55 protein-coding genes and 3 tRNA genes (1 of these 58 running past the window's edge) are annotated in these 55,304 nt (G+C 67.3%); 41 read left to right on the plus strand and 17 right to left on the minus strand.

Going from position 1 to position 55,304, the window contains the following annotated elements:
* Positions 1–245 precede the first annotated feature (245 nt).
* The 3 genes from AC6LJ9_RS12695 to AC6LJ9_RS12705 all read right to left on the minus strand — a co-directional run bounded on the left by AC6LJ9_RS12695 (position 246) and on the right by AC6LJ9_RS12705 (position 1,310).
* Positions 246–330: transfer RNA gene (locus AC6LJ9_RS12695), tRNA-Leu, on the minus strand.
* Between the two features lie 205 nt (positions 331–535).
* Positions 536–844, minus strand: coding sequence for a hypothetical protein (locus tag AC6LJ9_RS12700; RefSeq protein ID WP_498147829.1), 309 nt, complete (start codon positions 842–844; stop codon positions 536–538).
* 13 nt (positions 845–857) lie between these two features.
* A complete protein-coding gene (locus tag AC6LJ9_RS12705) occupies positions 858–1,310 on the minus strand; it encodes a hypothetical protein (RefSeq protein ID WP_498147830.1) in 453 nt (150 codons plus the stop codon).
* A 126-nt stretch (positions 1,311–1,436) separates the two neighbouring features.
* On the opposite strand from AC6LJ9_RS12705, the gene AC6LJ9_RS12710 reads away from it, so the two are divergent.
* Positions 1,437–2,189, plus strand: a complete 753-nt coding sequence (locus AC6LJ9_RS12710; RefSeq protein ID WP_498147831.1) for a hypothetical protein — start codon at positions 1,437–1,439, stop codon at positions 2,187–2,189.
* Positions 2,190–2,232: 43 nt separating this feature from the next.
* Entirely contained in the window at positions 2,233–2,844 is a 612-nt protein-coding gene (locus AC6LJ9_RS12715; RefSeq protein WP_498147832.1) for a tRNA-uridine aminocarboxypropyltransferase, read from the plus strand.
* 260 nt (positions 2,845–3,104) lie between these two features.
* Here AC6LJ9_RS12715 and AC6LJ9_RS12720 read toward each other — a convergent pair.
* Positions 3,105–3,189, minus strand: a tRNA-Leu gene (locus tag AC6LJ9_RS12720).
* Between the two features lie 245 nt (positions 3,190–3,434).
* Here AC6LJ9_RS12720 and rnr point away from each other — a divergent pair.
* From rnr to AC6LJ9_RS12785, 13 genes are all read left to right on the plus strand, one after another.
* Positions 3,435–5,882 carry a ribonuclease R gene (rnr, locus tag AC6LJ9_RS12725; protein ID WP_498147833.1) on the plus strand — a complete coding sequence of 816 codons (2,448 nt, stop codon included), beginning with the start codon at positions 3,435–3,437 and terminating at the stop codon, positions 5,880–5,882.
* A 344-nt stretch (positions 5,883–6,226) separates the two neighbouring features.
* Positions 6,227–6,964 carry a 23S rRNA (guanosine(2251)-2'-O)-methyltransferase RlmB gene (gene rlmB / locus AC6LJ9_RS12730; protein WP_212315841.1) on the plus strand — a complete coding sequence of 246 codons (738 nt, stop codon included), beginning with the start codon at positions 6,227–6,229 and terminating at the stop codon, positions 6,962–6,964.
* Between the two features lie 125 nt (positions 6,965–7,089).
* On the plus strand, positions 7,090–8,334 hold the full coding sequence (locus tag AC6LJ9_RS12735) for a cystathionine gamma-synthase family protein (RefSeq protein WP_212315850.1): 1,245 nt from the start codon (positions 7,090–7,092) through the stop codon (positions 8,332–8,334).
* A gap of 71 nt (positions 8,335–8,405) precedes the next feature.
* Entirely contained in the window at positions 8,406–9,086 is a 681-nt protein-coding gene (locus AC6LJ9_RS12740; protein ID WP_498147834.1) for a Fe2+-dependent dioxygenase, read from the plus strand.
* Positions 9,087–9,446: 360 nt separating this feature from the next.
* Positions 9,447–9,719 (plus strand): HU family DNA-binding protein, encoded by a 273-nt coding sequence (locus AC6LJ9_RS12745; RefSeq protein WP_003812968.1) that lies wholly within the window; start codon positions 9,447–9,449, stop codon positions 9,717–9,719.
* 157 nt (positions 9,720–9,876) lie between these two features.
* Positions 9,877–9,952 (plus strand) — tRNA-Val (locus AC6LJ9_RS12750).
* A 464-nt stretch (positions 9,953–10,416) separates the two neighbouring features.
* Complete coding sequence (locus tag AC6LJ9_RS12755; RefSeq protein ID WP_498147835.1) at positions 10,417–11,208, plus strand: energy transducer TonB; 792 nt, start codon at positions 10,417–10,419, stop codon at positions 11,206–11,208.
* A gap of 1 nt (position 11,209) precedes the next feature.
* The gene (locus AC6LJ9_RS12760) at positions 11,210–12,169 is read left to right on the plus strand and encodes a MotA/TolQ/ExbB proton channel family protein (protein ID WP_212315857.1); all 960 of its coding nucleotides are present in this window, start codon (positions 11,210–11,212) and stop codon (positions 12,167–12,169) included.
* Positions 12,170–12,646, plus strand: coding sequence for an ExbD/TolR family protein (locus tag AC6LJ9_RS12765; RefSeq protein ID WP_212315859.1), 477 nt, complete (start codon positions 12,170–12,172; stop codon positions 12,644–12,646).
* A 77-nt stretch (positions 12,647–12,723) separates the two neighbouring features.
* Complete coding sequence (locus tag AC6LJ9_RS12770; protein WP_212315860.1) at positions 12,724–13,395, plus strand: response regulator transcription factor; 672 nt, start codon at positions 12,724–12,726, stop codon at positions 13,393–13,395.
* A gap of 66 nt (positions 13,396–13,461) precedes the next feature.
* Positions 13,462–14,580 carry a sensor histidine kinase gene (locus tag AC6LJ9_RS12775; protein ID WP_498147836.1) on the plus strand — a complete coding sequence of 373 codons (1,119 nt, stop codon included), beginning with the start codon at positions 13,462–13,464 and terminating at the stop codon, positions 14,578–14,580.
* Positions 14,577–16,505 carry a potassium transporter Kup gene (locus AC6LJ9_RS12780; protein ID WP_498147837.1) on the plus strand — a complete coding sequence of 643 codons (1,929 nt, stop codon included), beginning with the start codon at positions 14,577–14,579 and terminating at the stop codon, positions 16,503–16,505. Before AC6LJ9_RS12775 ends, AC6LJ9_RS12780 begins: the two co-directional genes overlap by 4 nt.
* A gap of 87 nt (positions 16,506–16,592) precedes the next feature.
* Positions 16,593–17,940 (plus strand): IS3 family transposase gene (locus AC6LJ9_RS12785; RefSeq protein ID WP_498147838.1). Its coding sequence is split into 2 segments (ribosomal slippage): positions 16,593–17,044 and positions 17,043–17,940, totalling 1,350 coding nucleotides; the frame shifts between segments, so codons are not numbered across the junction.
* Between the two features lie 210 nt (positions 17,941–18,150).
* Here the strand turns inward: AC6LJ9_RS12785 and argG are convergent.
* Together argG and AC6LJ9_RS12795 are read right to left on the minus strand one after the other, a co-directional pair.
* Positions 18,151–19,476, minus strand: coding sequence for an argininosuccinate synthase (argG, locus tag AC6LJ9_RS12790; protein ID WP_498147839.1), 1,326 nt, complete (start codon positions 19,474–19,476; stop codon positions 18,151–18,153).
* 57 nt (positions 19,477–19,533) lie between these two features.
* Positions 19,534–20,460: a LysR substrate-binding domain-containing protein gene (locus AC6LJ9_RS12795; RefSeq protein ID WP_498147840.1), complete on the minus strand. Its 927-nt coding sequence runs from the start codon at positions 20,458–20,460 to the stop codon at positions 19,534–19,536.
* A 135-nt stretch (positions 20,461–20,595) separates the two neighbouring features.
* On the opposite strand from AC6LJ9_RS12795, the gene AC6LJ9_RS12800 reads away from it, so the two are divergent.
* From AC6LJ9_RS12800 to AC6LJ9_RS12815, 4 genes are all read left to right on the plus strand, one after another.
* On the plus strand, positions 20,596–21,462 hold the full coding sequence (locus tag AC6LJ9_RS12800) for an amidohydrolase family protein (RefSeq protein ID WP_498147876.1): 867 nt from the start codon (positions 20,596–20,598) through the stop codon (positions 21,460–21,462).
* Between the two features lie 66 nt (positions 21,463–21,528).
* Positions 21,529–22,482 (plus strand): Bug family tripartite tricarboxylate transporter substrate binding protein, encoded by a 954-nt coding sequence (locus AC6LJ9_RS12805; RefSeq protein WP_212320257.1) that lies wholly within the window; start codon positions 21,529–21,531, stop codon positions 22,480–22,482.
* A 5-nt stretch (positions 22,483–22,487) separates the two neighbouring features.
* Complete coding sequence (locus tag AC6LJ9_RS12810) at positions 22,488–23,036, plus strand: carboxymuconolactone decarboxylase family protein (RefSeq protein ID WP_498147841.1); 549 nt, start codon at positions 22,488–22,490, stop codon at positions 23,034–23,036.
* Between the two features lie 11 nt (positions 23,037–23,047).
* Positions 23,048–23,611, plus strand: coding sequence for a hypothetical protein (locus AC6LJ9_RS12815; protein WP_498147842.1), 564 nt, complete (start codon positions 23,048–23,050; stop codon positions 23,609–23,611).
* A gap of 213 nt (positions 23,612–23,824) precedes the next feature.
* On the opposite strand, the gene argF is transcribed toward AC6LJ9_RS12815, so the two are convergent.
* Together argF and AC6LJ9_RS12825 are read right to left on the minus strand one after the other, a co-directional pair.
* Positions 23,825–24,766: an ornithine carbamoyltransferase gene (argF, locus tag AC6LJ9_RS12820; RefSeq protein ID WP_498147843.1), complete on the minus strand. Its 942-nt coding sequence runs from the start codon at positions 24,764–24,766 to the stop codon at positions 23,825–23,827.
* A 14-nt stretch (positions 24,767–24,780) separates the two neighbouring features.
* Positions 24,781–26,004 carry an aspartate aminotransferase family protein gene (locus tag AC6LJ9_RS12825; RefSeq protein ID WP_498147844.1) on the minus strand — a complete coding sequence of 408 codons (1,224 nt, stop codon included), beginning with the start codon at positions 26,002–26,004 and terminating at the stop codon, positions 24,781–24,783.
* A gap of 267 nt (positions 26,005–26,271) precedes the next feature.
* Here AC6LJ9_RS12825 and AC6LJ9_RS12830 point away from each other — a divergent pair, with 267 nt between their 5' ends.
* The gene (locus tag AC6LJ9_RS12830) at positions 26,272–26,562 is read left to right on the plus strand and encodes a DUF3579 domain-containing protein (protein WP_212320267.1); all 291 of its coding nucleotides are present in this window, start codon (positions 26,272–26,274) and stop codon (positions 26,560–26,562) included.
* Positions 26,563–26,693: 131 nt separating this feature from the next.
* On the opposite strand, the gene AC6LJ9_RS12835 is transcribed toward AC6LJ9_RS12830, so the two are convergent.
* From AC6LJ9_RS12835 to AC6LJ9_RS12845, 3 genes are all read right to left on the minus strand, one after another.
* A complete protein-coding gene (locus AC6LJ9_RS12835; RefSeq protein ID WP_498147845.1) occupies positions 26,694–27,971 on the minus strand; it encodes a TRAP transporter large permease in 1,278 nt (425 codons plus the stop codon).
* A 32-nt stretch (positions 27,972–28,003) separates the two neighbouring features.
* The gene (locus AC6LJ9_RS12840) at positions 28,004–28,504 is read right to left on the minus strand and encodes a TRAP transporter small permease (protein WP_498147846.1); all 501 of its coding nucleotides are present in this window, start codon (positions 28,502–28,504) and stop codon (positions 28,004–28,006) included.
* A gap of 120 nt (positions 28,505–28,624) precedes the next feature.
* On the minus strand, positions 28,625–29,599 hold the full coding sequence (locus AC6LJ9_RS12845; RefSeq protein ID WP_212322656.1) for a TRAP transporter substrate-binding protein: 975 nt from the start codon (positions 29,597–29,599) through the stop codon (positions 28,625–28,627).
* A gap of 103 nt (positions 29,600–29,702) precedes the next feature.
* On the opposite strand from AC6LJ9_RS12845, the gene AC6LJ9_RS12850 reads away from it, so the two are divergent.
* The 10 genes from AC6LJ9_RS12850 (at position 29,703) to AC6LJ9_RS12895 (ending at position 40,676) form a co-directional block, all read left to right on the plus strand.
* Positions 29,703–32,234, plus strand: coding sequence for an ABC transporter permease (locus AC6LJ9_RS12850; protein WP_498147847.1), 2,532 nt, complete (start codon positions 29,703–29,705; stop codon positions 32,232–32,234).
* On the plus strand, positions 32,234–32,650 hold the full coding sequence (locus AC6LJ9_RS12855) for a group II truncated hemoglobin (RefSeq protein WP_498147848.1): 417 nt from the start codon (positions 32,234–32,236) through the stop codon (positions 32,648–32,650). The genes AC6LJ9_RS12850 and AC6LJ9_RS12855 overlap by 1 nt, the downstream gene beginning before the upstream one ends.
* 229 nt (positions 32,651–32,879) lie before the next feature.
* Positions 32,880–34,589: a dihydroxyacetone kinase family protein gene (locus AC6LJ9_RS12860; RefSeq protein ID WP_498147849.1), complete on the plus strand. Its 1,710-nt coding sequence runs from the start codon at positions 32,880–32,882 to the stop codon at positions 34,587–34,589.
* 107 nt (positions 34,590–34,696) lie between these two features.
* Positions 34,697–35,428, plus strand: coding sequence for a 3-deoxy-D-manno-octulosonic acid kinase (locus AC6LJ9_RS12865; protein ID WP_392411740.1), 732 nt, complete (start codon positions 34,697–34,699; stop codon positions 35,426–35,428).
* 167 nt (positions 35,429–35,595) lie between these two features.
* Positions 35,596–36,699, plus strand: coding sequence for a polyamine ABC transporter substrate-binding protein (locus AC6LJ9_RS12870; RefSeq protein WP_212320743.1), 1,104 nt, complete (start codon positions 35,596–35,598; stop codon positions 36,697–36,699).
* 6 nt (positions 36,700–36,705) lie between these two features.
* Positions 36,706–37,833, plus strand: a complete 1,128-nt coding sequence (locus AC6LJ9_RS12875; protein WP_498147850.1) for an ABC transporter ATP-binding protein — start codon at positions 36,706–36,708, stop codon at positions 37,831–37,833.
* A gap of 22 nt (positions 37,834–37,855) precedes the next feature.
* On the plus strand, positions 37,856–38,776 hold the full coding sequence (locus AC6LJ9_RS12880) for an ABC transporter permease subunit (protein ID WP_212320741.1): 921 nt from the start codon (positions 37,856–37,858) through the stop codon (positions 38,774–38,776).
* On the plus strand, positions 38,773–39,582 hold the full coding sequence (locus AC6LJ9_RS12885) for an ABC transporter permease subunit (protein WP_212320740.1): 810 nt from the start codon (positions 38,773–38,775) through the stop codon (positions 39,580–39,582). Before AC6LJ9_RS12880 ends, AC6LJ9_RS12885 begins: the two co-directional genes overlap by 4 nt.
* On the plus strand, positions 39,579–39,935 hold the full coding sequence (locus tag AC6LJ9_RS12890) for an arsenate reductase (RefSeq protein WP_212320739.1): 357 nt from the start codon (positions 39,579–39,581) through the stop codon (positions 39,933–39,935). The genes AC6LJ9_RS12885 and AC6LJ9_RS12890 overlap by 4 nt, the downstream gene beginning before the upstream one ends.
* A gap of 12 nt (positions 39,936–39,947) precedes the next feature.
* A complete protein-coding gene (locus AC6LJ9_RS12895; RefSeq protein WP_498147851.1) occupies positions 39,948–40,676 on the plus strand; it encodes a DNA-3-methyladenine glycosylase in 729 nt (242 codons plus the stop codon).
* Positions 40,677–40,736: 60 nt separating this feature from the next.
* Here the strand turns inward: AC6LJ9_RS12895 and AC6LJ9_RS12900 are convergent, their stop codons facing one another.
* Positions 40,737–41,447: a YrbL family protein gene (locus tag AC6LJ9_RS12900; RefSeq protein ID WP_498147852.1), complete on the minus strand. Its 711-nt coding sequence runs from the start codon at positions 41,445–41,447 to the stop codon at positions 40,737–40,739.
* A gap of 161 nt (positions 41,448–41,608) precedes the next feature.
* Here AC6LJ9_RS12900 and AC6LJ9_RS12905 point away from each other — a divergent pair, with 161 nt between their 5' ends.
* Positions 41,609–42,991 carry a DNA recombination protein RmuC gene (locus tag AC6LJ9_RS12905; RefSeq protein WP_498147877.1) on the plus strand — a complete coding sequence of 461 codons (1,383 nt, stop codon included), beginning with the start codon at positions 41,609–41,611 and terminating at the stop codon, positions 42,989–42,991.
* A 92-nt stretch (positions 42,992–43,083) separates the two neighbouring features.
* Here the strand turns inward: AC6LJ9_RS12905 and AC6LJ9_RS12910 are convergent, their stop codons facing one another.
* Complete coding sequence (locus AC6LJ9_RS12910; RefSeq protein WP_498147853.1) at positions 43,084–43,401, minus strand: type II toxin-antitoxin system RelE/ParE family toxin; 318 nt, start codon at positions 43,399–43,401, stop codon at positions 43,084–43,086.
* Positions 43,398–43,679, minus strand: a complete 282-nt coding sequence (locus AC6LJ9_RS12915) for a ribbon-helix-helix domain-containing protein (RefSeq protein WP_498147854.1) — start codon at positions 43,677–43,679, stop codon at positions 43,398–43,400. Before AC6LJ9_RS12915 ends, AC6LJ9_RS12910 begins: the two co-directional genes overlap by 4 nt.
* A gap of 245 nt (positions 43,680–43,924) precedes the next feature.
* Between AC6LJ9_RS12915 and AC6LJ9_RS12920 the strand changes: the two genes are divergently transcribed.
* From AC6LJ9_RS12920 to rpiA, 3 genes are read left to right on the plus strand one after another with little or no spacing between them, the layout of a single operon-like run.
* Positions 43,925–45,454, plus strand: coding sequence for an amidase (locus tag AC6LJ9_RS12920; RefSeq protein ID WP_498147855.1), 1,530 nt, complete (start codon positions 43,925–43,927; stop codon positions 45,452–45,454).
* Positions 45,455–45,510: 56 nt separating this feature from the next.
* Positions 45,511–47,175, plus strand: coding sequence for an isovaleryl-CoA dehydrogenase (locus AC6LJ9_RS12925; protein WP_498147856.1), 1,665 nt, complete (start codon positions 45,511–45,513; stop codon positions 47,173–47,175).
* 42 nt (positions 47,176–47,217) lie between these two features.
* Positions 47,218–47,895, plus strand: a complete 678-nt coding sequence (gene rpiA / locus AC6LJ9_RS12930) for a ribose-5-phosphate isomerase RpiA (protein ID WP_103273600.1) — start codon at positions 47,218–47,220, stop codon at positions 47,893–47,895.
* A 57-nt stretch (positions 47,896–47,952) separates the two neighbouring features.
* Here rpiA and AC6LJ9_RS12935 read toward each other — a convergent pair whose 3' ends face one another.
* A complete protein-coding gene (locus AC6LJ9_RS12935) occupies positions 47,953–48,282 on the minus strand; it encodes an addiction module antidote protein (protein ID WP_103273601.1) in 330 nt (109 codons plus the stop codon).
* On the minus strand, positions 48,279–48,602 hold the full coding sequence (locus AC6LJ9_RS12940) for a type II toxin-antitoxin system RelE/ParE family toxin (RefSeq protein WP_498147857.1): 324 nt from the start codon (positions 48,600–48,602) through the stop codon (positions 48,279–48,281). The genes AC6LJ9_RS12935 and AC6LJ9_RS12940 overlap by 4 nt, the downstream gene beginning before the upstream one ends.
* A gap of 258 nt (positions 48,603–48,860) precedes the next feature.
* On the opposite strand from AC6LJ9_RS12940, the gene phoU reads away from it, so the two are divergent.
* The 4 genes from phoU to AC6LJ9_RS12960 all read left to right on the plus strand — a co-directional run bounded on the left by phoU (position 48,861) and on the right by AC6LJ9_RS12960 (position 53,625).
* Positions 48,861–49,586, plus strand: a complete 726-nt coding sequence (phoU, locus tag AC6LJ9_RS12945; RefSeq protein WP_498147858.1) for a phosphate signaling complex protein PhoU — start codon at positions 48,861–48,863, stop codon at positions 49,584–49,586.
* Between the two features lie 486 nt (positions 49,587–50,072).
* Entirely contained in the window at positions 50,073–50,537 is a 465-nt protein-coding gene (locus AC6LJ9_RS12950; protein ID WP_498147859.1) for a CS1 type fimbrial major subunit, read from the plus strand.
* Between the two features lie 187 nt (positions 50,538–50,724).
* A complete protein-coding gene (locus AC6LJ9_RS12955; RefSeq protein WP_498147860.1) occupies positions 50,725–52,917 on the plus strand; it encodes a TcfC E-set like domain-containing protein in 2,193 nt (730 codons plus the stop codon).
* Between the two features lie 21 nt (positions 52,918–52,938).
* Positions 52,939–53,625 (plus strand): pilus assembly protein, encoded by a 687-nt coding sequence (locus AC6LJ9_RS12960; protein ID WP_498147861.1) that lies wholly within the window; start codon positions 52,939–52,941, stop codon positions 53,623–53,625.
* A 75-nt stretch (positions 53,626–53,700) separates the two neighbouring features.
* Here AC6LJ9_RS12960 and AC6LJ9_RS12965 read toward each other — a convergent pair whose 3' ends face one another.
* Positions 53,701–54,030, minus strand: coding sequence for a hypothetical protein (locus tag AC6LJ9_RS12965; RefSeq protein WP_498147862.1), 330 nt, complete (start codon positions 54,028–54,030; stop codon positions 53,701–53,703).
* Positions 54,031–54,348: 318 nt separating this feature from the next.
* On the opposite strand from AC6LJ9_RS12965, the gene AC6LJ9_RS12970 reads away from it, so the two are divergent.
* The 3 genes in view from AC6LJ9_RS12970 to AC6LJ9_RS12980 are tightly spaced (at most 22 nt apart) and all read left to right on the plus strand, a layout consistent with a single transcriptional unit that may run on beyond the window.
* The gene (locus tag AC6LJ9_RS12970; RefSeq protein ID WP_498147863.1) at positions 54,349–54,795 is read left to right on the plus strand and encodes a hypothetical protein; all 447 of its coding nucleotides are present in this window, start codon (positions 54,349–54,351) and stop codon (positions 54,793–54,795) included.
* Positions 54,796–54,817: 22 nt separating this feature from the next.
* Entirely contained in the window at positions 54,818–55,129 is a 312-nt protein-coding gene (locus tag AC6LJ9_RS12975) for a hypothetical protein (RefSeq protein ID WP_498147864.1), read from the plus strand.
* Between the two features lie 19 nt (positions 55,130–55,148).
* A protein-coding gene (locus AC6LJ9_RS12980; protein WP_498147865.1) for a hypothetical protein crosses the window boundary here: on the plus strand, positions 55,149–55,304 show its 5' portion. 852 nt of this gene lie beyond the right edge of the window; 156 of the gene's 1,008 nt are visible here — the first part of the coding sequence; its start codon is at positions 55,149–55,151; its stop codon lies off the right edge, out of view.

Genomic DNA, 55,304 nt, shown 5'->3' on the forward strand with positions numbered 1-55,304 from the left:
GCAAGATGCCAGGGGCAAGATGCCAGGGGCAAGATGCCAGGGGCAAGATGCCAGGGGCAAGATGCCAGGGGCAAGATGCCAGGGGCAAGATGCCAGGGGCAAGATGCCAGGGGCAAGATGCCAGGGGCAAGATGCCAGGGGGGCTGAAGCGGATGCGGTTTCGGTCGCGGCAAAGAAAAAACCCCACATGTTTTCACATGCGGGGTTTTTTGGCGCATCACGCAGGTAATTCGTGATGTAGTAATTGGTGCCCAGGAGAGGACTCGAACCTCCACACCTTGCGGCACATGGACCTGAACCATGCGCGTCTACCAATTCCGCCACCTGGGCGCTGTCGCTTCACTTGCTACGTTTCCGCTTTCGCGTTGCGTTTCTTGTTCAGCAGCAGAGGAATGAGATTATGCATACTTTTTTTGAAGTGTGCAAGTCATCTGGCGCTTTTTTTAAAAATTCTTGGCCGAGGACCCATTCAAGGGAGGGTGGGGCGGCCGTCAACCGCCAGGGACGGTCAGTCTCGATGAGGCGCCAGCCGCTTTCATGGTTCGAAAACCTCGACGCAATAGCCATTGACCTGCAAGTGCGCGGCGAGGCGCTCGGCGATGTCCAGATGGGCGCGCAGATGCGCGAGCACATACACCCGCCCCGGATCTTCCAGGACAAACTCGCAGCAATGTGGCCAGCCGGGCGCATCGCTTTCCCCGGCGCCGATCGAGCAGTATTGCTTGCCATCCGGATTGGCAAGGCCCGACGCCGTGATGCTCTCCGGCCCGCGCAGCAGCGGGGCCAGGTGATCGGCCAGGCTGGACAAGCCCGGGCTGACTCTCAGTTCCAGTTCGTAGCCCATCGTTGCGCCGCCTTCACGTGTCGTAGTCCCCGCTATCCCAGGGCTCGCTGAATGCCATGTAGTCGCCCGGCATCAGGCTGATGGTCAGCCTGTAGTCGTCTTCGTCCTCGTCTTCTTCGCGCTCATTCGGTATCAGCCCGAATTGCGTGCCGAATCTTTCCACCTGGAACGGCGCGATCTCGATCCGCTCCAGGGAAAACTCCCCAAGCTGGTCCACCCTCTGCTGGATCATGGCATCCCTGGCGTCATGGTCCATCGTGGCGCGGGGGCCGAACTCGTCGATGAACGCCTCCAGGAATTGGCCCGCCGGGTCGAACAGGAACAGCGCGACGAATTCGTTTCCTGGCTGCCGGGCCTCGAATGGCGTCGTGATGAAGAACTGCCGGCCGTCCGATGTCTTGCCGACCAGGTCGGCATGGTAGCCGTCGTAATCAATCGCGATGAGCTTGGGCAATGCAATGGTCATGTCTGCCTCGTCGGGAGTGGGGGGCGTCATGCAGGGAGGGGCATGTGGTACCTTGGCGGCCGGTGGGCAAGCCCATCCGCGCCGCGGGGCCATCTGGCCTGGTTCCTGGTTGGCCGGCGTCAACCCGTGGAACTCTACATCAACGCCATGACAAGCTCTCCTGGGAATCTTCTCCTGCAATTCATCGAGGACGAATCCTCGGCGCTTCGGCGTGGCGAGCGAGGCGCGTTCTACCCCGACAACCATCACCTGATCACGCCGCTCATCGTCCGCGCGCCCAGGCTGTTGTCCGAGGAAGATCGGATCGAGCTGTATTTCCACCTGCTCAGGGGGGACGTATGCCCGTCGATCAAGACGGAAGGCGAGTTCGAACTGCTCCGCGCGGCCCATGCGCGCGTGTTGCCGCTGCTGTCCGAGGGCTATCCGGCGTGTACGCTGCCGCGCGCCCGGGGCTTGTTTCTTTTTGGCCAGGATGATCGGGGCGCGTTGCCGGACGAACCGCCGGCCACCCTGGCGTCCTATATCGGGCATCTGGCGTTCTGGCGTTACGCGGACTCGTTCTGGCATGTGCCGGGAATGCTGAAGAAGCGTGCAAAGTTCGTGGCGCTTGCACAGGATGGGGCGCGGCTTGCCCGTGTCCGGAAAGTCCTGCTCGGCATGCGGCTGCGCGAGGACCTGCCGATGGCGACGTGCCTGTGGTTCTGGTCATTCGTTTTCCTGGCGCTGCAGGACGAGGCGGCGGGGGCGGCCGTGGTCGACAAGATCCTGGCCGAGAGTGCTGCCGTCGATGATGCGGAATTGATCCGTTCCTGCCTGCTGCGATATCTGGCCGTGTCCGAGCGCCCTGGGCTGGCGACGCTGGTCGAGGCGCGTCCGTGACGGGCGGGCGGCTATCCGGGCGGCTATCTATATAGTGTCGGCCATGTTCCGCTCCGTCTGCCTGCGCTGCAAGCGCCCCGAATCCCATTGCCTGTGCGCGTCGATCCCGGCGCTCGCGCCGCGCACCCGCGTCGTGGTGCTGCAACACCCGAGCGAGGCGCGCCATCCGCTGAACACGGCCCGGCTGGCCGTGCTGGGGCTGGCCGGCGCGCGCCTGCTGGTGGGGGAGCGCTACACGCCGCAGGACTGGATGGCGCCTGGCTACGCGCCGCACCTGCTGTTTCCCGGTCCGGGGGCGCGAGTGCTGGGGCAGGGGATGGACGGCGGCGAGCTGGCGCAGCCCATCCAGCTGATCGTGCCCGATGGCACCTGGACGCATGCGCGCAAGCTGGTGCGCCTGAATCCCGAGCTGGCCGCGCTGCCTCGCGTCATGCTGCAAGAGGGCCTGGCGTCGCGCTACCGGGTGCGTCATGCCGATATCGATGGCGCCCTGTCATCCATCGAGGCCATCGTGCATGCGCTCAACGCGATCGAGGCGCCGGCGAGTTTCGACGCGCTGCTCGATCCCTTTGAACGCATGATCGACCTGCAGATCGAGGGCATGGGAGAGCATCTGTATGCGCGGCATCACTTGATGCGCAAGCCGCGACGCTAGCGTCTTGGCGGCAACGGCGCACTTTGTGCCTGTGGGCCGTGGGGAAGGGCGCACAACGTGGGAAGGGCGTATATCGCGGGGAGGATGTGTATCGCGGGGAGGATGTGTATCGCGGGGAGGATGTGTATCGCGGGGAGGGCGCCCGTCCGGCATCGTCCGAACATCGGGGTGCAAAGCAAAAGCCCCGGAATCTTGCGATTTCCGGGGCTTTGAGCCTTTTATTTTCAGAACGAAATGAATTCGTGCTGAGTAGAATTCCGTGGTGCCCAGGAGAGGACTCGAACCTCCACACCTTGCGGCACATGGACCTGAACCATGCGCGTCTACCAATTCCGCCACCTGGGCACTGAATAAGAGATGTCAGGACTTTGTGATACGCTGCCGTTCAATTCAGCCAAGACTACAGTCTTGTTGGTTCAAATGCTGATTCAAACTTTGGTAGTGCCGCGATCACACTATTTTTTCGGTTGGTCTTACAATCTGGTTTTTGAAACACAGCTTGCAAACTTCACCGGCCCTTCTCTTTCGCTTTCAGTGTTCAGCCTTGGGCGAACCACAGAAGCTGCGCATTATATACGGAAATTTTAGCTTTGGCAAAACGATCGAATAACGACTCGAATAACAACAGATCAACCCCCTTGCCCGAAGCGCCTCCCGACTTCGATCCTGATGTTCCGTCTCGCGAAGCCATATTGAAGGCGTTGCGCGGCGCGGGAGCGCCCTTGTCGCCGGCCGAGCTGGCCGAGCGCATGGGCGTCGAGCGCGAGGCGACCATGGTCGGCTTCGAGCGCCGCCTTGCCGCCATGGAACGCGATGGCCAACTGATGCCTAACCGCAAGGGCGTGCTGTTGCTGGCCACCAAGCTGGACTTCGTGGCCGGCAAGGTGCTGGGCCACCGCGACGGTTTCGGCTTCCTGCTGCGCGACGACGGCGGCCCGGACCTGTTCCTGTCGCCGCGCGAGATGCTCAAGGTGCTGCATGGCGACCGCGTGCTGGTCAAGCCGGGCGGCGAGTATCGCGGCAAGCCCGAAGGCACCATCGTCGAGGTCATCGAGCGCCGCACCAACAAGCTGGTCGGTCGCTTCCTGCATGAGCACGGCCTGTCCATCGTGGTGCCTGAAGACCAGCGCATCAAGCACGACATCCTGATCCCGCCCAGCGACACCAACGGCGCCCAGCACGGGCAGGTGGTGTCGGTCGAGATCATGGCGCAGCCCACCCGCCACACGCAGCCGCTGGGCCGTGTGTCCGAGGTGCTGGGCGAGATCGACGATCCCGGCATGGAGATCGAGATCGCGGTGCGCAAGTTCGACGTGCCGGTGGAATTCTCCGAAGCCGCCCGCAAGCAGGCCGCGCGCCTGCCCGACGTGGTCCGCAAGGGCGACCTGAAGGACCGCGTCGACCTGCGCGACGTGCCGCTGATCACCATCGACGGCGAGGACGCCCGCGACTTCGACGACGCCGTCTACTGTGAGCCGGTGGAACTGGGCACGGGCCAGCGCAAGCGTCCGGGCTGGCGCCTGCTGGTGGCGATCGCCGACGTCAGCCACTACGTGCGGCCCGGCGACGCGCTGGACGACGACGCCGTCGAGCGCGGCACCAGCGTCTATTTCCCGCGCCGGGTCATCCCGATGCTGCCGGAGTCGCTGTCCAACGGCCTGTGCTCGCTGAACCCCGAGGTGGACCGCCTGGTGCTGGTCTGCGACATGGTCATCCCGGCCAGCGGCGCCAAGGCTGGCACGGTCACGGCCTACCAGTTCTACAACGCGGTCATGTACTCGCATGCCCGCACCACCTACACCAACATCTGGGCCGCGCTACAGCAGCCCGGCGGACCGGCCGCGCATGCCATGCGCTCGGTCATGCCCCAGGTGCAGCACCTGTACGAGCTGTACCAGCTGCTGGCGCAGGGCCGCAAGAAACGCGGCGCCATCGATTTCGACACGGTCGAGACCAAGATCGTCTGCAACGAGCTGGGCCGCATCGAGCAGATCGCGCCGTCGGTGCGCAACGACGCGCACAAGCTGATCGAAGAGTGCATGCTGGCCGCCAACACCTGCGCGGCCGACTTCATGACGCGCAGCAAGCATCCCGGCCTGTATCGCATCCACGAAGGCCCGACGCCGGAACGCCTGCAATCGCTGCGCGAGTTCCTGCGCACCATGGGCCTGTCGACGCTGGGCGGGGGCGAGACGCCCACGGCCAAGGACTACGGCGACTTCCTGGACAGCGTGCGCGGCCGCCCCGATTACCAGCTGCTGCAGACCATGTGCCTGCGCTCCATGCAGCAGGCCATCTACAGCCCGGACAATCTCGGCCACTTCGGCCTGGCCTATCCCGGCTACAGCCACTTCACGTCGCCGATCCGCCGTTATCCCGACCTGCTGACGCATCGCGTCATCAAGGCGCTGCTGGCCGGCCAGCGTTATGTGCCCAGCCTGGACGAGCACGCGGTGGTCATCGGCCGCACCCAGCGCGAGCACGAGCACGCCATCTGGGAAAAACTGGGCCTGATGCTGTCGGCCTGCGAGCGGCGCGCCGACGAAGCCTCGCGCGACGTCGAGGCCTGGCTCAAGTGCTGGTTCGTCAAGGAGCGCGTGGGCGAGGACTTCAGCGGCACGGTCACGGGCGTGGCCAGCTTCGGCATCTTCGTCACGCTGGATACGCTGCATGTCGAAGGGCTGGTGCATGTGTCGGAACTGGGCGGCGAGTACTTCCAGTTCAACGACGCGCTGCATGAGCTGCGCGGCGAACGCACCGGCATGCGCTACCGCCTGACCGACAAGGTGCAGGTGCAGGTGTCGCGCGTGGATCTGGAAGCGCGCCGCATCGAGTTCCGCCTGGTTCAGGGCACCAGCTTCGACGCCTTGCGCAAGGCGTCGGCGCGCGGTCCGGACGACGGCTCGCGCCGCGTCAAGAAGGCGGCGGCGCCCAAGCCGGCGGCCCTGAAGGGCCAGACCGCCAAGGTACGCCGCGCCGAGGCCAAGAAGGCCGGCCGGCCCGCCAAGCACGCGGCGGCGAAAAAGCCAAAAAGGTAGGAGGCCCACCCCGAGGCGCTGCGCGCCTCCCCCTAGGCGGGCCCCCCTCAAGGGGCGCCGCGACGGACCGGCAAAGCCGGCTCCGTGCGGCCCCGATTGGGGCGGCGCGCAGGGGGGGGCGTGGCACTTGTCTTCTTGCCTTGGCGCTGGGTGGTTTCTGGCGGAAACGAGGCGTTTCGTGTGGCGAGGGCATTCACGGCGATCTTGGGCGCGTGTCCCATTATTGCGAGACAGTCGTTGGCCGCCGCCCCTTAAGGGGTAACATTGCGGCTATGGCCGGCGCTGTCCGGCGGCCCGTCCCGATGTGGGGCGGGTATTCGTTTTTCTAAAGGTATTGCATAGTTATGGCGTCGACCCAAGTCCTGGCCGGGTTTCACGCGGTGGTCGCGCGGCTGCGCCACGCGCCCGATTCGATCAAGGAAATCTACGTAGAAGCGTCGCGCCGCGACAAGCGCATGCAGACGTTCATCGAGCAGGCCGAGCGCGCCGGCTGCCGCCTGCATCCGGTCGGCATGGAGCGCCTGGACGGTCTGGCGCGCGGCACCCGCCACCAGGGCGTGGTGGCGCTGGCCGAAGAGCGCCAGCTGGCGGTGGACGTCGATGAAGTGCTCGACGTAATCGAAGGGCCGCCGCTGCTGCTGATCCTGGACGGCGTGACCGATCCGCACAACCTGGGTGCCTGCCTGCGCACGGCCGACGCGGCCGGCGTGCACGCGGTGATCGCGCCGCGTGATCGCGCGGTGGGCCTGAACAGCACCGTGCAGCGTGTGGCCTGCGGCGCAGCCGACACCGTGCCCTACCTGATGGTCACCAACCTGGCGCGCACCATGCGCAGCCTGAAGGACCGCGGCGTGTGGCTGGTCGGCACCGACGACCAGGCCAGCGACAGCATGCACCAGATCGACGCGCGTCAGCCCATGGCCTGGGTCATGGGGGCGGAAGGCGAGGGCATGCGCCGCCTGACCCGCGAGACCTGCGACCAGCTCGTCAACATTCCCATGCTGGGTTCGGTGGAAAGCCTGAACGTCAGCGTGGCCAGCGCCGTCTGCCTGTACGAGACCGTGCGCCAGCGGCAAGCCTGATTTTTCGCAGTCTTCACGCAGTTTCCTTGCTGTATTCATGCCGCCGGGGCTCGCGGGCCCCGGCGGGATTTCGCCGCGATGCGCGGCGGCCCCGGGTTTCCGTCCACCAGAACTGATCGTCCATCATGCGCCAGAACGGCTTCACCACCACCATCCTGCACTCCGACCGCCATCAATCCGTCGAGCACGGAGCGGTGCACAAGCCCATGCATCCGTCGTCCGAGTTCGCCTACGAAGACGCGCGCGAACTGGCCGCCGTGTTCCAGGGCAAGGCCGGCTTCACCTACGCGCGCCAGGGCACGCCCACGACCACGGCGCTGGAAGCCAAGATCACGCAAATGGAGGGCGGCAAGAGTTCGGTCAGCTTCTCGACGGGCATGGCGGCGCTGTCCGCGATCTTCACCACGCTGCTGCGCCGGGGCGACCATCTGGTGTCCAGCCAGTACGTGTTCGGCAACACCAACAGCCTGCTGGGCACGCTGCTGGAACTGGGGGTTGAAATCACCTTCGTGGACGCGACCGATTCGGCCCAGGTGCGCGAGGCGATCCGGCCGAATACCCGCATGGTGTTCACCGAGACCATCGCCAACCCCGGCACGCAGGTGGCCGACCTGGCGGTGATCGGCGAGATCTGCCGCGAGCGCGGCCTGGTCTATGTGGTGGACAATACGCTGACCTCGCCGTGGATGTTCCGGCCGTCGTCGGTGGGCGCCTCGCTGGTCATGAACTCGCTGTCCAAGTACATCGGCGGCCACGGCAACGCGCTGGGCGGCGCGGTCACCGACACCGGGCTGTACGACTGGAGCGGCTACGACAACATCTACGAGGCCTACCGCAAGGGGGCGGCCACCGGCTGGGGGCTGACGCAGATCAAGAAGAAGGGCCTGCGCGACATGGGCGGCACGCTGGCGGCCGAGCCGGCGCACCGCATCGCGGTTGGCGCCGAGACGCTGGCGCTGCGCATGGCCAAGCATTGTTCGAACGCGCTGGCGCTGGCGCGTTTCCTGGAATCGCACCGCGGCGTGGCCAAGGTGCATTATCCCGGCCTGGAAAGCCATCCGCAGCACGCGCGCGCCGCGGCGCTGTTCGGCTCGCGCTTCGGCGGCCTGCTGGGCGTGGAGCTGGCCGATGGCGTGGACTGCTTCGATTTCCTGAACCGCCTGCGCATCGTGCTGATGGCCACGCACCTGGGCGACACGCGCAGCCTGGCGCTGCCCGCCGCCCACACCATCTATTACGAAATGGGCGCCGAGCGGCGCCAGCAGATGGGCATCGCGGACAGCCTGATCCGCGTGTCGGTGGGCATCGAGGACGAGGGCGACCTGCTGTTTGACTTCGATCAGGCGCTCAACGGCTGCCTGCAAGGATAATTCGGGCATCCACGGCGCCGGTCCGTCCGGCGCGCGCCCGCGCACGTGTAGAAAGAACCAAGGCCAGACCCATGCTGATACAGATCGCCGATGTCTTCACGCCCGAGGAGGCCCTTGAGATCCGCCGCCGCCTGGACGCGGCCGAGTGGGTGGACGGCAAGGTGACCGCGGGCTACCAGTCCGCCGAGGTCAAGCGCAACCGCCAGCTGCCCGAGCAGCATCCGCTGGCCCAGGAGCTGGGCAACCTGATCCTGCAGCGGCTGAGCGCCAACAACCTGTTCATGTCGGCCGCGCTGCCGCGCAAGATCTTTCCGCCGCTGTTCAACCGCTACGAGGGCGGCGAGGCCTTCGGCTATCACGTCGACAACGCGGTGCGCGCGCTGTCCGGCGGATCCGAGCGCGTGCGCACCGACCTGTCGGCCACGCTGTTCTTCTCCGAGCCCGATTCCTACGACGGCGGCGAGCTGGTGATCGATGACACCTATGGCCCGCGCGCGGTCAAGCTGCCGGCCGGACACATGGTGCTATATCCCGGCACCAGTCTTCACAAAGTGAACCCCGTCACGCGCGGCGCGCGCGTCAGCTCGTTCTTCTGGATGCAGAGCCTGGTGCGCGAAGACAGTCAGCGCGCGCTGCTGCTGGACATGGACGTGGCCATACAGCGCCTGAACCAGGACGCCGCGGGCCATCCGTCCATCGTGCAGCTGACGGGCATCTATCACAATTTGCTGCGTCGCTGGGTCGACGTCTGAGCGCGGCGCGCGAGGCGCGAGAGCGCTGTCGCGCAAACCCCGAAATGCGTGTTTTTGTTTATTGCGAAAGCGGCTAAAAGCTAGTATTGGCGCGGGTTGTGGTGAGGTTTTCGCTTGACAGTCGCCCAGGGCCAAGGCCTAATACACGTCTGCGTCGCTGGGGGTTCGACGGCTTTTTTGCCGTCCAACTTCAAGCGGCGCAGCAGTTTAAAAGTTGTGCTTTGCAGCGCAAGAAAAAGTTTATCCACTAGTCTGTTCGTCGTTTGCCGGTACGTTCGCGTCAAGACGCGTGCCGTTCCAATGTGGCCGTCATGCAGTCGGGTTCCGGCAAACTCCATACCTTGTGAGGGGTACATCTGAATGAACAAAACCGAACTCATCGATCACATCGCCAGCAAGGCCGATATCTCGAAGGCTGCCGCCGGCCGTTCGCTCGACGCCCTGATCGGTGCCGTCAAGACCACCCTGAAGAAGGGCGGCACGGTCACCCTGGTTGGCTTCGGCACGTTCGCCGTGTCGGCTCGCGCTGCGCGCACCGGCCGTAACCCGCGCACCGGCGAGACCATCAAGATCAAGAAGGCCAAGGTGCCGAAGTTCCGTCCCGGCAAGGCCCTGAAGGACGCCGTCAACTAATTGACGAGGCGGATCGGGCTGGCCACGGCGCCAGCTGATTTGCCGACAAATACGCGGTCCGGTATACTCCGGCCCGCGTATTGCTTTTGAGTACCCCGTCGGCCTTTTCATGTGTAGTCCAGCAATGGCTGCGCGTTGGAAATTCCGGCAACCTGACGGGTGCTTAGCTCAGTTGGTAGAGCGGCGCCCTTACAAGGCGTAGGTCACAGGTTCGACCCCTGTAGCACCCACCAGAAGCACGCAAGACTGAAAACCCGCACATATCGATGGTGCGGGTTTTTTGTTTTGGGCGGCATGTCGTCGTTGCCGTTTTCGCGGATCGTTCCGGCGGGAGGTTTCATGTGCATGGATGTTCCATGTGATCGATCCCTTTGCCGTTCCATCGCGCCCGCGTCCGCCCTATCCGCGTTCCATGCGTCGCATCGTCCGCTGGCGTCGTTCCATGCATTCCTGATTTCATGCCGCGTGTTCCGGCATCACGATGCGGGCAGGTGGGGCTGCATTCGCGCGCACAGGCCGCGAAGCGCCGCCATGCGCGGCATCAAGCATGTGATTAAGTATCAGACGAAATAGGACGTGCGAATCATTCGCATTTAAGCTATGATGCTTGGCTTGTACCGGTCAGCCGGCGTCGCCTTGCGGTGCGCGTCATTCGGGTCTGGCTGGCCAGATAAGTCCATGTGCCCCCGGCTGATTCATGCCTAGTTTTCAACACGGTTCGAACGCTTCATCGCCGTCCTCTTCCATCGGTTTACGCGCAGGCGCCGGCCTGGTGGTCCTTGCCTTGCATGCGGCCGTCGTCGGCGCCATTTTCATGGCGCCTCCCGAGGCTCCCAAGCTGGAACAGCCCGAGACCATCATGGTGAGCGTGATCGAGGCGCCGGTGGCGCAGGTCGCCAAGGCCGAGGAACCCGCGCCGGAAGTGCCGCAGCCCGTCGTCGAGCCGCCGCCGCCCGAGCCTCAGGTCGAGCCCGAGCCGGAAACCAAGCCGGACCCGGAACCCGAGCCCGAACCCGAGCCGGTGGTCGAAAAGCCGCCGATGCCCGCGCCCAAGCCGAAGCCTAAACCCAAGCCCAAGCCGCAGCCCAAGCAGGAAGCGCCCAAGCAGGAGCCCAAGCCTGACACGCCGCCCACGCAGCCCACCGGCACGCCCGAAGGCAGCCAGGCCACGCAAAGCCCGCAGCAGGGGCCGCCGCCCGACCAGCCCGAGCTGGTGTCCAGCGTCGAATACCTGGGCGCCAAGCCGACCGCCAACTATCCTATGGCGTCGCGCCGCATGCGCGAGGAAGGCCGGGTGGTGGTGCTGGTGGAAATCAACAACCAGGGCCTGGTCGTGAGCGCGCGCGTCGATTCCTCTTCCGGCTCGCCGCGCCTGGACGAGGCGGCGCTGACCGCCATCCGCAAGGCCCGCTTCAAGCCCTATACCCGTAATGGCGTGGCCTATGCCGCCAAAGCCAAAATTCCTTTCGATTTCGTAATGAGGAACTGAGATGTCCAACGCAATGCATAGCGCCACGCTGGTGGCGCAGGCGACCACCAGCCCGGCCGCGCCGGCTGCCGCCGGTGCGGCGGCGCCCGCCGCCCAGCAAGCCGCCACGGCAGCCGGCGGCGTGGCGCAGCAGGCTGCCGGCGCCGTCCAGCAGACCGCCGACGCGCTGCACGGCGCCGCTGCCGCGCTGCCCGCCGCTTCGGCCCCGCCGGTCGCCACGCCGGACATGGGCTTCCTGCATTTCGTCGCGCAGAGCGACTTCGTCGGCAAGAGCCTGTTCATCATCCTGATCCTGATGTCGCTGGTCACCTGGTACCTGATCCTGGTCAAGGTCGCCAGCAACGTCAGCATGCGCAAGCGCTCGCGCGACTTCCTGAACAAGTTCTGGAACGCCAGCTCGCTGGAGCAGGTCGAGAACGAAATCGTCACCCACGGCGCGCGCGATCCCTTCTCGCACCTGGCCAGCCACGCCATGCACGCTCAGGCGCACCACAACAAGTTCGGCGCCACCAAGCTGGAAGAGTCCGGCTCCAGTTCCGAGTTCGTCACCCGCACCATGCGCAAGGTGATCGACGAGGAAACCGCCAAGCTGGAAAACGGCCTGACGGTGCTGGCCTCGGTCGGTTCGACCGCGCCCTTCGTGGGCCTGTTCGGCACGGTCTGGGGCGTGTACCACGCGCTGGTGGGCATCGGCCTGTCCGACGGCGTGACCATCAACCGCATCGCCGGTCCGGTGGGCGAGGCCCTGATCATGACCGGCCTGGGCCTGGCGGTGGCGATTCCGGCGGTTCTGGCGTACAACACCTTCGTGCGCAACAACCGCGTGTTCCTGTCTCGCCTGGACGCCTTCGCGCACGACCTGTTCGCGTTCCTGACCACTGGCCAGCAAGTCGCGCTGTCCGACGGCAAGGTGCGCGCCCTGCGCCGCCAGAACGGCGGCGCCCAACGCGGGAGCGAATAAATGGCCTTTGGCAGCTTCGAGGGCAAGGGAGGCGGCTCCAATACCGTCTCCGAGATCAACATGGTGCCCCTGATCGACGTCATGCTGGTGCTGCTGGTGATCTTCATCATCACGGCGCCGCTGCTGGCGCACTCGATCAAGATCAACATGCCCCAGGTGGCGGCCGAGCAGATCGAGGAAGAGCCCAAGACCGTGGACCTGGCCATCGACGCCAGCGGCGCGCTGTTCTGGGACGAGAAGCCGGTCAACATCGACGACCTGCCGAATCGCTTCAAGGCGCTGGCCGGCGACAAGCCGCAGCCCGAGATCCGCATCCGCGCCGACCAGAACACCCGCTACGAGACGCTGGCCAAGGTCATGGCCTCGGCTCGCCGTTCCGGCATGACACGCATTGGTTTTGTCACCACGCCGCCGACCGGCGGCAATGGCCAGGGCGCCGCGGCGGAGCAGGGGGGCGCGCCAGCCCCCGCCCGCTGAGCCGGATATTGAACGAATCCCGATCACGGGGCGCCGCTGGCGCCCCGTTTTCGTCGGGATCGCGCTAGAATCCCGGCATGCGAGTTCTGGTAATCGAAGACGACACCACCCTGGGCCACGCGCTCCAGGAATTCCTGGCCGACCAGGGGTATGCGGTCGACTGGCTGACCGAAGGCGACCGCGTGCTCGGCGCGCTGGCCGGCCAGCCATACGACCTGCTGCTGCTCGACCTCAACCTGCCCGGCATGAGCGGCCTGGATGTCCTGCGCCAGCTGCGCCAGGACGGCAACCAGGTTCCCGTGCTGATCCTGACCGCCCGCGACGGCATCGAAGATCGCGTGGCCGGGCTGGATGCCGGCGCCGACGACTACGTCACCAAGCCCTTTGAACTGCCCGAGCTGGCCGCCCGCGTGCGCGCCTTCGGTCGCCGCCGCGCCGGACAGGCCCAGCCGCTGATCGAGGTCGGGCCGCTCAGTTTCGACACCGTCGGCCGGGAAGTGCGGGCCAATGGCCAGCGCCTGGCGCTGTCGGTGCGCGAACTTTCCGTGCTGGAGATGCTGATGGCCCGCGTGGGCCGTGTCGTGACCAAGCGGCAGATCGTCAATTCGCTGTCCGCCTGGGATGCCGATTTCAGCGAGAATGCCGTCGAGGTCTATGTGTACCGCCTGCGCAAGCGCCTGGAAGGCACCGGCGCCAGCATCCAGACGGTGCGCGGTTTCGGCTATATGCTGGATGTCGAAGCGGCCTGACGGCCGATTGCGGCCGCCTCGCGCCGGCCGCGACCATCCTCCCGCCTACCCTGAGGGCCCCGGGCCATGACGCAGGAACGCATTCTTCCCGCCGCCGCTCCGGCCTCGCGCCCGCTGCTCCCTTCCCGTTCCCTGGCCCGGCATCTGGTCATCCGGCTGATGCCGCCCATCCTGCTGCTGGTCCTGCTGGACCTGATCGCCACCTGGGTCATCACGCACAAGATCGAGATGTCGATGTGGATGCTGGAGGATTTCCTCTGGCTGATGGTGCTGGGGCAGATCGTGCTGATCGTGATGTTCACCTGGGTGGTGGTGCAGGGCGTGCGCTCGGGCCTGCGCTCGGTGAACCATCTGTCCGAAGAGATCCGCCAGCGTTCCATCGACGACATGCAGCCGCTGGAAGTGGCCGGCGTGCCGGTCGAGATCGAGCCGCTGGTCACGCACACCAACGACCTGCTGCTGCGCCTGGACGCCTCGCTGGCGGCGCAGCGGCGCTTCATCGGCCATGCGGCCCATCAGTTGCGCACGCCTTTGTCCGGGCTGCGGCTGGAATCCGAGCTGATGCTGGCGCGGCCCCTGCCGGACGACGTGCGCGCGCGCGCCGAGCGCATCAAGGCGGTCAGCGACCGCATGATCCGCCTGGGCCAGCAGCTGCTGGTGCTGGCGCGCGCCGATCCCAATGCCCGGCCTCAAGACAGCTTCGTGCGCATCGACCTGTGCGAATGGGTGCGGTCGAACGGGGCCGAGTGGTTTCCCCGGGCGCGCGAGGCGCGCCATGAGCTGGACCTGGTGGCGCCGGACACGCCGATCTGGATCGACGCCGATCCGCTGCTGCTGGCCGAGCTGCTGGGCAACCTGATCGACAACGCGCTGCGCTACGGCAACGAGACCGGCCGCATCGTGCTCATCGTGGGCGCCAATCCGCCGTCGCTGACGGTCGAGGATGACGGCCCCGGCATTCCGCCCGAAGAGCGCGACCGCGTGTTCGAGGCCTTCTATCGCTCACCAACGGCCACGGCTGGCGGCTCGGGCCTGGGCCTGGCCATCGTGCGCGAGATCGCGCATGCGCACGGCGCCTGGTGGCGGCTCACCAGCCGCCCCGATTTTCCCGGAACGCGGCTGTCAGTCGTGTTCCCCGGCCCCCGCAAGGGAGCCCAACTCACTCGGCAAGAACCCACATCATGAGCCAGGACACGGTCCGCGTTCCTAACTCGTCTTCCAGCCCGGCTGGCGTGGTGCATGCGCCATCGTCCAAGGCAGCGCTCGTCCTGGGTGCGCTGGGCGTGGTGTATGGCGACATCGGCACCAGCCCGCTTTACACCCTGCGGGCCTGCTTGACCGGGTTGAGCGTGCATACCGACCTGGAGCCGGCGCACCTGCTGGGCGTGCTGTCCATCCTGTTCTGGATGCTGATGGTGGTGGTGTCGTTCAAGTACGTGATGCTGGTGCTGCGCGCCGACAATCGGGGCGAAGGCGGCACGCTGGCGCTGCTGGAGCTGGCCGTGCGCGGTCGGGCAGGGCGGATGCGCTGGGTGCTGATCGTGCTGGGCATATTCGGCGCCGCGCTGTTCTATGGCGACAGCATGATCACGCCGGCGATTTCAGTGCTGTCGGCGCTGGAGGGCATCGGCATCGTTTCGCACCAGCTCGACGAGTGGGTCGTGCCGCTGGCGCTGCTGGTGCTGGTGGGCCTGTTCGTGATCCAGTCTCACGGCACCGGCCTGATGGGCAAGCTGTTCGGCCCGGTGATGGCGCTGTGGTTCGGCACGCTGGCGCTGCTGGGCGGCTGGCAGGTCTGGCAGACGCCGGAAGTGCTCAGCGCGCTCAATCCCATGTGGGGTCTGCGCTTCATCGTTGAATTCCCCTGGATCAGCTTCGTGCTGCTGGGCGCCGTGGTGCTGGCGCTGACGGGCGCCGAGGCGCTGTACGCCGACATGGGCCACTTCGGTCGCCCCGCCATCCGCCGCGCCTGGTTCAGCATGGTGATGCCGGCGCTGACGCTGTGCTACTTCGGCCAGGGCGCGCTGCTGCTGCGCGATCCCGAGGCGATTCGCAATCCCTTCTTCCTGATGGCGCCCGACTGGGGCCTGGCGCCGCTGGTGGCGCTGGCCACCGTGGCCACCGTGGTGGCGTCGCAGGCGGTGATCTCGGGCGCGTACTCGGTCACGCGCCAGGCCGTGCAGCTGGGCTTCTGGCCGCGCATGCAGATCCTGCACACCTCGGCGGTCGAGAAGGGCCAGATCTACCTGCCCCAGGTCAACGCGCTGCTGCTGTGCGCCGTGCTGGTGCTGGTGCTGGTGTTCCGCAATTCCGACAATCTGGCCGCCGCCTACGGTTTCGCCGTGACCGGCACCATGCTGACCACCTCGGTGCTGGCCTTCGCCGTGTTGCCGCGCGGCAGCACCGGCGCCAAGCGCGTGCTGTGGCTGGTGGCGCTGGGCCTCTTGCTGCTGTTCGACGTGCTGCTGTTCTCGGCCAACGTCTTCAAGATCCATGAAGGCGGCTGGCTGCCGCTGGTGGTGGCGATCGTGGTGTTCACGCTGATGATGACCTGGCGCCGGGGCCGCCGCCTGCTGTCCGAAATGCAGCAGCGCGACCGCCAGCCGCTCAAGGAATTCATGGAGCAGCTGGAGGAATACCCGCCGTCGCGCGTGCCCGGCACGGCCATCTTCATGACCATGAACTCCGGCAACGTGCCGCCGGCGCTGCTGCACAACCTCAAGCACAACAAGGTACTGCACGACCACGTGCTGTTCCTGACCATCCTGGTCGCGGACGTGCCCTACGTATCCGAGGACGAGCGCTTCACGGTCAACAAGCTCAGCGCCTCCAGCTGGCAGGCCACGGTGCACTACGGCTTCAAGGAGGATCCGGACGTACCGGATACCCTGCGCCAGGTGGCCGAGGCCTATCCGGAAATCGACCTGGAACCGATGCGCACCTCGTACTTCCTGTCGCGCCAGACCGTGGTCGCGGCCAAGAAACCGGCGCTGTGGCGCTGGCGCCGCGTGGTGTTCTCCTTCATGGCGCGCAACGCCACCCGCAGCACCAAGTTCTTCAAGATCCCGGCCAACCGCGTCGTGGAAATGGGCATGCAGGTCGAGCTGTAACCGCGCCAGCCCAAACAAAAAGCCCCTCGGCGTGCCTGAACCGCACCCCAAAAGTTGGACACCGATCCAACCTTTGGGGTGTTTTTCATGACGAAGTACGACGAGTCGTTCAAGCTCAGAAGCGTGCGGCGGTATTTATCCGGCTCGGAGGGCTATCGAGGAGTAGCGTCGGCATGCGGCATAGAAGTTTCGATGCTGCGTCGTTGGGTGGCGAGCTACCAGTTGCATGGTCGCAAGGGCCTTTGCAAGCAGCATAAGCGCTATACGGCGCAGTTCAAGATTGAGGTGCTACAGCGTATCGAGCAGGATGGGTTGTCGGACCGCCAGGCGGTGGCGATCTACAACCTGCGCAGTGCGGGCATCATTGGTCAATGGCGGCGCCAGTATGATGAGGGTGGAACGGGCGCGTTGGAGCCCAGACGTCGAGGTAGACCGGCCATGCCACATAAACACCCGCCCGAGTTGGCACCCCAGGACATGACAGAGGAGCAGTTGCGCGAGGAAGTGGCGTATCTGCGGGCGGAGCTCGATTACCTAAAAAACTCGATGCCTTGATCCAGGCGGAGCGGACCGAAGCGCTGGTGAAAAAGCGCAAGTGGTCCAAGGATTAAGGCATCGTCATCCGCTGGCGCTACTGCTGCAAGCGGCGAGCTTGTCGCGCAGCACGTTCTACTATCACCTGAAGGCACAAGGCGTGACGGACAAGGCCGCCGCGCTCAAGGCCAGGATTGGTGAGGTCTATGCGCGTCACAAGGGCCGCTACGGCTATCGGCGCATCACGGCCGAGCTGCGCCAGGTCGGCCAGTGCGTCAACCACAAGAGAGTCCAACGGCTGATGCAGATGCTTGGGCTGAAGTCCGTGGTGCGCGTGAAGAAATACAGGTCTTACCGGGGCGAGGTCGGCCACGTGGCGCCGAACCTGCTGGAGCGCCGGTTCGATGCCCTGGCGCCGTGTCAGAAATGGGTTACGGACGTGACCGAGTTCAAGGTCAACGACCAGAAGCTGTACCTCTCGCCGGTGATGGATCTGTACAACGGCGAGATCGTGGCCTATGAGATGCGCAAGCGTCCGGTGTTTGCCTTGGTCAGCGCCATGCTCAAGAAAGCTTTCAAGCGCCTGGCCGCGAACGACAAACCCATGCTGCACTCGGACCAGGGCTGGCAGTACCGGCAGCCGGCCTATGTGCACATGCTGGCCGAGCGCGGCGTGATCCAAAGCATGTCGCGCAAGGCCAACTGCCTGGACAATGCCGCCATGGAGAGCTTCTTCGGGACCCTCAAAGCCGAATTCTTCCACTTGCATCGCTTCGACAGCATCGAGCAGCTACAAGCGGGGATACGGCAGTTCATCCACTATTACAATCACGAGCGCATCAAGCTCAAGCTAAAAGGCCTGAGCCCGGTGCAATACCGGACTCAGGCCTTGAGCCCTTAGCTTCTTTAACTGTCCAACTTCTTGGGGTCAGTTCAGCCGAGGGGCTTTTGCTTGAACCGCTATCGCACCCGCCATCAATCGCCTCATCCGACGCACCCACTCCAAGGTGCAACATTCGAGGCACGCCCCATCGAGGTCGCGCGGAGCCGGCTTTGCCGGTCCGCAGCGACGCCCCCCTGGGGGGGAAGCGCGTAGCGCTTCGGGGGGGGGTTACTCCTTCAGCTGAGGGATCGACGTGCCGGACGACGCCAGCAGGCCGGTCTGCACATATGTGAACAGCTTGGCGCGAGTATCGGTGATGTCGAGGTTGCGCATGGTCAGCTGGCCGATGCGGTCGGCCGGCGTGAACGGGGCGTTCTCGACCTTTTCCATCGACAGGCGCTCGGGAGCGTAGGTCAGGTTGGCCGATTCGGTGTTCAGCAGCGAGTAGTCGTTGCCGCGGCGCAGTTCCAGCGTGACTTCGCCGGTGACGGCGCGGGCCACCCAGCGCTGGGCGGTTTCGCGCAGCATGATGGCTTGCGGGTCGAACCAGCGGCCCTGGTACAGCAGGCGGCCCAGCTTGCGGCCGTTTTCGCGGTACTGCTCGATGGTGTCTTCGTTGTGGATGCCGGTGACCAGGCGCTCGTAGGCGATGAACAGCAGCGCCATGCCCGGGGCTTCGTAGATGCCGCGGCTCTTGGCCTCGATGATGCGGTTCTCGATCTGGTCGCTCATGCCCAGGCCGTGGCGGCCGCCGATGCGGTTGGCTTCGAGCATCAGCTCGACCGGGTCCGCGTATTCCACGCCGTTCAGCGCGACCGGCTGGCCTTCCTCGAAGCGCACCGTGACTTCCTCGGCCTTGACGGCCACGTCATCGCGCCAGAACGCCACGCCCATGATGGGCTTGACGATGCGGATGCCGGAGTTCAGGTGTTCCAGGTCCTTGGCCTCGTGCGTGGCGCCGAGCAGGTTGGAGTCGGTGGAGTAGGCCTTTTCGGCGGACATCTTGTAGTCGAAGCCGGCCTGGCGCATGTATTCGGACATTTCCGAACGGCCGCCCAGTTCGTCGATGAAGCGCTGGTCCAGCCAGGGCTTGTAGATCTTCAGGTCCGGGTTGGTCAGCAGGCCGTAGCGGTAGAAGCGCTCGATGTCGTTGCCCTTGAAGGTGCTGCCGTCGCCCCAGATGTTGACGTCGTCTTCCTTCATGGCGGCCACCAGCATGGTGCCGGTGACGGCGCGGCCGATGGGCGTGGTGTTGAAGTAGGTGATGCCAGCGGTCGAGATGTGGAAGGCGCCCGATTGCAGCGCGGCGATGCCTTCGGCGACCAGCTGCGGACGGCAGTCGATCAGGCGGGCGTTCTTGGCGCCGTAGGCCAGGGCCTTGCGCGGGATCTCGTCGTAGTCGGCCTCATCGGGCTGGCCCAGGTTCGCGGTGTAGGCGTAGGGGATGGCGCCGTTGTTGCGCATCCAGAGCAGCGCGGCGCTGGTGTCCAGGCCGCCGGAGAAGGCGATGCCGACCTTCTGGCCGGTGGGAAGGTTCGGGAGGATAGTGGTCATTGTTTGAGGTGAGACGCCAACGGGACTTTGACAGCAGCGAGCCGCCAAACAAGAAATCTAAGTGGGCATTTTAGCGCTTTTGCCGGGGGCGAACAGGGCGCGCAGTTCCAGCCCGCGGATCAGTTCGGCGGTGGCCGAGGCCAGCCGCGTCGAGGGACGGTGGCGGGCGGTCGCCAGCACCAGGTTGTTGACGATGCGGGGGGCGACGATATCGGCCAGCGCCAGCGCGTGCTCGGCCGCCGGTCCCCGGGCGGCTGAGCGTGGCAGGATTGCGCAGGCATCGCCCTGCGCGGCCAGCTCGACGATGGTCTGCACCGCGTCGACCTCGGCCGCCACCTGCAGGCGCACGCCCTGGGCGCGGCAGATGCTGTCGACCAGCGTGCGGATGGCGTTGGGCGGGCTGGGCAGCACCAGCGGATAGGCGCCCAGGTCCTTGACCGCGACGCGTGCGGGCAGCGCGGGCCGAGCGCCGGGGGCGGCGGCCAGCACCAGGTCTTCGCGGAACAGCGACTCGCAGGCCAGTTGGGGTGAGGGGGCCGGATCATAGAGCAGCGCCAGGTCGACGCGCCCGGCCAGCAGCCATTCGCGCACCTGCGCGCTCAGGCCCTCGGCGACGGCGATCGAGGCGTCGGGGAAGCCGCGCCGGAACGCCTGCACCAGCGGCGGCGTCAGCACCCGGGCGATACGCGGCGGCAGGCCCACCGACACCTTGCCGGCGGGCGTCTCGCGCAGGCTGCGCAGGTCTTCCCGGGCGCGCTCGGCCAGGGCCAGCAGGGCGCGGGCATGTTCCACGAAGCGCAGGCCCGCCTCGGTGGGCTCCACGCCCCGGCCGTTGCGGTACAGCAGATGCTGGCCCAGTTCCTGTTCCAGCAGGCGCACCTGCCGGCTCAGGGTGGGCTGGGCCACGTCCAGCATCTCGGCCGCGCGCGAGAAGCTGCGGCGCTCGGCGACGCGCAGGAAATATTCGATCTGCTTGAGGTCCATGAGATGGGCGGGGCGGGGGAGGCTCCGGGACGAGAGTCCGGGATATTTATATTTTCTATATCTGAAATGAAAGATATAGCATTGTTCGGCAAGCCGCAATCCATGACCATGGCGCTTTCCCCGCAGGATCATCCCGTGTCCGATTGCCGTCCGCCGCTCGCGTCTCCGTCCCGTCCCCGCTACGCCCTGCCGCCGGGCGCCTGCGATACCCATTGCCATGTGTTCGGGCCGGCCGACGTGTTCCCGTATGCCGAGGGCCGTTCCTACACGCCGCCCGACGCGCCGCAGTCCCGGCTGGCCGCGCTGCACGCGCACCTGGGCATCCGCCGCGCGGTGGTGGTGCAGGCCAATTGCCACGGCGGCGACCATGCCGCGCTGCTGGACGCGCTGGCCCGCAGCGAGGGCCGCTATCGCGGCGTGGCGCTGCTGGGCGCGGATGCCACTCCTGCTTCGGTGCGCGCGCTGCACGAGGCCGGCGTGCGCGCGGCCCGTTTCAACTTCGTGCCCCACCTGGGCGGCGCGCCGGATCCCGCCGTCTTCGACCATGTGGTCGGCCTGATCGCGCCGCTGGGCTGGCACCTGTGCCTGCACCTGGACGGCGCCCAGCTGCCCGGGCTGCTGCCGCGCCTGCGCGCGCTGCCGCTGCCCTTCGTGATCGATCACATGGGCCGGGTGCGCGCCGCCGACGGGCTGGACGCGCCGGCCTTTCGCGCGTTGCTGGGCCTGGCGGACCTGCCGGGCGCCTGGGTGAAGGTGTCGGGCCTGGACCGCATCGGCGCGGGCCGGCGGCCGTTCGCCGAGGGCATTCCCTTCGTGCGGGCGCTGGTGGAGGCCATGCCCGAGCGCACCTTGTGGGGCACCGACTGGCCACACCCGAACGTGCGCGGCGACATGCCGGACGACGGCGAGCTGTGCGATGCCTTCTTCCTGGCCTGTCCGGAAGACGATGCGCGTCGCCAGGTGCTGGTCCACAACCCGGCGCGGCTGTACGGATTTCCCTGAGCCCAGCGCCGCGGGCCCCGCCGGGCCGCGCGGCGACGACCCTATTCGATTCCAAAGGAGACAAGCATGTTGAAGAAACTATTCTGCGCCGCCCTGCTGGGGCTGGCCGCCGCCGGCGCGGCACGCGCCGAGGCGCCCGTGCGGCTGATCATCGCCTTTCCGCCGGGCGGCCCGGTGGACCTGGTGGGCCGCGTGCTGGCCGAGCAGTTGGGCAAGGAGCTCAAGCAGCAGGTGATCGTGGAGAACAAGGCCGGCGCCAATGGCAACATCGCCGCGGCCTACGTGGCCAAGGCGCCCGCCGACGGCTCGGTGCTGTTCCTGACCAGCGTCGGCGCCGTGTCCATCAGCCCGGCGCTGTACAAGGACCTGCCCTACGATCCGGCGCGCGACTTCGCGCCGGTCTCGCGCGTGGTCAACAACGCCACCGTGTTCGTGGTCAACCCAGCCAACCCGGCCACGGACGCGGCCGATTTCGTCAAACGCTCTCAGGCCGACTCGCAGCCGGTGGCGGTGGGCTCGTCCGGCATCGGCAGCATTCCGCACCTGACGCTGGAGATGTTCGCCGACGCCAGCCGCGCCAAGGTGATGCACGTGCCCTACAAGGGCGCGGCGCCGGTGATCAACGACGTGATGGGCAACCAGGTGGCGGGCTTCTTCGGCGACGTGCCGGGCCTGATCGGGCATATCCAGGGCGGCAAGCTCAAGGCGCTGGGCATCGCCGCGCCGTCGCGCCATCCGCTGCTGCCGGACGTCAAGACGCTGGCCGAGCAGGGCATCGCCGGCGTGGAGTCCAACAACTGGTACGGGCTGGTGGCGCCGGCCGCCACCCCGGCGGCCACCGTGGACAAGCTCAACCAGGCGGTGCGCGCCGCGCTGGGCAGCGAGGCCGTGCGCGCGCGGCTGGAGAAGTTCGGCGCCCAGGCCGCGCCCAGCTCGCCGCAGGAGTTGGCGGCGCTGATCGCGTCCGACCGCGACAAGTGGACCGCGCTGATCCAGCGCAAGAACATCCGGCCGGAGTGAGCGCCATGGACGCATGCAGAGTGACGCCGGTGGAGCCGGGCGCGCGGCCGGCGCTGGCCGGCCTGGAAGCGCGCATCGCTGCCGCGCGCGGCCGCGTCTCGCCGCTGTACCAGGTGCTGCTGAACAGCCCGGCCGTGACCGAGGGCTGGGAGGCGATGCTGACCGCCATCCGCCAGAAGACGGGGCTGGCGCCGCGCCTGCGCGAGCTGATCATCCTGCGGGTGGCGACGCTGAACGGCGCGCCCTATGAGTTCGAGGCCCATGTGCCGCACGCGCGCCAGGCCGGCATGCCGGACGCGCTGATCGAGCGCCTGCGCGCCGGCCCCGCGCTGGCGGAGCTGGCGGGACTGGCAGGGCCGGAGGGGCTGGCGCCGGGCGAGGCCGAGGCGCTGGCGCTGACCGACGCCATGACGCGCGGCATCGAGGTGCCGGACGCCGTGTTCGCGCCGCTGCGCGCGTTGCACGACGACCAGGCGCTGGTGGAATTGACGGCGACCGTGGCGGCCTACAACATGGTGTCGCGTTTCCTGGTCGCCTTGCGCGTCGGACACTGAGGAATGGGAAAGTGACGGATACCGTACTGCTGCTGTCCCTGGGCGAGCGCATCGACGCGCCGCGCGCCGCCGGCATCGCCGGCCGGCTGGCCGACGGCCTGCCCAACGTGCGCGTGAGCGCCTATGCGGCCGTGGACGAGGACGAGACCTATCTGTACATCGACGGCGGCGAAGGCACCTTGCCCGAAGTGGGCGCGCGCGTGGCCGAGCAGTTGCCCGGCGCCAGCGTGCGCGTGCTGCACCGGACGCTGGACCTGCCCGGCGCGGCCCGCGGGCAGGACGCGCCCTGGCACTATATCGTCGAGACCGATGTGCTGCCCGAGGCCGAGGCCGACCTGAACGCCTGGTACGACCAGGAGCACCTGCCCGGCCTGGCCGCCGTGCCCGGCACCGTGCGCGCGCTGCGCTATGTATGCCGCCACAAGGGGCCGCGCTACCTAGCCTGCTACGACCTGCACACGCGCGAGACCTTCGGCAGCTCGCCGTGGCTGGCGGTGCGGGCCACGGACTGGAGCAGCCGGGTGCGGCCGTCGTTCCGCAACACGCGGCGCACGATGTTCGCCCGGATCCTGTAGGCGGCGCCGGCTGCGGCCATCAAGCATTGGCCGCCGGACAGCAATCCCCAGACAGCAATCCCCAGACAGCAATCCCCGGACAGCAATCCCCGGGCGGCAGCCACGGGGCGGCAACTACCGGACCGCAAGCACGCAAAAGGGCCGGACACCGCGAGGCGTCCGGCCCTTTGTCGCCGGGGGCGGCGAGCGCCCCGGCGGATCTTGCGCGCAGGCTTACTTGAGCTGGCCCAGCAGCAGGAACTCCATCAGCGCCTTCTGCACGTGCATGCGGTTCTCGGCCTCGTCCCAGACCACGCTTTGCGGGCCGTCGATGACGTCGCCGGTGACTTCCTCGCCCCGGTGGGCGGGCAGGCAGTGCATGAACACGGCTTGCGGATCGGCCACGGCCATCATCTCGGCGTCGACGCGCCAGTCGGCGAAGGCGGCGCGGCGCTCTTCGTTCTCGGCCTCATAGCCCATGCTGGTCCAGACGTCGGTGGTCACCAGGTGCGCGCCCTGGCACGCTTCCATGGGATCCTTGAACTGGCGCAGCACCTTGTCGGACGGATTGCCGATGCGCGCCGGTTCCAGCTCGTAGCCGGCCGGGCCGGACACGTGCAGCGTGAAGCCCAGCAGCTCGGCGGCCTGCAGCCAGGTGTAGGCCATGTTGTTGGCGTCGCCCACCCAGGCCACCGTCTTGCCGGCGATGGGGCCGCGGTGCTCGATGTAGGTGAAAATGTCGGCCAGGATCTGGCAGGGGTGGAATTCGTTGGTCAGGCCGTTGATCACCGGCACGCGCGAGTGCGAGGCGAAGCGCTCGATGCGGGTCTGCTCGAACGTGCGGATCATGACGATGTCGACCATGCGCGAGATGACGCGCGCGGTGTCCTCGATGGGCTCGGAGCGGCCCAGCTGGGAATCGTTGGACGTCAGGTTGATGACCGAGCCGCCCATCTGGTACATGCCGGCCTCGAACGACACGCGGGTGCGCGTGCTGGCCTTTTCGAACACCATCGCCAGCGTGCGGTCGTGCAGCGGCATGTGGGGTTCGTAGCGCTTGAACTTGTCCTTGATGAGGCGCGCGCGGTCCAGCACGTACGCGATCTCGGCGGACGAGAAATCCTTGAACTGGAGAAAGTGCCGCAACGGGCCGTTTTGAGTCGTAGGTGGTGTCATGGTGAGGTCGCAGGTCAAAGTGCCCGGCCGGGCTCGTGGCCCGGCAGGGGTGTTGATGATGTCTTGTCGGCCAGGAAATCCCGGATCAGCGGGACCAGGATCTCGACGATCCGGTCGGCTTCCGCCCGGTTGAGGATCAGGGGCGGCAGCATGCGGATGACGCGGTCGCGCGTGACGTTGATCAGCAGGCCCGCATCGAGCGCGCGCAGCGCCAGCGCGCCACAGGGGCGGGCCAGCTCGATGCCCAGCATCAGGCCGCGTCCGCGGATCTCGGTCACGCCGGGCGTGCCGGCCAGCGCGGCGGCCAGCGATTCGCGCAGGTGCGCGCCCACCGCGCGGGCATTGTCGAGCAGGTTTTCGGATTCGATGGCGTCCAGCACCGCCAACCCGGCCGCGCAGGCCAGCGGGCCGCCGCCGAAGGTGGTGCCGTGGCTGCCGGGCGTCAGCACGCCGGCGGCGGGGCCGGCCGCCAGCATGGCGCCGATGGGCACGCCGCCCGCCAGGCCCTTGGCCAGCGTCATCACGTCGGGCCGGATGCCGGCCCATTGGTGCGCGAACCACTTGCCGCTGCGGCCGATGCCGGACTGCACTTCGTCGATCATCAGCAGCCAGCCGCGCTCGGTGCAGAGCTGGCGCAGCGCCTGCAGGTAGGCGGCGTCCGACGGCCGGATGCCGCCTTCGCCCTGCAGCGCCTCAAGCAGGACCGCCGCCACGCGCGGCTCGGCGTCGCCGGCGGCGCGCACCGCGTCGATCTGGTTATACGGCACCTGGATGAAGCCGGAGGGCAGGGGCTCGAAGCCCTTGCGGGCCTTGTCGCTGCCGGTGGCCGCCAGCGTCGCCAGCGTGCGCCCGTGCCAGGACGAGTCCATGGTGATGATGTGGGCGTGCTGGTTGCCGCGCTGCCAGGCGTAGTAGCGGGCCAGCTTGATGGCGGCCTCGTTGGCCTCGGAGCCGCTGTTGGCGAAGGCCGCTTCCTGCATGCCGGCCAGCGCCGTCAGGCGGGCGGCCAGCTCGGCCTGCTGCGGGATCTCGTAGATGTTGGACGTGTGTATGACGCGCGCGGCCTGTTCGGCGATCGCCGTCACCAGCTTCGGATGCGCGTGGCCCAGGCAGGACACGCCGATGCCCGCCAGCGCGTCCAGGTACTTGCGGCCCTGCGCGTCCCATAGCCATACGCCCTGGCCGTGCGTGAACGATACCGGCAGGCGGGCGTAGATATTGGCCAGAGGCGAGGGCATCGCGGATTCTCCTGGGGCGGACTCCCATGGGCGGACAGGGCCGGCTTCGCGCCGCTGCCGCGGTGTCGCCGCGACCTGCCTGTCTGGTTCGCCGGCCCGACGGGCGGAGCCGGTCCGGCCACCCGCTGGACAGCTCCGTTTTACGGGGCGTGCAGCCGTTTTAGGGAGGGCAAAGGATCAATCATATACAATTCGCGGCGCAGGACGCATGTTTGATCACGCCGAAGATCCGGCTTTCGTGAAGGGCGTCCTGTAGATGAAGAACTCATGGCAACTCGCGTCAGACAATTCGTAATCCACGGCGTCACCGAAAGCGGCAGCCGATTCCGCCCCAGCGACTGGGCCGAGCGGCTGGCCGGCGTCATGGCCCAGTTCCGGCCGCCCGGCAGCGCCGGCAATCACCTCACCTATTCGCCCTACGTGCTGCCGGTCGTGATCGACGGCGTGCGCGGCATCGTGGTTGACCAGCGCCTGCGCGACCTGGAACCGCTGGCCTACAAGTTCGTGGTCGATTTCGCCCACGACAACAATCTCAAGACCGAAGAACGCGAGGTCTGACCCCGATTCGGGGCAGGAACCCGGGAGGCGGCTTCAGGTCCGCGCGCCCGGATCGCGCACAGCCGCAGAAAAGCGCCCATCGGGCGCTTTTTCGTTGATGCGGGCGCCGCCCGCAGGAGGGCGGCCCCGCGCTACTTGCCGTAGACCACGTCGCGCAACCCCAGCGACAGCCCCGGCCAGTAGGTGATGATCATCAGGCAGACGATCACCACGCCCACGAACGGAATCAGCGGCTTGATCAGCCGTTCCAGCGGCAGCTTGGCCACCGCGCAGGCGGCGAACAGGTTCACGCCGAAGGGCGGGGTGATCATGCCCAGCGCCAGGTTGACGACCATGATGATGCCGAAATGCACCGGCTCCACGCCGAATTTCAGCGCCACCGGCAGCAGCAGCGGGGCCAGCACCACGATGGACGCGGACGTCTCGATGAACATGCCGATGAGGAACAGCGCCGCGTTCACGCCCATCAGGAACGTGAACTTGGTGTCGAACACCTGCGCCAGCCAGACGCCCAGCGCGTCGGGGATGCCGGCGCGGTTGAGCAGGAAGCTGAAGACGCCGGCGTTGGCGATCACGAACATGATCACCGCGGTCGACATGACGGATTTGTGCAGCGTTTCGGACAGCTGGCCGAAGCTGAGCTTGCGGTAGATGAACTTGCCCACCACTACGGCGTACATCACCGCCACCACGGATGCCTCGGTCGGCGTGAACACGCCGCCGTAGATGCCGCCCAGGATGATGGCCGGCATCATCAGCGCCAGCCAGGCGCGCTTGAACGCCGGCCACAGCGGCAGGCGGCCCTCGCCGTCGCGCTTGCCCAGGCCGTTGCGCCTGGCGTAGAACCACACGTAGAACATCAGCGCCAGGCCGATCAGGATGCCGGGCATCACGCCGGCGATGAACAGCTCGCCGGTAGAGGTGTCGGTGGACACGGCGAACAGGATCATCGGGATGGACGGCGGGATGATGACCCCCAGCTCGGCCGCGCTGGCCTGTAGCGAGGCGGCGAAGGGCGCCGGGTAGCCGTGCCGGATCATGGCCGGGATCAGGATGGCGCCGACCGCGAAGGTGGTGGCCACGCTGGAGCCGGCCACGGCCGCGAAGATCATGCAGGTCAGCACGCAGGTGCAGGCCAGGCCGCCCTGGATGCCGCCCACCAGGCTCTTGGCGAACTCGACCATGCGTTCGGAAATGCCGCCGGCTTCCATCAGGTTGCCGGCCAGGATGAAGAAGGGAATCGCCACCAGCGGGTACTTGTCCAGCGCGGCGTACAACTGCTGGGCCACCACCAGCCAGGGCAGGTTGGCGGCGCCGACTCCCGCCAGGCTGGCCAGTCCGATCGACACGGCGACCGGCACGGACAGCCCGAAGAAAATCAGCATCGAGACAATCATCAATTGGGACATGGCGTGATCTGCTTGGATTCGTTTCGAACGGGTCAGCCCTGCGCGTCGTTGCGCAAGGGGGCCTCGGCTTCTTCGCCGGCGCACCAGCGGGCCAGCACGGCGATGGCGGCCAGCGTGGCGCCGACCGGGATGGCCAGGTAGATCCAGGAGATCGAGATGTCCAGGCTGGGCACGGTCTGGAAACGCACGCGCCAGGTCATCTGGCCGCCGATCCAGGCCACGAAGCCCAGGAAGCCGGCGCAGATCAGGCCGATCAGCGCTTCCAGCGCCCGGCGGCGCGCGCCGCCCAGCATGTTGCGCAGCAGTTCGACGCTGATCATGGCGCCGTGGCGGAAGGCCAGGGCCACGCCCAGCAGCACGGTCCAGATGAGCAGCGCGCGGGTCAGGACCTCGCTCCAGTCGGCCGGCGAATGCAGCACGAAACGGGCGATGACCTGGTAGAAGGCGGCGGCCGCGGCGGCCACCAGCAAGAGTTGGGCGATGACCGATACCAGCTTGAAGAGCAGGCGGTCGAAGGCGCAGAGCAAACGCATGATGAATGGAGTCCCGCTAGCGATGGGGGCGACCCGGCAGGGCCGGCCGGCGGACGGCGCGGGCCGGCGGGCCTGTGCCGCCATGCCCGCTACGCGCCTGTCCGCGCCGGCGCGCCGTGCTTACTTGGTGTCGCGGATGGCGTCGATCAGCTTCTTGTCGTACTTCTTGTAGTACTCGGGGTAGGCCGGCTCGACGGCGGCGGCGAAGGCGGCGCGGTCCACTTCGGTGACCTGCATGCCTTCCTTCTTCAGCTGTTCCACGCCGGTCTTCTCGATGTTGTCGACGTAGGCGCGCATGGCCTGGGCCGATTCCTTGCCGGCCTTGTCGAAGTTGGCCTTGTCGGCGGCCGACAGGCCGTTGTAGACGTTGGCCGACATCAGCACCAGCGCCGGGCCGTAGACGTGGCCGGTCAGCGCCAGGTGCTTCTGCATTTGCGACAGCTTGGCCGAGGTGATGACCGACAGCGGGTTCTCCTGGCCGTCGATGGTGCCCTGCTGCAGGGCGGTGGCCACTTCGGGCCAGGCCATCGGGGTCGGCAGGATGCCGATCTGGCGGAAGGCCGCGATGTGGATGGGGTTTTCCGTGGTGCGGATCTTCAGGCCCTTGGCGTCGGCCGGCGTCTTGACCGGGCGCACGTTGTTGGTCAGGTGACGGAAGCCCTGTTCGCCCCAGGCCAGGGCGATGATGCCGCGGCTGGGGAACTTGGCCAGCATGTCCTGGCCGATCTTGCTGTCCAGCACCGTGCGGGCGTGCGGCAGGTCGCGCAGCAGGAAGGGGATATCGAAAACCCCGGTTTCGGGAACAAAATTGAGGGTGGCACCTGTCGAAACGATCGCCAGGTCGATGGTGCCGATCTGCAGCCCCTCGATGACCTCGCGCTCGCCGCCGAGCGCGCTGTTGGCGAACTGCTGCACCTTGTACTTGCCGCCCGTCGAGGCCTCGATGGACTTGGCCATGGCGTCCGCGCCGGCGCCGTAGTGCGACGAGGTCGACAGGGCGTAGGCCATCTTCAGGGTGTTCTGCGCCGCGGCGGGCAGGGAAGCGACCGCCCCGCAGGCGGCCAGGATCGTGGCTGCAAGCCAGGATTTGCGCATTGTCTTCTCCAGTATTCGATATGTTCTTGTCACGGCGTCGCGCCGCAGTAGCGCATGATAGCGGGATTCGGCCCCCCTTCCGGCCGTTGGGTAAGATTGCACGATGATGGATTTCCCTGATGCCTCCCGGGCGCGCCGCGCCGGTTTCTGGTCCACCTTGCGCCTGGGCGCCAGGATGATGATGCGCGACGCGCGCGCCGGCGAGTTGCGTCTGCTGGTGCTGGCGCTGGTGGTGGCGGTGGCCGCCGTGACCAGCGTCGGCTTCCTGGCCGATCGGGTCGGCCGGGCGCTGGAGCGCGACGCCGGCCAGATGCTGGGGGCGGACCTGGTGCTGGACGCCGACGAGCCGGTGCCGGACGCCTTCCTGCAGCAGGCGCGCCAGCGCGGGCTCGAGGTATCGCGCACCTGGCAGTTCCCGTCCATGGTCAGCGCGGGCGACGGCGCCCAGCTGGCCGCGCTCAAGGCCGTCGAGCCCGGTTACCCGCTGCGCGGCGCGCTGCGCGTGGCCGAGGGGCCGTTCGCCCCGGACGCGCCGGCGCGCGGCATTCCGTCCGAGGGCGCGGTCTGGGTCGACGGCCAGCTGCTGTCGCTGCTGAACCTGAAGATCGGCGACCTGCTCAACGTGGGCGACACGCGCCTGCGCATCGAGCGGGTGGTGAGCTACGAGCCCGACCGGGGCATGCAGTTCGTCAACGTCGCGCCGCGCGTGCTGCTGCGCGCCAGCGACCTGCCGGCCACCGGCCTGATCGCGCCGGGCAGCCGCATCGGCTACGCGCTGCTGGTCGCCGGCCCGCCCGAGGCCGTGTCCGGCTACGCCGGCTGGCTGGGCCAGAACCTCAAGCGCGGCCAGAAGCTGGCGACGCTGGAATCGGGCCGCCCCGAGGTGCGCCGCACGCTGGACCGCGCCCAGCGCTTCCTGTCGCTGGTGGCGCTGCTGGCCGTGCTGATCTCGGCCGTGGCAGTGGCGCTGGCGGCCGGGCGCTACATGGCGCGGCACCGCGACGGCATCGCCGTCATGCGCTGCCTGGGCGCCGTGCAGTCGCAGGTCTCGCGCATGCTGACGCTGGAGTTCGCGCTGGTCGGGCTGTTCTCGTCGGCCGTCGGCTGCCTGCTGGGCTTCGCCGTGCACCAGGGGCTGGTGGCGGTGCTGGCTTCGCTGATCGACACGACCCTGCCCGCGCCCTCGGCGGTGCCGGCGGCGCAGGGGCTGCTGACCGGCCTGCTGTTGCTGCTGGGCTTCGCGCTGCCCTCGCTGGCGCAGCTGCGCCATGTGCCGCCGGCCCGCGTGCTGCGGCGCGACGCCGACACCCTGGGCGCGCGCAGCGCCGCCGGCTATGGGCTGGGCGCGGCGGGCTTCGCGCTGCTGATCTGGTGGTTCGCCGGCGACGCGCGGCTGGGGGCGGTGGTGGCGGGCGGCTTCCTGGGCGCCTTCCTGGTGTTCGCGCTGGTGGCCTGGCTCTGCATCCTGGGCCTGTCGCGCCTGCGTCGCGTGGCCAACGGGCTGCCGTCCCTGCGCTTCGCCCTGGCCGGCGTGGTGCGGCGCCGCGCCACCACCATCACCCAGGTCTGCGCGCTGGCGATCGGCCTGATGGCGCTGTTGCTGCTGGCCATGACGCGCACCGACCTGATCCAGGGCTGGCAGCGCACGCTGCCGCCGGACGCGCCCAACCGCTTTCTGATCAACGTCCAGCCCGAGCAGCGTCAGGCCGTGTCCGACGCGCTGGCGCGCGAAGGACTGGGCCGCGTCAGCCTGGCGCCCATGGTGCGTGGCCGCCTGATCGCCCTCAATGGCAAGCCGGTGGGGCCGGACGACTACGAAGAGCCGCGCGCCAAGCGGCTGGTGGACCGGGAATTCAACCTGTCCTACGGCGACGAGCTGCCCTCGTCCAACCGCATCGAGCAAGGCCGCTGGCTCGCGCCCGGCGCCGACGAGGTCTCGCTGGAGTCGGGCCTGGCCAAGACGCTGGGCATCAAGCTGGGCGACAAGATGCTGTTCGACGTGGCCGGCCAGCAGGTCGAGGCCGCCGTCACCAGCATCCGGCGGGTGGACTGGGACACGATGCGCGTCAATTTCTTCGCCATCCTCACGCCCGCCGCGCTGGCCGACATGCCGCAAAGCTGGATCACCTCGTTTTACCTGCCGCCGGGCAAGGAACCGGTGCTGCCGGCGCTGGTGCGCGAGTTTCCCAACCTGACCGTGTTCGACGTGGGCGCCATCCTGCGGCAACTGCAGTCGGTGTTGAACGAAGTGGGGCGCGCGGTGCAGCTGCTGTTCCTGTTCACGCTGGCGGCCGGGGTGCTGGTGCTGGCCGCCGCGCTGACCGCCACGCGCGACGAACGCATGCGCGAGGCTGCCGTGCTGCGGGCGCTGGGCGCGACCCGGCGTCAGCTGGCGCGCTCGCAGCGCATCGAGCTGTGGGCGGTGGGCGGCCTGGCCGGGCTGCTGGCGGCGGCCGGCGCCAGCGCGATTGCTTGGGTTTTATCAACCCTGGTGTTCGACTTTGCGATTACCCTCAGCCTCTGGCCGTGGCTGGCCGGCATCGGCGCGGGCATGCTCGGCGCCTGGGCCGGCGGCGCGCTGGCCCTGCGCGGGGTGCTGCGCACCCCGCCCCTGGTCACCCTGAGAGAAACCTGATGACGTCCCGCGTCCATTCGATAAGCGAGCCCGTGGATACTTCCCGCAGCATTTTTGATCTACTTGGCGGCGAGCCCGGCGTGCGCGCCCTGGTCGACCGTTTCTACGACCTGATGGACATCGAGCCGGACCTGAAGGAACTGCGCGCCGCCCATGGCCCCAGCCTGGACGAGGCCCGCGACAAGCTGTTCTGGTTCCTGTGCGGCTACTTCGGCGGCCCGGACCACTACATCGAGCGTTTCGGCCATCCCCGGCTGCGCGCGCGGCATCTGCCTTTCTCCATCGGCGAGGTCGAGCGCGACCAGTGGGTGACCTGCATGGGCCGCGCGCTGGAGGACGAGGGCATCGAGCCGGCGCTGGTCGATCGGCTGCTGGAGTCTTTCTACGGCGTGGCCGACTGGATGCGGAATAGGTGACCCCCCCGAAGCGCTCGCGCGCTTCCCCCCAGGGGGCATGCCTGCGGACCGGAGGAGAAGTCCCCCCCGAAGCGCTCGCGCGCTCCCCCCAGGGGGCATGCCTGCGGACCGGCAAAGCCGGCTCCGCGGCATCCCGATGGGGTGAAACCGTCGATGGGGTGAAACCGGTATCCTGCGTGGGTTCATGGCTCTTTTGCGAGAGCCTTTTCATTTTTGAGGTGGCCCGACAATGAAGAAACTCATCAACGATCCGTCCGGACTGGTGCGGGAAATGCTCGAAGGCGCGGCGCGGCAGGCGCCGGGCACGGCCATCCTGGGCGATGAGCACGTGCTGGTGCGCAGCGATCTGCCGGCGGCGGGCCAGCGGCCCGTGGCCGTGATTTCCGGCGGCGGCTCCGGCCATGAGCCTGCGCACGCCGGGTATGTCGGCGCCGGCATGCTGAGCGCGGCGGTTTGCGGTGAGGTATTCACCTCGCCGTCCACCGATGCCGTGCTGGCGGCCATCCGCGCCACGGCCGGGCCCAACGGGGCCTTGCTGATCGTCAAGAACTACACCGGCGACCGGCTGAACTTCGGCCTGGCCGCCGAGCTGGCTCGCGCCGAGGGCATCCCGGTGGAGATCGCCATCGTCGCCGACGACGTGTCGCTGCGCCGGCACACGCCGCGCGAACGTCGGCGGGGCATCGCCGGCACCGTGCTGGTGCACAAGGTCGCGGGCGCCGCCGCGGCCCTGGGGCTGCCGCTGGCGCAGGTCGCCGCCGCCGCGCGCGAGGCGGCCGCGCAGCTCGGCTCGATGGGCGTGGCCCTGGGCGGCTGCACGCTGCCGGGCGCGGAGAAATCCGGCTTCACGCTGGCCGACGACGAGATCGAGCTGGGCCTGGGCATCCACGGCGAGAAGGGCGTCGAGCGCAGCGCCATGCTGCCGGCCGATCAACTGGCCGCGACCCTGCTGGACTACATCGTCGAGGACATGGGCCTGGCGGCCGGCGCGCGCGTCGCGCTGCTGGTCAACGGCCTGGGCGCGACGCCGCAGATGGAGCTGGACGTGGTCATGCGCGCCGCGTACGACAAGCTGGCCGCGCGCGGGATCGCCGTCGAGCGGGCCTGGTCGGGCACGCTGCTGTCGGCGCTCGACATGCCGGGCTGCTCGCTGTCGCTGCTGCGCGTGGACGAAGGCCGCCTCGCGCTGCTGGACGCGGCCACGGGCGCGCGCGCCTGGCCGGGCGGCGGGCAGGTCAACCAGGACATCTACGTCGCCGCGCCGGCGCTGGAGCTGGGCGAGGCCCAGGCCGCGCCCGACGCCGCCGGCCAGCGCTGGATCGCCGCTCTCAAGCCGGCGCTGGGCGCGGCGGCGGCGGCGCTGCACGCCAAGGAGCCGACGCTGACCGAGCTGGATTCGCTGGCGGGCGACGGCGACCTGGGCGCCAGCATGAAGCGCGCCGCCGACGCCATCCTGGCGGTGCCCGACGCGGCCCTGGCCGATCCGGCCGGCGCGCTGGCCGCGCTGGGCGGCGCGCTGCGCAAGGCCATCGCCGGCAGTTCCGGCCCGTTCTACGCCACCGCGCTGCTGCGCGCCTCGCGCCGGCTGGCGCAGGCGCCGCAACCGTCGGCGCGCGACTGGGCCGGCGCCTTCAGCGATGCCGTGCAGGCCGTCAGCGACCTGGGCGGGGCCAAGGCCGGCGACCGGACCATGCTGGACGCGCTGTTCCCGGCCGCCGCCGCCTTCGAGCAGGGCCTGGCCGCGGGCGCGGCGCCCGCCGCCGCCTTCGCCGCCGCGGTCGAAGCCGCCGAGCAGGGCGCGCAGGCGACCGCCGCCATGGCGCCGCGCGCCGGCCGCGCCAGCTACCTGGGCGAGCGCGCGGTCGGTGCGCCGGACGGCGGGGCCGTCGCGGTGGCCTGCTGGCTGGCGGCGCTGCGGCCGCATGTCGGGTCCGTGTAAATAGCGGGTCCGTGCAATAATTTTGGGGACGTTTTCCCTTTTGGCGTATCTCCATTGACTGCAAGCGACATCGACCGGCGCCCGGCGCCGCAACGGGGCGGCCGGCCATGAAGGCGGAACGCGATGCGTCCGGCGCCCGCCGCGCGGCCTGGCCGGCGCCGCTGGGCGGCGCCATGCTGAGCGACGCGCGCCTGGGCGAGGCCGGACCGCAATTGTTCGACCCCGCCCGCTACGGCGAACGCGCCCGTCCGGTGGACGCCGGCGGCAGGCAGGCTGCCTGGTTCGTGCACGGCGAGGGCTGGCAGGGCGTGCTGCGCCGCTACCGGCGCGGCGGCATGATCGCCCGCCTGAGCCGCGACAGCTATCTGTGGGCCGGCGAGGACCGCACGCGCAGCTTCCGCGAATACCGCTTGCTGGCCGCCATGCGGCGCCAGGGGCTGGACGTGCCGGCGCCGCTGGCCGCCGCCTACTGGCGCCAGGGGCCGGTCTACCGCGCCGCCATCCTGGTCGAGCGCATTCCCGGCGTGAAGCCGCTGGCCCAGATGCTGGCCGAGCCGCTCTGGGAGCCGGTGGCCGCGGCCATCGTCCGCATGCACCGGGCCGGCGTCTGGCACGCCGACCTGAACGCGTTCAACATCCTGATCGGCGGCGAGGGCCGCGTCTGGCTCATCGATTTCGACCGGGGCACCCAGGGACGGTTGTCCGATCGCCAGCGCCAGGGCAACCTGGAGCGGCTGCGGCGTTCGCTGAACAAGGTGGCGGGGGACGCCGGCGAGCGCTTCTGGCTCAAGCTGCGCGACAGCTACTGGACGGCGTGGGGCGTGGGCATCCAGCCTTGACGCGGGCGCGGGCCGCCCGCAAGCGGCCGAGAGGGCGCATGCGAGGCGATCGTCCCCCGATTTGCGGCAAAAAGCCCCCCAAAGTTGGGGAGGTCCGCGTTAAAAAGCTTTATCATTGCGCCTTTTGGCACTCCTGAAATACACGCATAGGGCAAGGGGGTTCGTATATGAAACTAGGGGCGGGAATGCGCTGGGCGCTCGGGGCAATGCTGGTCGCGGCGGCCGCAGCGCCGGCGGTCGCGCAGAACAAGGTCGTCAACGTCTACAACTGGGCCGAATACACGGCGCCGGACACGATTCCGGGTTTCGAGAAGGAAACCGGCATCAAGGTCCGCTATGACGTCTACGACAGCAACGACACGCTGCAAGCCAAGCTGCTGGCCGGCAAGTCCGGCTATGACGTCGTTGTCCCGTCCACGCATTACGCCTCCCGCCAGATCGAGGCAGGCCTGTTCCAGAAGCTGGACAAGTCCAAGATCCCGAACTGGAAGTACCTGGATCCTGACGTGATGGCGCTGGTCGCCAGCGTCGACCCGGGCAACCTGTACGCCATCCCCTGGGGCTACGGTACCAATGGCCTGGGCTACAACGTCACCAAGGTCAAGCAGATCCTGGGCGACAACGTCGACCTGGGCAACTGGGACATCCTGTTCAAGCCCGAGAACGCCGCCAAGCTCAAGGAATGCGGCATCTCGATGCTGGACGAGGCCGCGCAGGTCTTCCCGGCGGTGCTGAAGTACCTGGGCAAGGATCCCAACAGCGCCAACCCCGACGACTACAAGGCCGCGCTGGACCTGCTCAAGCAGATCCGCCCGTACATCCGCCAGTTCAGCTCGTCCGGCTATATCGACGAGCTGGCCGTGGGCGACCTGTGCATGGTCTACGGCTTTTCGGGCGACGTGATGATCGCCCGCAAGCGCGCCCAGGAAGCCAGGAAGTCCTATGAAGTGAACTACTTCATTCCCAAGGGCGGCGCGCCGGCCTGGTTCGACCTGATGGTCATCCCGAAGGATGCGCCGCATCCCGAGGAGGCCTTGGCGTTCATCAACTACATCGAGACGCCCCAGGTCCACGCGGCCATCACCAACACCATGTTCTACCCGAACGCCAACAAAGAGGCGCGCAAGTACGTGGTGAAGGACGTGGCCGACAATCCCATGATCTACCCGTCGCCCGAGGTCTCCAAGACCCTCTATGTGATCAAGGCCCAGCCCTTGAACGTCCAACGCCTGCAAACGCGCATGTGGGCCGAGCTGAAGTCCGGAAGATAAGCGATCATGAGCGATAGCCGTTACTCGGCGCAGCACGCGGCCGATCCGGACGAGTTCGTCCGGATCGCCGACGTGGTGAAGATTTTCGGCGACGTGGTCGCCGTGCGTTCCGTCAACCTGTCGGTCAAGCGCAACGAGATATTCGCGCTGCTGGGCAGCTCCGGCAGCGGCAAGTCGACCTTGCTGCGCATGCTGGCGGGCTTCGAGGAAGCGACCTCGGGCCAGATCCTGCTCGACGGCGAGGACATCACCAGCACGCCGCCGTACCGCCGGCCCGTGAACATGATGTTCCAGTCCTATGCGCTGTTCCCGCACATGACGGTCGAGGCCAACGTGGCCTTCGGCCTGAAGCAGGAAGGCGTGCCCCGGGCCGAGATCCACGACCGCGTGTTCGAGGCGCTGGACCTGGTGCAGATGGCCGGCTACGCGCGGCGCAAGCCCAACCAGCTCTCGGGCGGGCAGCAGCAGCGCGTGGCGCTGGCGCGCAGCCTGGTCAAGCGGCCCAAGCTGCTGCTGCTGGACGAGCCCATGTCGGCGCTGGACAAGCAGATCCGCCAGAAGACCCAGATCGAACTGGTCAAGATCCTGGAGCAGGTCGGCGTGACCTGCATCATGGTCACCCACGACCAGGAAGAGGCCATGACCATGGCGCATCGCCTGGCCGTCATGACCGAAGGCCAGATCGTCCAATGCGGCACGCCGCAGGATGTCTACGCCTTCCCGAACTCGCGCTTCGTCGCCAGCTTCATCGGCTCGACCAATATGTTCACCGGCACCATCGTGGTCGACGAACCTGACCACGTCGCCATCGAGTGCGCCGAGCTGACCCGCCCGCTGTACGTCAGCCACGGCGAGAGCGAGCCGCTGGGCATGGACGTGCACGTGTCGATCCGGCCCGAGCGCCTGGTGGTGTCGCGCAACCAGCCCGAGGGCGAATACAACTGGGCGCACGGCATGGTCAGCCACATGGCCTGGATGGGCAGCTACGCGCTGTACCAGATCCGGCTGGACTCCGGCATGATGGTCGAGGCCAGCGTGCCCAGCCTGCTGCTGGCGCAGATGGATGCGCCCGGCATCGACGAAGAGATCTTCGTCAGCTGGGACGCCGACAGCGCCACCGTGCTGTCGTCCTGAGCGCGGCGCGGAGGTCCATCCCATGAGCCGCTTTTCTCCCCGGGACTGGCTGCCATCAGGCAAGACGCTGGCGGTGGTGCCGCCGTTCGCCTGGCTGCTGGTGTTCCTGCTGGTGCCGTTCCTGCTGGTCTTCAAGATCAGCTTTGCCGAACTGCAATTCGGCGTGCCGCCGTACACCCCGCTGGCCGAATTCAAGGACGAGGCGGTGCAGTTCAGCCTGCACCTGCGCGGCTACATCCTGCTCCTGACGGACAGCCTGTATTTCGCCACCTACCTGAATTCGGTCAAGATCGCCGCCATCACCACGCTCTGTTGCGTGCTGATCGGCTACCCGATCGCCTATTACATCGCGCGTTCCTCGCCCTCGGTGCGCAACCTGCTGCTGCTGGGCGTGATCCTGCCGTTCTGGACCTCGCTGCTGCTGCGCGTGTACGCCTGGGTCGGCATCCTGCGCAACGACGGCCTGCTCAACAACCTGCTGCAGGCCCTGGGCATCATCTCCAGCCCGCTGGAGATCTACCGCACTGACCTGGCGGTCTATATCGGCATGGTCTATGCCTACCTGCCGTTCTTCATCCTGCCGCTCTACGCCACGCTGGTGAAGATGGACCTGCGCCTGCTGGAAGCCGCCTATGACCTGGGCGCCAAGCCCTGGCAGGCGTTCTGGCAGATCACCGTGCCGCTGTCGCGCCAGGGCGTGATCGCCGGCGCCATGCTGGTCTTCATCCCGGCGGTGGGCGAGTACGTGATCCCGGAAATGCTGGGCGGGGCCAACACCCTGATGATGGGCCGCGTGATGTGGAATGAATTCTTCAACAACACCGACTGGCCGATGGCCTCGGCGGTGACCTGCGTGATGGTGCTGCTGCTCCTGGTGCCGTTGGCGCTGTTCCAGTTCAACCAGGTCAAGCAGCAGGAACAGGCTGGCGGGGGGCGCAAATGAACGGCCCCAACAAGACGCTGCGCGCCCTCGCGCTGGGGCTGGGGTACTTCTTCCTGTATGTGCCCATCGTCAGCCTGATGGTCTTCTCGTTCAACGAGTCGCCGGCGGTCACGTCCTGGACCGGTTTCTCGATGCGCTGGTACCACTCGCTGTTCAACGACGAGGCGCTGCTGCGCGCGGCCTGGCTGTCGTTCCGCATCGCCGCGCTGACGGCCACGGCGGCGGTCATCCTCGGCACCTGGGCCGGCTATGTGCTGGCCCGCATGGGGCGCTTCCGCGGCTTCACGCTGTACGTGGGCATGCTGAGCGCGCCGCTGGTCATTCCCGAGGTGGTGCTGGGCATCTCGCTGCTGCTGATGTTCGTCGAACTGCGCGGCCACCTGGGCTGGCCCGCCGAGAACGGCATGTTCACCATCTGGGTCGGCCACGTCACGCTGTGCATGGCCTTCGTCGCCGTGGTCATCCAGACCCGCATCCGCGACCTGGACCGCTCGCTGGAAGAGGCCGCGCTGGACCTGGGCGCCACGCCGCTGGTGGTGTTCTTCAAGATCACGCTGCCGCTGATCGCGCCGGCGCTGGCCTCGGCCTGGCTGCTGTCGTTCACGCTGTCGCTGGACGACGTGGTGCTGGCGTCCTTCTTGTCGGGTCCCAGCTCCAGCACGCTGCCGATGGAAGTGTTCTCGCGCGTGCGGCTGGGCCTGAAGCCCGAGATCAACGCCCTGGCCACGCTGTTCATCCTGGCGGTGGGCACCTGCGTGATCCTGGCCAACCGACTGCAATCGCGCAAAGAGACCGAATCCAAATGAAATCAACGACTTTGTATGGTTTGAGCAAGTGCAGCACCTGCGTCAAGGCACGCGACTGGCTGAGCGCGCATGGCGTCGCGCATGAATTCGTCGACTACCGCGATCATCCGGTGGCTGCCGCCACGCTCAAGGCCTGGGCCGGCAAGGTAGGCGGCTGGGAAAAGCTGGTCAACCGCACGTCCATGACCTGGCGCGCGCTGTCCGACGAGCGCAAGGCCGCCAGCACCGACGCGCAATGGACCCAGCTGATCGCCGAGTACCCGGCGCTGGTGCGCCGCCCCGTCACGGTCACGCCGGACGGCGAGGTCACGGTCGGCTTCAGCGAAAAGCGCTACGGCGAACGCTTCGCCTGATCGCGTAGCGCCATGGCCGCCAAGGCAATTCCATCGGGCAGCGCCGCAGCGGCGCTGCCCGATGTTTTTTTCGACCGCGACGCCCGCGAGCTGGCGCGCGACCTCTTGGGCAAGGTGATCCGGCATCGCGTCGACGGCCTGTGGCTGTCGGCCCGCATCATCGAGACCGAGGCCTACTACCAGGCCGAGAAGGGCAGCCACGCCTCGCTGGGCTATACCCACAAGCGGCGCGCGCTGTTCATGGACGGCGGCGTCATCTATATGTACTACGCGCGCGGCGGCGATTCGCTGAACTTCAGCGCCGCCGGGCCGGGCAACGCGGTGCTGATCAAGTCCGGTCATCCCTGGGTCGACGCGCGCTCGGGGCCAGAGGCGCTGGCGCGCATGCAGGCGCTCAATCCCGACGCCACCGGCCAGGCGCGGCCGCCGCACAAGCTGTGCGCCGGCCAGACCCTGCTGTGCCGCGCCCTGGGCTTGAAAGTGCCCGACTGGGACGCGCGCCGCTTCGATCCCGAGGCGCTGTACGTGGAGGACGTGGGCGAGCGTCCCGCCGCCCTGGTGCGCTGCGCCCGGCTGGGCATTCCGGCGGGCCGCGACGAGCATCTGCAATACCGCTATGTGGACCCGGCCTATGCCGCGTTCTGCACCCGCAACCCGCTGCGGCGCGGCCAGGTCGCGGGTCGCGACTATGTCTGGGTGGATGGGCGGGGCAGGGAGCTGCCGCCGCCGGGCCCGGCTTAGCGGTCGCGGCCGGCGCCGCGCGCCTGGCGTCGGCGTATGAGGAAAGCGGGAAACGCCGTATCAGGCCGAGCGGTCGGCGGCGGCCTGGCGCGCCCGGCGCTCCATCGAGGCCAGCATCTCGGCGTACTTCTGCCGCACGCGGCGGCGGTTCAGGCGCCGGCTCCAGGCGTACAGCGGAATCAGGGGCAGCGAGCCGAAACCGTCGATCAGGTACAGCCCGAGCTTGCCGTCGGCGTTGCGGCCGTAGGCGATGTTGGAGGGCGAGACGTCATGCAGCACGACATGGGCGTCGGCCAGATCCTCGAAGAACTCGTCCAGCCGCGCCCGCAGGGCCCCGTCCAGCTGGCCCTGGCGCGCCAGGCTTGCCACCGTGGGCGCGATTCCGCCCGCGTCGTCCGTGATTTTCTCCACCAGCAGCCCCAGTCCCAGCGAGGTCTGCGCCACGCCCAGGATGCGGGCCAGCGGCACCTGCCACACGCCGGAAGGGCGCGTGGTGGTGTTGACGTACTCGGTGATCTCGTTCAGGTAGACGCGGTAGGCGCTTTCACGCTGATACTGCTTGTACCAGCGCTTGAAGGGTCGCGCTTGCAGGTAGCGGGCGCGCGCCTTCATGTCCATCACCTTGACGAGCAGGGAAGGCGCGTTCGGGTGCTGGAAGATGTGACGGTCGCCGCCGACCGCCAGGGGGGATTCCGCGTCCAGGTTCAGGGGACCGAAGATCGATTGAAACGAGACTGGATTGCTACAGGATGGAAGATCGGCGGAGTTCAAAACAGTTGCGTGCTCATGCAGATTGTTAACAGTTTAATGCTGTTGCGCGGAGCAGGCAGGCATACCCGACAGGCGGGGCTGGCTTTTTATCCAGGGCCATCCAGAGCCAAAATACCGGGCCGCATCCTAAAATCCCTGTTTTGGAGGCGAGTTCCTTGACCTTGAATGACATTCTGCTTTGGGTCGCGGCCGGTGGCGCCGTGCTGGCCTGCCTGCTTGGCCTCGCGGCCTGCCTGCGTCCGTCCGCTGGTCCCGCCCGGCTGGACGCGCTGCTGGAAGGGCTGGAACGCACCGAGCGCGCGCTGCGCGCCGACATTGCCGAGGGCCAGCGCGGCCTGCGCGGCGAACTGGCGGAGTCGGCCCGCGCGCTGCGCGCGGAGCTGGGGCAGGCCCAGGACGAGCTGCGCGCCGGCCTGGGGCGCGACGCCCAGGCCGCCCGCGCCGAGTCCGCCGAATCGCTGGCCCGGTTCGCCGCCGGTTTCGGCGAGCAGCTGCAGGGGCTGATCCAGATCAACGAGCGTCGCCTGTCCGAAGTGCGCGCCACCGTCGACCAGCGCCTGCAACTGCTGCAGGCCGACAACGGCGCCCGGCTCGACGAGATGCGCCGGACCGTGGACGAAAAGCTGCACGCCACGCTGGAACAGCGGCTGGGCGAATCGTTCAAGCTGGTCTCCGAGCGGTTGGAGGCGGTGCACAAGGGCCTGGGCGAAATGCAGGCGCTGGCCGCGGGCGTGGGCGATCTCAAGCGCGTGCTGACCAACGTGAAGTCGCGCGGTACCTGGGGCGAGGTGCAGCTGGCGCGGCTGATCGAAGACAACATGACGCCGGACCAGTACGCCAGCAACATCAAGCCGGTGCCGGGCAGCGACGCGATCGTGGAATTCGCCGTGCGCCTGCCGGGCCGGGCGGGCGGCGCGCCGGTCTGGCTGCCGATCGACGCCAAGTTCCCCAAGGAAGAATACGAGCGCCTGATGGACGCCCAGGAAGCCGCCGACGCCGAGGGCGCGCGCGCGGCGGGCGCGGCGCTGGGCAAGGCGGTGGAGGCGCAGGCCCGGCTGATCGCCGCCAAGTACGTGGCGCCGCCGCATACCACCGACTTCGCCATCATGTTCCTGCCTACGGAAAGCCTGTATGCCGAGGTGTTGCGGCGTCCGGGGCTGCTGGACCGGCTGCACGGCCTGCGCGTCAACGTGGCCGGCCCCAGTAATCTGGCGGCCTTGCTGAACAGCCTGCAAATGGGCTTTCGCACCCTGGCCATCGAGCAGCGTTCGTCCGAGGTCTGGCAGGTGCTGCGCGCCGTCAAGACCGAGTTCGGCAAGTTCGGCGAGGCGCTGGCCAGCGTCAAGAAGACGCTGGACAACGCCAGCAACAAGATCGGCCAGACCGAAGTGCGCACGCGCGCCATGCTGCGCAACCTGAAGAACGTCGAAGCCTTGCCCGAGGCCGACGCGCGGCTGGTGCTGGGCGGGCAGGAATTGGACGATGCCGCCGAATCCAACGTGTCCGCCAGTCCGGATGAACGGGAAGATCCCGGGTCCAGGTGAAGCGATCGGCAGGCGGGGACAGACGCCTCGCGCACCGGGCGCTGATGCGGCAATCTGGAGTCCGGACTAAGCCTGCCGCTTGAGGCTGGGCGCTAGTCGCCGTCCTCTTCAAGGACCGGTTCGTAGTCCTGGCCGCCATAGAAAACGCCGATGACCGAGACGGTCCGCAGGCGCTCGTCGACCATGAACGCGATGACGGCGCGGCCGCGGTGGTTAGTGATGCGAAGACCTGGCATCAGATCGTCCCGGCGGCGTCCGCGCATGGGGAAATCGGCCAATTTGATGCAACTGGCGACGATCGCATCCACATACCGCGCGGCAATCGCGGGCGATCCTGCGTGGCTTATGTAGTCTTCGATGCCTTCGAGTTGTTCAAGCGCCTCGGGGGAAAAGAGGACGGCATAGCTCACTCTCGGGTTCCCCGCGTGGTTTTGCGGCGCTTCTCGAGGTGTTCGCGGACCTGGTCGGCCGAGAGTGCCCGGGCGGGATCGTCTTGCAAGGCCCGCGCCGCGGGAATCGCCGTCTCGCGCAGCCAGGCTTCGACGACGCGGTCTCGCGCCATCAAAGCCCTGAGGCCGTCACGAATCACTTCGCTTTCACTGGCATATTCACCGGCGCGAACCTTGGACTTCACGACGTCCGCCATCTCGTTGGGCAGGGTGATGCTCATCTGCTGTGTGGTACGCATGGGTGTTCCTTAATCTAGTAGGATTAAATCCTACTACTTCGCGTATGACAAATCCAGGGCCGGGACCCGCCCGCCCGATGGGGACGGCCGCCTCCCGTGGTGGGGATCGCTGCCCTTGCTGAGTCGCGTCCAACTTTTTCGTCCAGCCGTCTTGCCATGGAAGGGAGGCGGCTTGTTGCCCCGCCATACAGTGGATATCCTCATGCTTGCGGCAATCCGCCGTCGATACCTGGAGCATCGCAAGCATGGGCACCGCTGAACGCCACGATCCTTCTTCCCTCGACGCGACCGGGCTGGCCGCGGCCATCGCCGATGGCCAGACCACGGCCAGCCAGGCCATGCGCGACGCCCTGGATCGGGTCGCCGCGCGCAATCCCGACATCAACGCGGTCTGCGGACTGCGGGAAGAACTGGGCCTGAGCCTGGCCGCCAAGACGGACGAAGAACTGGCGAGCCTGACGCAGGACGGGCGACGGGCCTTGCTGGCCAAGCGTCCGTTCCTGGGCGTGCCGACCTTGCTCAAGGACCTGGGCACGGCCGCGCTGGGCTTGCCCAGCGCCATGGGTTCGGTGCTGTACGGCCAGGTCGAGTGGAACGTGGACGCCGAGCTCGTCGTCCGCTATCGCCGCGCCGGCCTGATCCCCTTCGGCCGCACTACCAGCGCCGAGCTCGGGCTCAGCCCCACTTCCGAATCGCCGGTCTACGGCGCGCCCACGCAGAATCCCTGGAAGCCCGGCCATAGCGCCGGCGGTTCCAGCGGCGGCGCGGGCGCCGCGCTGGCCAGCGGCATGGTGCACATCGCGCACGGCAGCGACGGCGGCGGTTCGATCCGCATTCCCGCGTCGTGCTGCGGCGTGCTGGGCCTGAAGCCCTCGCGCGGCTTGATGCCGCTGGGTCCGCTCAAGGGCGAAGGCTGGGGCGGGCTGGCCACCGAACACATGATGACCCTGTCGGCGCGCGACTGCGCCGCCGCCCTGGACATCAGCGCCGGCGCCGACGTGGGCGCGCCCTATGCCGCGCCGGCCTTGCCCGCGCAGTCCTTCCGCGCGATCGTGGCGGACGCGGCGCGGGATCCGCGCGCCGTCGCGCCGCGCCGCATCGCCTGGCTCAATACGACCTACGAAGGCGACGCGATCGATCCGGAAGTCGCGGCCGCGGTGGCCGATGCCGCCAGCCTGTTCGCCTCGCTCGGGCACGAACTCGAGACCGCCGCGCCGCCCGTGGGCTCGGAAGAGGTCCTGTCGCCGATGCTGCCGCTGATCGCCAGCGCCGCGGCCAATGCCATCGACGCCTTCGTCGCCGCGCGCGGCCGGCGCCTGGCGGCCGACGAGCTCCAGCCCACCACGCTGGGCGCGCGCGAATACGCGCGCAACATCTCGGGCGCGCAATACGTATCCTGCGTCGACGCCTGCCACGAGATCACGCGCCGCGTCGGCCGTTTCCTCGACCGGCGCGACGGACAGGGCTACGACCTGTTCCTGTCGCCGACGCTGGCCGGCCTGCCCGCCGCCATCGGCCGTTACGCCATGGACAACGCCGATTACCTGGCCTACCGTCTGGGCAAGAAGGGCGTGATCGGCTATTCGCCCTTCGCGCCGCTGGCGAACCTGACCGGCATGCCCGCGATCTCCATTCCCTTCGGGCTGTCGCGCGATGGCCTGCCCATCGGCATCCAGCTGATGGGGTCGCTGGGCAGCGAGGCCTTGCTGCTGACGCTGGCGGCGCAGGTCGAGGCATTGAAACCGTGGCAGCGGGTGGCGCCGATGGCCCGCTAGCGGCAGGGCCGTGGCAGCGGGCGCGCCGCGCCCGCCCACGGCAACAGGGAGAGACCATGGCATCGTTTTCGACGCATACCGTGTTCAACCAGGTTCCGCCCCTGGAGGACTATTCCCTTTACGAGACGGATCCCGCGCTGCGCGCGGCGGTGGCGCGCGAAGGCGCGGCGGCCTGGCAAGGCGACCTGGCCGCGCACGGCGCCTGGCTCGGACGGGCGCAGACGCTGGCGGCCGGGGACGAGGCCAATCGCCACCCTCCCAGGCTGATCAGCTATGACCGCAGCGGCCATCGCGTCGACCAGATCGAATTCCATCCGTCCTGGCGGCTGCTGATGGGCGGCGTGGTGGCGCGCGGCCTGCACAGCCGGGCCTGGGCGCAGCCGGCGCCGGGCGGCCAGGCCGCGCGCGCCGCCGCCTACCTGATGCAGGGCCAGGTCGAGGCCGGCACCCTGTGTCCCACCACCATGACCTTCGCCGCCGTGCCGCTGCTGCAACGCGAACCCGCCGGCGTGGTGGACTTCGGCGGCGACTGGCTGCCCGCGCTGTATTCGCGCGAGTTCGACGGCGTCGACGCGCCGCTGGCCGCCAAGCGCGGCGCGCTGATCGGCATGGGCCTGACCGAAAAGCAGGGCGGCTCGGACCTGCGCGCCATCAGCACGCGGGCCACGCCGCTGGGCGCGCGGGGGCGCGGCTGCGCCTATCAGCTGGTGGGCCACAAATGGTTCTATTCGGTGCCGCAGGCCGATGCGCACCTGGTGCTGGCTCAGGCCGACGAGGGGCCCAGCTGCTTCTTCGTGCCGCGCTGGATACCGGGCGGGCCGCGCAACGCCGTGCGCGTGCGCCGCCTGAAGGACAAGCTGGGCAACCGCAGTAATGCCAGCGCCGAGGTCGAGTTCGAGGACGCCTGGGGCGTGATGGTGGGCGAGCCGGGCCGCGGCCTGGCCGTGCTGCTGGAAATGGCCGCGACCACGCGACTCGATTGCGTGCTGGGTAGCGCGGCGCTGTTGCGCCAGGCGCTGGTGCAGGCCGCGCATCACGCGCGTCATCGCCAGGCCTTCGGCAAGCCGCTGGCCGAGCAGCCGCTGATGCGCAACGTGCTGGCCGACCTGGCGCTGGAGAGCGAGGCGTCCATGGCGCTGGCGCTGCGGCTGGCGCGCGCCGTCGACGAGCGCGCCGACCCCGGCGCGCGGGCGCTGGCGCGCGTGGGCACGCCGGCGGCCAAACTGTGGGTCTGCAAACGCGCCGTGGCGGCGGTGGCCGAGTGCCTGGAGGCCTGGGGCGGCAACGGCTACGTCGAAGACGGCCCCATGCCCAGGCTGTACCGCGAGACGCCGGTGAATTCGGTCTGGGAAGGCTCGGGCAACGTCATGGCGCTGGACGTGCTGCGCGCGTTGCAGCGCGAACCCGAGGGCATGCCCGCGCTGGCGCGCGAGCTGGACGCGGCCGCCGGCCAGTACCGGGACTACGACGCGGCGCTGGCGCAATGGCGCGCCAGCCTGGCCGACCCGGCGCAGGCCGAGGTCCAGGCCCGCCGCATCGCCGCCGGGCTGGCCCGGCTGTGGCAGGCGGCGCTGTTGATCCAGCACGCGCCGGCCGCCGTCGCGGACGCCTTCGTGGGCAGCCGGCTGGCGGCGGGCGGCGGCATTTTCGGCGAATTGCCCGCGGGCGCCGATGTCCGCGCCATCCTGGTGCGCGCCTGGCCGGATGCCGCCGCGTGCTAAATTTCCCTACTTCTTCGTACCGCCTCACCCATTTGGAACGCCATGCTTTCCCAGCAAGAACTCAAGCAGCAGGCCGCCGACGCGGCCCTGGAATTCGTTGAACAGGTCGCCGGCCCGGACGCCATCATCGGCGTGGGCACCGGCTCCACCGCCGACCTCTTCATCGACGGGCTGGCCCGTTTCAAGGGCCGCATCGCCGGCACGGTGGCCAGCTCCGAGCGCAGCGCCGCCCGCCTGGCGGGACATGGCCTGAAGGTGCTGGACCTGAACGACGTGCGCTCGATGCCGATCTACGTGGACGGCGCCGACGAGATCAACGCCGGCCTGCACATGATCAAGGGCGGCGGCGGCGCGCTGACGCGCGAGAAGATCGTCGCCTCGGTGGCCGAGCGCTTCATCTGCATCGCCGACGAATCCAAGCTGGTCCAGACGCTGGGCAAGTTCCCGCTGCCGCTGGAAGTGATTCCGATGGCGCGCGAGTCCGTGGCCCGCGCCATGACGGCGCTGGGTGGCCAGCCGCGCCTGCGCGAAGGCTTCGTGACCGACAACGGCAACATCATCCTGGACGTGTCCGGCCTGTCCATCACCGACGCGCCGGCGCTGGAAGCCCGCGTCAACAACCTGCCCGGCGTGGTCACTTGCGGCTTGTTCGCGCTGCCTGGCGCCGACGTGGCGCTGCTGGCGACGCAGAACGGCATCCGGCGGCTGGATCGCGCCTGATGCTTTCCCCCACGGCTGCGTTTGCGCGGCCGTGGGCGACAGGCATGGCGCGCCGGCTCAAGCGGACGCGTGTTTTTCGGGCTCGACCGACAGGCGCAGGCCCAGGGTCTTGAGCACCGCCAGCAGCGTCTTCAATGTGGGATTGCCATTGGGCGACAGCGTGCGGTACAGGGACTCGCGGCTGATGCCGGCTTGCGCCGCGACGACGGCCAGGCCACCGTAGGCTTCGGCCACGGTGCGCAGGGCGAGCAGGCCCGCGGCCCGGTCGTCGGGGTCGTCCAGCGATTCCAGGGCAGCCTTGAGATATTCGACGGCCAATTGGCGATCCGCTCGCAGTTCGGCGACTTCCGCGGCGTGGTGCGATACCGCGCCCTTGAGCTTGCTCATGCCTGCCTCCGTTTCCATTCCTGCCACAACGCCTGGGCGACCTTGATGTCGCCAGCCTGACTGCCTTTGTCTCCGCCACACAGCAGCAAGACGACAGCCTTGCCGTGCCGGCCGCAGTAGACGCGATAGCCAGCTCCGGTATGTATGCGTAGTTCGATGACGCCCGCGCCCACCGGCTGCGAGTCGCCGAAATTGCCCATTTCGAGCTGCCGCAGGCGCACCCGGATACGGGCCTGGGACGACCTGTCGCGTAGCGCATTGAGCCATTCGGAGAAGGGTTCGCCGCCATCCTCGCGCTGATAGCGCAGCAATTCCAGCATGGTATGATTGTAGCTTGAAAGCTACTCCTTGTGGGTGAGAGCCACCGGTGGGCAAGCCGGCGAGGCCCGGGATCAGTGGGGAAGCGCAGACTGGGCGCAGGCGTGTCCAAGGATCGTAATGCCTTCCTTGCAGCGGTTTGCCGGGGTGTTCATAATCCTGTCACACATGGGTCATAACCTTGCGGGCTGTGCAGGCCCATCACGAAAACTTCTACTTTCCGGGGCAATGCAATGAAACCAACCACGCAGGGAGCCCGGATGACCGAGCACACAAACAAGCAGTTCGACGCTGATCTGGAAAACGTCCGCTCGCAGTTCCTGCAGATGGGCGGCGTGGTGGAAGCCATGATCCAGGAAGCCATCGACGCGCTGGCCAGCGGCGACATGGCGCTGGTGGACAAGGTCCGCGAGCGGGAAAAGGAAGTCAACCGCCACGAAGTCGAGATCGACGAGAGCATCAGCCGCATCCTGGCCCGGCATCAGCCCACGGCCATCGACCTGCGCATGCTGATGGCGGTGTCGAAGATGCTGACCGACATGGAGCGTTCCGGCGACGAGGCCGAGAAGGTCGCCACCGTCGCGCGCCGCATCCATGAAGGCGAGCTGCGCCACTTCCCCGTCATCGAGCTGCGCCACATGGCCGCCAATGTGCGCACCATGCTGCACCAGGCGCTGGACGCCTTCGCCCGCCTGGATCCGATCCAGGCCGCCGCGGTGGTGCGCAGCGACAAGGAAGTCGACAAGGAATGGAAGGGCGCGCTGCGTCACCTGATCACCTACATGATCGAGGATCCGCGCACCATCTCGCGCTCCATCGATATGATCTTCATCGCCCGCGCGCTCGAGCGCATCGGCGATCATGCCAAGAACATGTCCGAGCGCGTGATCTACATGGTCAAGGGCGCGGATGTGCGCCACACCGGCGTGAAGAACACCGAGCGTCTGGCGCGCGGCGAGGAAGACGAGCGCGACGTGGCCGGGTAAGGCGCGCGGCGGCCGGCCTCGGCCCTGAGTCCTGATCGTCCGGCGCAAGCTGAAAAAACCCTTGGAGCGTGGGCTCCAGGGGTTTTTTCATTTCCGGCTCGGCGCATGTCGCCGCAGGGGAGGGGCGCGACGTGGGCAAGTGGGTGCGCTGACGACGGTCGCCTGTTTGTTCATTGAGACTTCTTAGATATTTGTATTAATGATTCAGCGTAAGTCTGATCATTAATCCATTGCCTTTTCTATTGATTTTTGCAGTTGTATTTTCGAACTTTTCAATTAAGAAATTTCTCGAAGAAATTCTATTTAAGTCTCTCCATCATAGTGACTGCCTGAATCGGGATGCTACCCAGCTACCCGGTCAGGTTGTTCCTTGCCTTGTGGCAAGGAACAACTTCAACCTTTGGCTGGTTCACTATGAAACTCAATAAAATCATTCTCGCGATTGGTTTGGGCGTGGCAGCGGTTGGCATCGCCAATGCCGCTAGCGTGTCCAAGAAAATCACCCTGACGGCCCAGATCAACGACGCCATCTTCGTTTCCAAGGCCGACGGCTCGACCTGGTACGGCACCGAAGAGCTCGAGGCCGCCGACTACCGCCAGAAGTCCTTCTCCAAGTCGCTGCCGGTGCGCGTCTGGACCAAGAGCGCCGACTTCAAGGTTTCGTTGCAACAACCGCTGAAGATGAGCAATGGCTTCTACGAAATGAAGAACGCCAAGGTCACCTTCAGTTCCGGCGCTGGCGAAAACGAAGTGAAGTTCGGTGCGCCGCTGTCCGTCAAGCAGGTCACCTCGACCGCCGACGGCTTTGACGAAGTCCACAACGTCGTCGTCAATGTCGACGCGCCGACCAAGACCTCCGGCGGTCCCGAGACCAACGGCAGCTATAGCGGCGATCTGGTCATGGTGTTCGAACCCGTGGCGGCCGTTGCGCCTCCTCCGGCTACGCCTTAATCCTGTCTCTCCCCCGCCGGGCGCGGCAATGGCCGCGCCCGTCTCGTGATGGTCCCCGGCTTCGCGCCGGGGCCACGTTCCCATTTTCCAAATGCTCCTGGGCTTCCCGGGCGATATCCGCATGTCCTTGCGACGGACCTCATCCCGCTTTTGCCTGATGTGTGCCTGCCTTTCGGCAGTGGCGCCCATGCGCGCGCACGCGCAGGCGGTCGTCAGCTACGGCGTGCCGGAGGGCTTCAGCGAGATCGAGCTGGACAACACCGCCAGCTATGTGGCCACCTACGAGGGCAAGACGCTGCCCGGTCTGGTGAACTACTCGCAGAAGCGGGCCGCGATGGTGTTCGACGCGGAGCTGTACGCGGCCAACGGCATCTCGGTGGAAGAAATCAACGCCATTCGCGGCGTCGTCTCCAAGATCGACTACAAGCAGTGCGTCAACGGTTGTGACATGCAGGTCGCCGGCCACTACGTCACCGTCGACAAGGTGCGTCGCACGCTGGATATCCGTAGCGTGCGGTCGGATTACGTGACGCCGTCCACGTCCGTGGGGCTGGTCAGCAATCATGCCATCGACCTGCGCGGTTCGTCCGACGGCTACCGCAGCGCGAACGTTTATGGCAACACCTGGGTAGGCCTGCCCCAGCGTAGCTTCGGCTACATGAGCTGGTATGGCGGGCGCACTCGCTCGCAGGGCCGCAGCACCAGCAGCCAGGGCATGTCGTCCTATTACCTGCAAAAGAACTTCTCCGGCACCTATGTGCGCGCGGGCAAGCAGAACAGCGTCGACTACGCGTCGGGCTCGGTCAGCACCGTTCTGACGCCCAGCTTCGACCGTTTCGTCACCATCGGCAGCCAGGACAATCTGCGCAGTCAGCGCAACGCCGGCTCGCTGGTGCTCTATGCCACGGCCGAGGGCAACTACGAGTTCTACCGCAATGGCCGCCTGGTCTGGAAGCGGCCGGCCACGCTGGGCCGCAACGAGGTCAGCTACCTGGACCTGCCCGGCGGCTACTACCCGCTGGAAGTCCGGCTGGTCGATCGCAACGGCAATGTGATCAACAGCGAAGTCCGCGACATCAATAATCTGAACTTCGCCAGCGGCCAGAATTCGTGGCACGTCACCGTGGGCCAGGAGATGAACACCGGTGAAAACCTGGTCCAGGCCTCGGTCAGCCGGAATCTGAGCCAGTTCTATCTGAATGGATCCGTGGTCCGGAGCCAGCGCTCGGAATGGGCCACCGAAGTGAACCTGACCCGGCCTTCCAGCGTCGGCGAGACCGAGATCACGCCGACCGTCGGCGTGCTGGCCGGCGAGCGCGGCCGGGGCGGATACGCGAACCTGCAACTGAGCGATCCGACGCTGGGCAACCTCTGGATCAGCCGTTACCTGAACAACGACGTGTCGCGCTTCTATTGGGGCTCGCCCAGCACCAGCGTGTCATACAGCCACATGGTGCGCGGCGTGTCGTTGGGCTACAACTACTACAAGCAGCCCTTCGGCGAAACCCATCAGGCCGAGATGCGCTGGAACTACCGTCCCAACGGATTGTGGTCCACCTTCGCGCTGGGCGTCCAGAAGGGCGGCTACATGAGCCGCGACGGCGGCTATGCCGTCTACTTCAACATGACCTGGACGCTGGACAAGTCGCAGGCCAGCTTCCGCGCGTCGCAGTATGGCGGTCAGACCCAGCTTAGCGGGGACTACCGTCGCGACTTCCAGGACAGCTATGGCACGACCTCGCTGGGCACGACCGTGAATCGCCAGAACCGCGAGACCAGCCTGAGCGCCTATGGCAGCCGGTCCGGCACGCGCGGCGAAACGTCGTTGAACCTGGGGCACAACAGCCGCAGCTCCAGCGCCGATTTCAACTATCGCGGCATGGTCGCGGCCAGCGCCGATGGCCTCGCGCTGGGGCGCTACAGCAGCGGCGGCAGCGCCATGCTGCTCAGCACGCCGGAGGTGTCCGGCACGGACTACGGTTTCAACATCGAGGGCCATCCGGTGGCTGGCGGCGGCACCTATGCGGTACCGCTCGGCATGTACGACGACGTGTCCTTCGCGCGGGTGGTCAGCGGCAACGACGGCCTGGACATGAACATCGAGGTGCCGGCCAACATCGTCCGCGCGCACCCCGGCCAGGTCTATCCCGCCCAGGCCAAGGTCGACATCAACATGGTCTACAGCGGCCTGCTGATCGGGCCGGATGGCAAGCCGGTGGGCGGCCGGATCCTCGAGACTGGCGACACGGCCCATCCGAACGGCCTGTTCTCGATATCGGCCAAGACCGTGTTGCCCAGGATCACCGTGCAACAGGCCGGCAGGAGCTACGTCTGCGACCTGTCCGACGGAGGCAGCGACGGCCGCTACCGCTGCGAGTAACCGAACAAAGGATTCTTCAAGATGACGCTACGATCGATTTGCTTTCTTGCCCTGGCAGCCTTCATGGCGCTGCCGGCCGCGCGCCAGGCGCGCGCCGAGGGCGAACTCATGGTGATGCCGGCCAGCCTGCAGGTTGTTCCGGGTCACGACTATTCCGTGACGGTCAAGAATGTGGGCGATGGCCCGCTGTATCTGAACATCGCGCTGCAGCAAGTGATGAATCCGGGCATCGAGCCCGAAAACAAAGTTCCGCTGAGCGAGATCGAGCATCCTGGCCTGCTGGCCCATCCCGACCGCTTGTCGCTGGGCCCGGGCCAGTCGCGCAAGATCGCGCTCAAGTCGTTGGCCGAGCCCTCGGCCGAGGCGCTGTACCGCCTGTACGTGATCCCGGCGAAGGTCATGCAGGTGGAGCAGGCGCCGCAGGACAAGATCACCGCGCCGATGTCGGTGGCAATCGGCTATGGCGTGTTGGTGCGCCACATGCCGCCGGTGGCTAAACAGACGACGGGTTGGACGCACCGCTGCGAAGGTCGAGAAATGGTGCTGGAGAACACGGGCAACGTGAGGGTGGTGCTGCTGGACGCGCGGGCCGGCACGTCCGCCGAGCCGCGTAACCTGGCCTTGTTCCCAGGCGTGCCGCAGCGCATCGCGGATGGCGGATTGCGCTGGAACGACGGCGGCGCGTCGCGCTCGCTGTCATGTCCGTGATCCGGGCGCAAGAGACGCCGATGGCTGCGCCGTGAAGGCGCTTTTGGCATGTGGATCGCAGGGGGCACCGCGCTGTCATCGATGATTGTCGATGGCGGCGCATGCATAAAGTCTGGAGTTATCTTGAAGTTTGCGTCTTGCGCTGTTTTGCGCCGAGGTTTGTGGGCGGTCTTGCTGGCGGTCTTGTGGTTGTGCATGGGCAAGACGGCCCAAGCTCAAATACTCTATGGCGATGTCATTGAAGGTGGATACAGCAATTGCAGCTTTACTGAGTTGAATGGTCGATTGAATGTTAGTTTTACGGTTCAATTCAAAGCCGTTTTTCCCCTTCCGTCCAATTTGCCCAATGCAGTGTTTGTGTCTAGGGGATTCCTTCTTTTTACATATGATACCAAGGGTCAGCAAGATCTTATAGCAGTGAGCGACGTCAATGGTAGGGGGGTAAATCTGAACGGTAGTGCAGTATCCCAAACTTTCAATCAGGCGCGAGATTCCCTAATTTTCTACGCGTCAGCGTACGACAAACATTGGATGAATTCAGATGCCTTCACCGCAAACGTACGTATGCCGTCGGTGTTGAAATCGGCGATTTCAGGATGGCCAGCCCTGGGTATTCAGGCGGCGAACATAATATGGTACAGAGGAGGAGGAGGAGCTAACACTCCCATGGTCCAGACAGGGGCAGGGACGCTATACGTTGGCCCCGGTGTAGAGGGCTGTCGGTTGATTAACCCCACACAGCCGCCGCCGTCGCCGGTGACGACGGAAATCAAGGTGACGGCGCCGGACTGGGACCTGGGCGAACTGGAGCGGGGCAAGGAGACGACGCGGACCTTCGCCACCGATGCGCAGCGGCTGTGCTTCAGCTACGACCCGAAGTACATCGAGTACGACAAGTACCTGATCAGCGCGAGCAACCGCAATGGCGTGGCCGGGAACAAGTTCCAGCTGGCGGGTCTGACGGATCCTGGCGTGACGGTGCCCTACACGCTGAGTCTGGCGGGAGGCGGCGACCCTGTGGCGTTGCCCAGCGCGGATGGGCTGTCGCTGACGCTGGGCAAGAGCGGCAGGACGTGCCTGACGCCCACGTTCAAGGCATCGGTCGGCGCCAATATCAAGGGGGGGGATTTCAGCGATGTGCTCACGTTCACCATTGTCACCACGCCCTAGGCGCGGCCCTGGCGGCCGCGTTGTGCGGCGCGCTGATGCCCGTGGCGGGCAAGACGGCACCGTGGCGATGTCGGTGGCGATCGGCTATGGCGTGCTGGTGCGCCACATGCCGCCGGTGGCTAAACAGACGACGGGTTGGACGCACCGCTGCGAAGGTCGCGAACTGGTGCTGGAGAGCACGGGCAACGTGAGAGAGGTGCTGCTGGACGCGCGGGTCGGCACGTCCGCCGAGCCGCGTAACCTGGCCTTGTTCCCAGGCGTGCCGCAGCGCATCGCGGATGGCGGGTTGCGCTGGAACGACGGCGGCGCGTCGCGCTCGCTGTCATGTCTTTGAACGACGCGAAGGGGCGGCGATGAGCATTCAACGTTACGGTTCATGGCGCGATGTGTTGATGGTACTGATCGTGGCGCTGTTACTGTGCACGGGTAAGACGGCCCGGGCTGCCTACTATGCCGACGTCATTGACGGCGGTTTCAGCGAGTGTCGCATGACGAAGGTCGGCGATTCG

Source organism: Achromobacter sp. 1011811831 (genome assembly GCF_059760905.1).

Coding starts and splice junctions, on each gene's coding strand:
- AC6LJ9_RS12760 (WP_212315857.1), top strand. CDS start 11,210: ATGTCCAACGCAATGCATAGCGCCACGCTGGTGGCGCAGGCGACCACC.
- AC6LJ9_RS12705 (WP_498147830.1), bottom strand. CDS start 1,310: ATGACCATTGCATTGCCCAAGCTCATCGCGATTGATTACGACGGCTAC.
- AC6LJ9_RS12765 (WP_212315859.1), top strand. CDS start 12,170: ATGGCCTTTGGCAGCTTCGAGGGCAAGGGAGGCGGCTCCAATACCGTC.
- AC6LJ9_RS12835 (WP_498147845.1), bottom strand. CDS start 27,971: ATGTCCCAATTGATGATTGTCTCGATGCTGATTTTCTTCGGGCTGTCC.
- AC6LJ9_RS12805 (WP_212320257.1), top strand. CDS start 21,529: ATGTTGAAGAAACTATTCTGCGCCGCCCTGCTGGGGCTGGCCGCCGCC.
- AC6LJ9_RS12855 (WP_498147848.1), top strand. CDS start 32,234: ATGACGTCCCGCGTCCATTCGATAAGCGAGCCCGTGGATACTTCCCGC.
- rlmB (WP_212315841.1), top strand. CDS start 6,227: ATGGCGTCGACCCAAGTCCTGGCCGGGTTTCACGCGGTGGTCGCGCGG.
- AC6LJ9_RS12735 (WP_212315850.1), top strand. CDS start 7,090: ATGCGCCAGAACGGCTTCACCACCACCATCCTGCACTCCGACCGCCAT.
- AC6LJ9_RS12845 (WP_212322656.1), bottom strand. CDS start 29,599: ATGCGCAAATCCTGGCTTGCAGCCACGATCCTGGCCGCCTGCGGGGCG.
- AC6LJ9_RS12885 (WP_212320740.1), top strand. CDS start 38,773: ATGAACGGCCCCAACAAGACGCTGCGCGCCCTCGCGCTGGGGCTGGGG.
- rpiA (WP_103273600.1), top strand. CDS start 47,218: ATGCTTTCCCAGCAAGAACTCAAGCAGCAGGCCGCCGACGCGGCCCTG.
- AC6LJ9_RS12925 (WP_498147856.1), top strand. CDS start 45,511: ATGGCATCGTTTTCGACGCATACCGTGTTCAACCAGGTTCCGCCCCTG.
- AC6LJ9_RS12700 (WP_498147829.1), bottom strand. CDS start 844: ATGGGCTACGAACTGGAACTGAGAGTCAGCCCGGGCTTGTCCAGCCTG.
- AC6LJ9_RS12850 (WP_498147847.1), top strand. CDS start 29,703: ATGATGGATTTCCCTGATGCCTCCCGGGCGCGCCGCGCCGGTTTCTGG.
- AC6LJ9_RS12810 (WP_498147841.1), top strand. CDS start 22,488: ATGGACGCATGCAGAGTGACGCCGGTGGAGCCGGGCGCGCGGCCGGCG.
- AC6LJ9_RS12780 (WP_498147837.1), top strand. CDS start 14,577: ATGAGCCAGGACACGGTCCGCGTTCCTAACTCGTCTTCCAGCCCGGCT.
- AC6LJ9_RS12860 (WP_498147849.1), top strand. CDS start 32,880: ATGAAGAAACTCATCAACGATCCGTCCGGACTGGTGCGGGAAATGCTC.
- AC6LJ9_RS12895 (WP_498147851.1), top strand. CDS start 39,948: ATGGCCGCCAAGGCAATTCCATCGGGCAGCGCCGCAGCGGCGCTGCCC.
- AC6LJ9_RS12840 (WP_498147846.1), bottom strand. CDS start 28,504: ATGCGTTTGCTCTGCGCCTTCGACCGCCTGCTCTTCAAGCTGGTATCG.
- AC6LJ9_RS12740 (WP_498147834.1), top strand. CDS start 8,406: ATGCTGATACAGATCGCCGATGTCTTCACGCCCGAGGAGGCCCTTGAG.
- AC6LJ9_RS12795 (WP_498147840.1), bottom strand. CDS start 20,460: ATGGACCTCAAGCAGATCGAATATTTCCTGCGCGTCGCCGAGCGCCGC.
- AC6LJ9_RS12755 (WP_498147835.1), top strand. CDS start 10,417: ATGCCTAGTTTTCAACACGGTTCGAACGCTTCATCGCCGTCCTCTTCC.
- AC6LJ9_RS12880 (WP_212320741.1), top strand. CDS start 37,856: ATGAGCCGCTTTTCTCCCCGGGACTGGCTGCCATCAGGCAAGACGCTG.
- AC6LJ9_RS12875 (WP_498147850.1), top strand. CDS start 36,706: ATGAGCGATAGCCGTTACTCGGCGCAGCACGCGGCCGATCCGGACGAG.
- AC6LJ9_RS12745 (WP_003812968.1), top strand. CDS start 9,447: ATGAACAAAACCGAACTCATCGATCACATCGCCAGCAAGGCCGATATC.
- AC6LJ9_RS12775 (WP_498147836.1), top strand. CDS start 13,462: ATGACGCAGGAACGCATTCTTCCCGCCGCCGCTCCGGCCTCGCGCCCG.
- AC6LJ9_RS12865 (WP_392411740.1), top strand. CDS start 34,697: ATGAAGGCGGAACGCGATGCGTCCGGCGCCCGCCGCGCGGCCTGGCCG.
- AC6LJ9_RS12870 (WP_212320743.1), top strand. CDS start 35,596: ATGAAACTAGGGGCGGGAATGCGCTGGGCGCTCGGGGCAATGCTGGTC.
- AC6LJ9_RS12890 (WP_212320739.1), top strand. CDS start 39,579: ATGAAATCAACGACTTTGTATGGTTTGAGCAAGTGCAGCACCTGCGTC.
- AC6LJ9_RS12955 (WP_498147860.1), top strand. CDS start 50,725: ATGCGCGCGCACGCGCAGGCGGTCGTCAGCTACGGCGTGCCGGAGGGC.
- AC6LJ9_RS12770 (WP_212315860.1), top strand. CDS start 12,724: ATGCGAGTTCTGGTAATCGAAGACGACACCACCCTGGGCCACGCGCTC.
- AC6LJ9_RS12920 (WP_498147855.1), top strand. CDS start 43,925: ATGGGCACCGCTGAACGCCACGATCCTTCTTCCCTCGACGCGACCGGG.
- AC6LJ9_RS12935 (WP_103273601.1), bottom strand. CDS start 48,282: ATGAGCAAGCTCAAGGGCGCGGTATCGCACCACGCCGCGGAAGTCGCC.
- argG (WP_498147839.1), bottom strand. CDS start 19,476: ATGACCACTATCCTCCCGAACCTTCCCACCGGCCAGAAGGTCGGCATC.
- AC6LJ9_RS12915 (WP_498147854.1), bottom strand. CDS start 43,679: ATGCGTACCACACAGCAGATGAGCATCACCCTGCCCAACGAGATGGCG.
- AC6LJ9_RS12715 (WP_498147832.1), top strand. CDS start 2,233: ATGTTCCGCTCCGTCTGCCTGCGCTGCAAGCGCCCCGAATCCCATTGC.
- AC6LJ9_RS12960 (WP_498147861.1), top strand. CDS start 52,939: ATGACGCTACGATCGATTTGCTTTCTTGCCCTGGCAGCCTTCATGGCG.
- argF (WP_498147843.1), bottom strand. CDS start 24,766: ATGACACCACCTACGACTCAAAACGGCCCGTTGCGGCACTTTCTCCAG.
- AC6LJ9_RS12940 (WP_498147857.1), bottom strand. CDS start 48,602: ATGCTGGAATTGCTGCGCTATCAGCGCGAGGATGGCGGCGAACCCTTC.
- phoU (WP_498147858.1), top strand. CDS start 48,861: ATGACCGAGCACACAAACAAGCAGTTCGACGCTGATCTGGAAAACGTC.
- AC6LJ9_RS12830 (WP_212320267.1), top strand. CDS start 26,272: ATGGCAACTCGCGTCAGACAATTCGTAATCCACGGCGTCACCGAAAGC.
- AC6LJ9_RS12825 (WP_498147844.1), bottom strand. CDS start 26,004: ATGCCCTCGCCTCTGGCCAATATCTACGCCCGCCTGCCGGTATCGTTC.